Origin of the sequence: Bradyrhizobium sp. 6(2017) (genome assembly GCF_011058295.2) — a bacterium.
Classification (GTDB): domain Bacteria; phylum Pseudomonadota; class Alphaproteobacteria; order Rhizobiales; family Xanthobacteraceae; genus Bradyrhizobium; species Bradyrhizobium septentrionale.
On the sequence record NZ_CP049289.2, the window covers coordinates 6,765,138 to 6,822,448 of the forward strand.

Below are 57,311 nucleotides of genomic sequence, written 5' to 3' on the forward strand. Positions count from 1 at the left end.
CTCATAACCTGGTGGGAAGTCGCCGGTCTGTAGCACCGCTCGTTTAAGTAGACCTTGTTGCCCCTGTTGGGCGACGGCAGCGACCCCAACAACAGATGCAGCAATGACAACGAGAACGACGGGTTTCCAGGTCATGATCACTTCCTTTTAAGCTGCCGGAGCGATGTGAGTGGCGCCGGTGGCGATGTGCTTAAGTGACCTTGTCAGCCTGCGGGTCACCCTGCCATCCAACCTTGAGAAGGAGTTAGTCATATCTGCGTATGAGTGGGGACAGCGCGGGCGTGTAGGGTGATGCGCTGAAACGCCGAACCATCAACGCATTCGACACCGACGGTGCTTACGCCAGGTTGCTATATTTTCGAGACCGCCGCCAAGCCTCGCCGTTCCACCACGGTAATCTGGAGGTGTTAGAGAACAGACCCTCAGGTCTGATATCTTTGCCGCTTTCCTTTGTTAAAAGATCCAACGACCTTCGCGCAATTGTGAGATTGCGTAGTGAAGGATTTAGGTCTGTGGACGGAGGATCGGTGATGATTAAGCATACAAGAACGGCAATCATGTCAATTCTGGTCGCGTCTTCGCTCTCGGGAGGCGGTACGTGGGCAGCGACCACTGACTCGAAGCTGCCGGACCCGGCGGCCGCTGGTTTCGCCGAAAAACTTTATCGGTTGGATTGCGGCCACTCTCTTGCCAACGACGAGTCGGTGTGGACCCCTGGGAAAAACGTTGGAAAGAGTATCGAATTCTCGTCAACTTGCTGGCTGATAAAGCGGGGAGACCAATGGGTGCTCTGGGATACAGGTGTCCCTCAATCCACGATAAACGATCCCAAAGGCTGGTCGACGCTGCCTAAATTGATCGTCTACCATCTGGATAAGACGATAACGAGCCAACTCGCCGACCTCGGACTCAAGATAGGCGATATCAACTATGTTGTGCTGTCCCATACCCATGGCGACCACATCGGCAACGTTGGCTTGTTCCCGGATTCAAAGATTGTGATGCAGCGGGTGGAGTATACCTGGATCAGCTCTCCAGATGGACCGAACGACAACGTGAATCAATTGAAGGCTCTCGCACGTAACCTCATGGGAAAACCAAAACACCTGCATTTAGTCGACGGCGATACGGACCTGTTTGGCGACGGCAGCGTCTCACTGGTTTCGACACCCGGACACACCCCCGGCAGTCAATCCTTGTTGGTTCATCTGAAGAATTCCGGCTTCATCATTCTGTCCGGCGATGTCGTTCATCTCGAAGAAAATTTCGAAAAAAATATCGTGCCGTCCCTGAATACAGACAAGGCAGCGTCAATCGCCTCCATGGACAAGGTCAGGCGGATGATCGCGACGTACAACGCCAAACTGTTCATCAATCACGACAAGGCACAAGAAGATATGCTGAAGCTGCTGCCAGCATTCTACGACTGATGCTTTCCAGCCGTAGGCGCGGCCCCGGCATTTCCGGGGCCCTTTGTATTGTCGCTCATATTGCCGAGCGAGATGCCGCCTTGTGCCGGGACCGTGTGGATGCGCGTCGGAAAGACCTTGGTGACACAAGCGGTTCGCAAGCCCGATGCCCCCACGCCCGGCGCGGCGCGCATCCCGGCGCCGCCGATCACGACGTCAAAGCTGTGTTCGACGATTTCGTAGGCTTCGGTCATCGCTTTATTTCCAGCGATAGGCCCTGATGACATCCGGATCGGGGTCGATTCCGAGACCAGGCCCCTGAGACACGGAGATCCGGCAGTCCTTCGGGCTGAGCTTGTCACCATAGATCGTTGCTTCAAGGTCGAACCAACGCCACTCTATCATGGAATCAGGGGTACCAAGTGCAGCAGTTGCGTGTATCGCCGCCAGCAGACCCGGGCCGTCATAGAAGGAGTGCGGCATCACCGGGATGTTATGCACAGAAGCCAGAGGGAAGACTTTGATCAACTCAGTGACGCCGCCCATTTTGGCCGGACTTGGCTGAACGAAGTCCACCGCCTTCGCGGTCAGCATTCGTTCGAAATCCATCAGCGTGTAGACGTTTTCGCCGGCGGCGATCGGAATGCCGCTCATCTTTCTCAATTCGGCAAGGCCGTCAAAATTCTCCGGAGGCCAAAGCGGCTCCTCCAGCCATTTCAAACGAACTGCCTTGAGTTCCTCCGCGATGGGCCGCGCCTCGTGCAACATCCAGGGACAGTTGACGTCGAGTGTCAGCTCGATATCAGGCCCCGCTTCCTCGCGTGCGGCGCGCACGGCTGAAAGTTCTATTTCATGAAGCTTGAGTGTGCTAAAGCCTGCGTCGATCGCTTGCCGCACGCTGCTGCGGACAAGGGAGGGATCGGAATAGCGGACCATGCTCGCATAGCAAGCGATATGGGCCGCGCCGCCGCCCAAGAGCTGGCACAGCGGTCGTTTGGCGGCCTTGCCGGCGATATCCCAAAGGGCGATGTCGACAGCAGAGATGCCAAAAGCCAGGGCCCCGGCCCGTCCGAAGACGTGCAGCTTCTTCTGCACGTCCAGCATCAGCGGGCCGATCCTGCTCGCGTCCTGCCCGACGCACAGCGGCGCAATCAGCTGATCGATCGCAAGCTTCGCGGAAGCGACCGCGCGAAAACCAAAGGCCTCGCCCCAGCCGACCAATCCTTGATCGGTTGTCACCTTGACGAGCAGCGAATCCGCCGCCGGCAGATTGCTGTCGCCCCAGGCGGAAGCATCGGATTTGGTTCCGGCCTTGAACGGGATGCGCAACGGGATGGCCTCGATGCCGGCGATGATCATTTTCGAAGACCCTCCTACGCGGCCAACCGCTGTCATTCTCGTAACGGCCTTCAGGCCACGACACCTGCAATCGCTCGCCAATTAATCGGATGGAGGCGACTTCAGCGCGGCGGGTCATCACGCGGGTCGTGATATTCGAGACCGAGCGGGCCAATCGCCGTCACCTGGGTGACGTATTCGCCCGATTTAGCCCAATGAAAATGCCAGGTCTCGCCGGGCAGAACGATCACACTGCCAGGCGGATAGGCCTTTACCTTGTCGCCGTCAAAAGTCTCCCCGAGCCCAATGTAAAAGACGCCAGACATGACCGTGTAGATGCGATCTTCCGGATGCTTGTGCGGCATCAGTTTCGTACCGTCGGGCACCTTGACCCTAACCACGTAAGGTCCGGCTTCGGCGGGATGCCCGACCAGGACGGCAAGACGAGCCTTGGGCGGGAACGCCGGAAACGGCTTCCAGTCGATTTCCTCGGGCAAGATCGAACGGAATACAGATTGATCAGGTTGATGAATGCGAGCCATGGCGGCTTCCTTTCCGACACTTAGCTGGTCCGTAGTCACCGGATCAGCTTCACGGAATCGCTGGCAACGGTACGACCGGCGTTGCAGCGATAATGTTCTACCCGCTCCTCTTTGAACCATTCAACGTTGGGACGACGTCGCTCATATCAATGTATGAGTGAGCGCCGCGCGGTCTGTCAGCTAAAAGCAACAGCACTCGCTTCCGCGTTTTCCGAGGGCTTGTACGGCGACAAGCTGCGGAGGAACGAGATGGCGCCGGAGCGTCCCTATCGCGGTGCCACGCGGCGCTTCATTCAACGACCGCAATACAGGAGAGAGTCATGAAGGTACTAATGGTTATCACATCCCACGACCAGCTGGGTAACACCGGACGAAAGACGGGCTTTTGGCTCGAAGAGCTCGCAGCTCCCTACTATGTCTTCAAAGACGCCGGCGCTGAGATTACACTCGCATCCCCGAAAGGCGGCCGACCGCCGCTTGACCCCAAGAGCAACGAGCCTGACATGCGCACTGACCTTACGCGTCGGTTCGAGAAGGACGCAGCTGCGGAATCGCAACTCGCCGCGACGGTTCGCCTTGACAGCGTCAGACAGGAAGACTTCGACACCGTCTTTTATCCGGGCGGGCACGGTCCGATGTGGGATCTCGCCGAAGACAAGAATTCCGCCAGGCTGATAGAGTCCTTCCTTGCCGCCGGCAAGCCCATCGCGATCGTGTGTCATTCCACGGGTGCGCTGCGTCACGTCAAGGCGCCGGACGGCGGGCCTCTGGTGCAGGGCAAGGAAGTTACCGGCTTTACCAACGGCGAGGAAGAAGAGGTCGGCCTCACCCACGTGGTGCCATTTCTGGTCGAAGACGAAATGATGAAACTGGGCGCCGTGTTCTCGAAGAAGGCCAACTGGAACGTTCACGTGGTCAGCGACGGCCTGCTGATCACGGGACAGAATCCGCATTCCTCAGACTCGGCCGCGAAGACGCTGATGGCGGCGTTGAAGCAAAAGGGCAAAGCGGCTGCCGCCGCGCGGGCTTCGTAGACCGAAGACCAGCCGAACGATCGCGTACACACATAATGCAGAGCGTGTTAGCAACGTTCCGATCGACCAGGTTCGAGCAACGTGTCCGCGCCAAGGTTTGGACGCCCCGCTACGTGGCCTCCCCCCGCGGAGCAGGAGCAGCCCCATGATCGAGGCTGCCCTCAACGCAGTTCAGCGGTGTCTGGCGGCACCCAGACTGCGAGCCTCATCTTTGAATTCATCTAGACGTGGCACCAAGCGGCTATGCAGCCGATAGAGCAACGTCCGCCAGAAGAAAACGGGGCGGCCGGTCAAGTTCGAACTTACTGAGTCTACCCGCCAAGCCATAGATGACTACCTGAGGTAACCGGCAAGAAGCCGGGCGACCGTCTGTTCACCGGCCGTAGAGGCCCCGGGTGCAGCCCTGACCGACCACTCGGCAATATGCGCGGCTGTTATCGGGTTGGCTGGCCGGTATAGGGTTGGATCCCCACCTGTTTGGAACGCATTCGCTCCGTCGAACAAGGGCGACCCTCATCTATCGGCGCACGGGCAACTTGCGAGCCGTGCAGCTCCTCCTAGGGCACGCACCGTCCGGTACCTGGGAATTGAAGTCGACGATGCGCTCGCAATAGCAGCGCAGGTCGACGTCTGAAGTGACCGGGCAGCGGACATGCTCTGCCCCTCACTTCGAGCGGGCTTCGGGACAACAGCGGACTTAGACGTTTGACCGATTCTCCTGTCGGCGAACGAGAAGCGCCGCGCATGGGCTCAGCGCCCTTCCCTGAGGGGGCTCCCACAGGCTCGCTCCGGCGTTGGGTCCTCGGATACCAGGCGCTTCGCGAGACAAAAAACGTGGTTCTCGCCGCGGGGTGGAGTAAACTGAGCTTCTCATTCTGGTGGGGCGGCTTGACCGCCGGCGCAGGCCGGCGTTGTGGCGCTGTAACCAGTGATGATTGTGGCCAAATGTGCGTGTGAACGCCATGGATGTCTCTGTCTGGCTGCGCAGCCTCGGCCTGGAACGCTACGGGCAGGCATTCCGGGAGAACGCGATCGACGAAGCAAGCCTGCCCAAGCTGACGGCCGAGGACCTCAGAGACCTGGGCGTGACCGCGGTCGGCCATCGCCGCCTTCTCCTCGATGCGATCGCCGCGTTGCGAACTGAATCCAGGTGCGAGGCCACCGAACATTCGGTCGAGCCCGACCGCTCCGCCGCCAAGGCTACGGAGGCCGAACGCCGCCAGCTCACGATCATGTTCGCCGACCTCGTCGGTTCCACGGCTTTGTCAGCGCGGCTCGATCCGGAGGAGCTGCGCGACATCATCGGTACCTATCACCGCTGTTGCGCCGAGGTTATCACCAGCTCAGGTGGCTTTGTTGCAAAATATCTCGGTGACGGCGTGCTGGCCTATTTCGGTTACCCGCAGGCGCATGAGGAGGACGCTGAACAAGCTGTGCGCGCGGGTCTCTCGCTGATCGAGGCGGTGGCCAAGCTCGATGGCCTGTCGACCTTGTTGCGCGTGCGCGTCGGTATCGCCACTGGCCTCGTCGTTGTGGGCGATCTGCTCGGCGAGGGTGCTGCCCAGGAACAGGCGGTCATTGGTGAGACCCCCAATCTTGCGGCCCGGCTCCAGGGGCTTGCCGAACCAAACGCGGTTGTCATCGCGGACAACACGCGCCGTCTGCTAGGCGGCCTGTTCGACTATCGCGATCTCGGCCCATTGGCGATCGCCGGTATCGATTTTCCGGTGCATGTCTGGCGGGTCCTAGGTGCGAGCACGGTCGGCAGTCGGTTCGAGGCCCTTCGGGCCGTCAACACGCCGTTGATTGGCCGCGAGGAAGAAATCGCGTTGTTGACGCGACGTTGGGAACAAGCAAAGGCCGGCGACGGGTCTGTCGTCCTGATCGTCGGCGAGCCGGGCATCGGCAAGTCGCGCATCGCCCAAACGCTGCTGGAGCAGCTGGGCAGCGAGCCGCACACGCGGTTGCGCTATTTTTGTTCGCCGCACCATCAGCATAGCGCGCTTTATCCCAGTATCACCCAGCTCGAGCAGGTAGCCGGATTTCGACGCGAGGATACGGCCGAGACCCGCCTGGACAAGCTCGTGGCGGTGCTGACTCTGGCAAACAAGGAGCTGAGCGAAGCCGTTCCTTTATTGGCGGACTTGTTGTCGATACCGACCGGCGACCGCTACCCGCCGCTCAATTTCACGCCACAGAAGCGCAAGCAAAAAACGCTTGAGGTGCAGCTGGCCCAGGTGGAGGGACTCGCGGCGCGGCAGCCGCTGTTGATGCTATGGGAAGACATTCACTGGAGCGACCCCACCACGCTGGAGTCGCTGGATCTCCTGATCGACCGGGTGGCGACACTGCGGGCCATGATCATCGTCACCTTTCGACCCGAGTTTGCGCCGCCCTGGGTCGGCCGCCCACACGTGACATTGCTCAGTCTCAACCGCCTGCCGCCCCGGCACCGCACCGAAATGATCACGCACCTGACCGGTGGCGAGACCTTGCCTAGGGAAGTTGCCGACCAGATCGTAGATCGCACGGATGGCGTCCCATTGTTCATCGAGGAACTGACCAAGTCTGTCATCGAAAGCGGATGGATGGCCGGAGGAGGAGAGCATCTGGCGATTCCGGCTACGCTCCAAGCCTCGCTTCTGGCCCGGCTCGACCGGTTGGCGCCGACGCGGGAAGTGGCGCAGATCGCGGCGACTCTCGGGCGGCAGTTTTCCCATGAGCTGATCAGCGCGGTCGCCGATATGTCGCCATCGCGGCTGGAGGATGCTTTGGCGCAGCTTATACGCGCGGAGCTGGTGTTCCGGCGCGGAGCGCCGCCTGATGCCTCATACACCTTTAAGCACGCGCTGGTGCAGGACGCCGCCTATAGCACCATGCTGCGCGCCCGACGGCAGCAACTGCATGGCCGCATCGCCAGCACGCTGGAACGCCAGTTTCCGGAGATTGCTGCGGCTCAGCCTGAACTTGTGGCGCAGCACTGGGCCGTAGCTGGCGCCGTCGAAAAGGCAATCGAGTATTGGGACAAGGCTGGCCGCTTGGCCGTGCGACGCTCGACGATGGCCGAGGCCGCCACGCACTTTGGCAAGGCACTCAACCTAATCGCAAACCTGCCGAAAAGTCCGGAGCGGGAATCCCACGAGCGTTCGCTTCAGCTCGCGCTCGCCGGCGCGCTGACGGCGGCCAAGGGATGGGCATCACCCGAGGCCGGCCAAGCATACGCTCGTGCTCGCGAGCTGTGCCGTGACACTCCGGAAGGGGCCCAGGTAGCGACAGCATGGTCCGGCGCCCACTCGTTCTTGCACAATAGCGCAGAGATCCGCGCGGCCCATGATCTGGCGAACGAATTACTCCTGCTTTCCGAACGCCGAAGTGACAGGGACATTAAGCTTATAGCGCACCGAAACCTGGGCATCAGTCTTTTGTTTCGTGCGCAATTCAGTCGCGCGCTTCCCCATCTGCGACAGGCGCTCGATTTCTATGACCCGGCTGAGCACCGACCTCCGAAGCTGACACCCCACGATCCGCGCGTTAACTGCGAGAGCTTCATCGCCTGGATACTTCAGCTGCTCGGACGACCGGACGAAGCGCTGGCGCAAAGCCAACGCGCGCTAGCCTCCGCGCGTGAACTGTCGCATCCTTATACATTGGCGTTCGCTCTGCACGTCAATTGTGTCTTTCACCAGCTTCGCGGCGAAGCAGCTATCCTTGAGGAACGAGCCGAGGAGCTGGTCGCACTCGCCACCGAACTCGCTTTTCCCCACTTCGTGGGATCAGGCACCTGTTTCCGGGCATGGGCCACGCTTGAGATGGAAGGATCCATCGACGAAGCCATCAGAAAAATGCAGTGGGGGCTGGCGACTAAGCGAGCAACGGGGGCCGAGATCAAAGTGCCTTACTACCTTGGTCTACTAGCGGAAGCACACAGGCGCGCGAACCAGAACGCCGACGGGATCGGCCTGTTAAACAAGGCCCTGGAGGTGGTCGAACGAACTGATGAGCGGTGGTACGAGGCGGAGCTGTATCGGCTCATGGCTGAGGCGCTGATCACCGGGTCGGATCTAGACGACGCCGAACGCTGGCTGCATCGCGCGCTTCACACAGCGAAGAAACAAGGTTCGAGATTCTGGGAATTACGGGCCGGCACGAGAATGGCTCACCTCTGGCGTGGTCAAGGCAGGCGAGCCGAAGCCCACGATCTGCTCGCACCGATTTACCGCTCCTTCACTGAAGGCTTCGATACGCGCGACCTCAAAGAGGTGGCCACGCTATTAGCCGAGTTGGCGTAGAAAGAGCACTTTTTTTTCGAACCCGCGACTTCTGCTTGGGGTCAAACTGAGAAGTCGGAACGCACAATCGTGAGGTCCGCTTCACCCCCCGTCACCGGACTTTCGATAGCCAGCCCGACACTTCCGAAAAGGGCCAAAAGGAGACGTACTGAAGCGACGCACGGTTATGCGAGCAACGATAAGGAGGCGGTTGCGCAGTTCCCGTGGCCCGTTCAACTCTCGGTCGAGGCGTGGGAATATCGCCGGCTAAGGCTCCGGCGGCGACGCCCGTCGGGGTTCACAATCTAGCTGGCACTTTTTTGAATGGCGGTTGGCAGCGTGTCGGATTTGTGCTTTTTGCAATAGGCCGCAACCTTTTCCGAATTCTTTTGCAAACGGTCGTAGTCCAAGACATTATTTTTTGCGGCCGCGTTATAGTAGCCGCTCATGAAATACCTTACGAAATCCCGATCTGCTGAACCGTATCCTAGCCAATTTCCACAAGTGATCTTGTTCATGTCCAGCCTGATCTGAGCCGCGGCTGGCGCTGAGGCCGCGCCTATCAAAATCACAGAAACGACAAAAGTCCTGCATCTCATAACGATCCTCCAAACTCTCGAGCCCTCAATTCTTGCCTACCGATTGTTGCAAGCCATACATAACGCTTTCCGCTGGATGGTATTGGCACCATGCCTTTACGTTGGCGATATTTTGTTGATGCAAGGCAAGATCCACAAAAGTCCTGCTGTTCTGATAACTGAACCAGCCGCTCATCCAGGCAGAAAATTTATCCGACTGTGACTGCGGCATAGCGAGATATTGGCTACATATGATCTTGCCCATATCAATGGTTACCTGCGCATTCGCAACGATCGGAACTATCGAGACAGCAAACGTCAGACTGATCAATCTACATCTCATCGGGGTCGTCCTTGATGCTGATCTACCCGGGATTATGGAGAGCACTGCGGCCACAACGACGCAAGAAAACGGAGTGTCGCGCCCGCTCATGTTGATCTAGATCCGCTTGGGGTCAGACTCGGAAGTCGGAGCGCTCAACCGTGACGTCCGCTTCACCCCCGACACCGGACTTTCGATAGCCAGTGCGGCACGTCCGAAAAGGGCCAACAGGTGACGTTAAGAGGCCACCAACTGAGGCGGCCTTACTCTGTCGGCTCAGTATGCAATGCGCTTCGCACTGCTTGATCAACAGCGCAATGCCCTCCAGGGTCAGTTGATCCGTGGTCCGCATGGATAGTTCCCTGTAGTGCGCGATCCTCTTGTCAAACTCAGCGCATTTTTCACACATGACGGCTTCTTCGTCCTGGCAGCCCTCAATGACGCGACGTTGCGGCATAGACAAGAAGCAGCGGAACTATTCGTGTTCAACCCGACAGACGAGGAACGCGGCGTATCGATGGGAGCGCCATGGGATGTGAGGCAAAGGCGTTAGAGCGTTCCTTGCCGGACGAGGCGCTCAGTATCGTCGCGCGCGGACATCGACCGTGGATTAGACGAGCTGATCGCTCTGCCAAACGTGCCCGATGCCCCATGACTTAGGCAGCGCCGCCAAATGCATTCTGAGTTACGCCGACTGTCACCCACCAGACCGTGTCAAATACGTATCCAAGGATCCAGCTAATCGGTCCGCCACTTGTCTGGCGGACAGCGTGGACTGCTTTTCGGGATGAAGCGAGCCGACGGAATTCACGACCAGCCCACTGCAAGCAAGAACAACTATCGCAATCGCGGCGAGATATTTGGTCCTCATGACGATGGTCCCTTCATCGCCCCATGAACTAACTGGGCATTCTCAGAAATGGTTCCCGCGCGCAACGATGGCATCGAGCGCGAACTTGGTAGGCCTTGTTGGATGAGTCGACCTCCCACTCCGGGTTCCTCCGAATGGAACATCGCGTCGCGATCAGAGATCGAAGGAACGAAAGCGCACGCCAGGCTTTAGAGAGACACGAGACCGCCGCTCGCTGGTAGAAAGGCGGCGCATGTCGCGGATAGCCAAAGGTCGCTACCAAAGACCCGCTGTTGTGAAAACGAGCGCTCGCGCAGATAGCCAAAAGCGGGGGTCTCCGGTTCCATTCAAAAGTCGCTGGCCGTGCCTCCATTGAGGTTGCGGAGGGGTGGCTACGGTGTTGGACATGGCTGGCGCTGGCTTTACCGGAACGAAAGCAATTGCATGGACCATCGAGTTGACCTTGACCACACGCACAGCCGCGCCATCGTTCGAGAGATCGGCGAGAGATTTGGCGCGTCGCTGAAGCCAGAGCCGGGACTACCAGAGGGACTTAGACAGCAAATCGACCGGCTCCGAGAATTGGAGGAGCCATCACCAGCGATCATTCCAGCGGGTGAGCGCTGGGACAAGGTTCGCCCCTTGCGCCAAAGACGGTTCGGCCGAATTGGATGAGCAATGCCATCGGCGAAGCGCCGTGCGTCAAAAATCCTGAATGAGTACGGCGCGGCGCAAGCCGAATTGATCGGCAAAGCCGTCGTCCTTACCGATGGAAAAGCAGGCACGGTCGAACACGTTTGGCTGGATGAATTGCACGGGCTTCGGATTTCGATCAAAGGTCATGACGGAAGATGGCCGGTCTCAACCGTCAAGATAACTGAGAACTAGACCCTCGCACTGGCTGCGCGCTGTACAGCACGACGCGATCCTTTCAGATCAGTCCAATCAAGATGAAAAGAGCGATTTCGGCCAGGAAAGTGACGCTCATGATCGCGACCGTGAGGAATACGTCGCTCGCCGAGAAAGGGTTCATGAATGCCTCGCATCTTGCGAAGCCCCAAGAGTAAATCATTCAGGCCAGAAAATGTTTCGGTTCCCCAGACGCGATGCGAGCGGCGCGGACATGCGAGGTGGCCTAAGGGCAAGGCCCGATTAGGGTCAAACTCGGAAGTCGGGACGCGCAACCGGGACGTCCGCTTCACCCCCGATACCGGACGTTCGATAGTCAGTGTGGCACGTCCGAAAAGGGCCAAAAGCCGATATGCTGCGGTTTATTCGGCAGGGTTCCTTGCGCGATACAAGCGTACCGAATGGCTTCGCCGCGACATCCCGATGAAACCAAAGCCGCGTACGCTCATTCCGCTGAAAACCACGGAGTGTCTCATGGCTTCGCCGTCACCAACTTCGACGGCGCCTTCAAGTAGCTGACGGGAAATCGCGACGATGAACCAACATAACGTTCAAAGCGACCCATCGATACGCGACTCTTTCAATCTGAGTTCTACCCGTTCCGCAGTCGGTCTCTCCGTTGGGAGATAGTCAACATGGCATCACCCGGAAAAATCCAGGAATACAGATCGCGGGCACCAGATACGATTGCGGCGAAGTTATTCAACTTTGAGGTCGGCAAGTTCGCCATAAAGCCGGGTCCCCGTCATGCACGCAATCGACGCGATGCAGTTCGTGGTTGGCGATCTGACCGATGTCCGTGCGACGAGCGCGGTGCGTAATCGCGTGATCCTCCGGTTGGCGGACACCGAACAGGATATCCAGTCCACCCGTGAAGGCACTCCACCCGGGATAGAACGAGAGAGAATGATCCGCCACGTAACAAGGCGAGACAACAATTGCCCGCCCGCTTTCAATCTCCGGCACGGACTCTGCGTTAGTTTGATGCTGGGAATTTCAGCGCCCCAGTTCAGTAACGAAACGCCGCCGGGCGTGTATTTGTGAGACCGACAGCGTCTTTTTGGGATTAGCGCGACGTAAGCCCCCAGAAGGCAATGAGCAGCAGGGCGCAAGCGCCCAGTCCCATCAGCGGCACGACGGCTTCCAGCATCATGGCCGAATCAACTCCGCCGTTAGCAAGCATGCGCGCGAGCGGAATTTTTGTCGTCGTCAAAGGTGGCCTACCAACCAATGAAAATGGCGCCCGTAGGATCCTTTAGAGCGCCTTGCGCGTTGAGGTCCCATCGAGGGGCTGAACCTGAAGGTGGGTTATGAGCGACGTTCCTCGGGATATTCAAAGAAAGTTCGAACGGCGGTGGGCCGCCAGATTTGCGCGGCCAGTGGAAGCGCGCCGGCCCGAAAGGCATCAATCTAAAAAGCCGGATCAGCCCCTCGCCGCTCCCCCCAAAACCCACAGAAGACCCGCCGAATTGAACCGGCGGGGTTGAGCGCGACCACAGTTCCAGTTCGTTAGCCCACTCTCAGATTTTCCGCGGACGTCTTGCCCCGGTTTTCCTTCTCTTCGTAACTCACCTTGGCGCCCTCTTGAGGCTGCTGAGGCCGGCCTTTTCTACGGCCGAGATGTGCACGAATACGTCCTTGTCGCCATTGTCGGGCTGGATGAATCCAAATCCCTTGACTGGATTGAAGCATTTCACAGTACCTGTCGCCACGTCGCTCTCTCCCTTTGCAGTGACTTGCAGTCGAGGGGGACAGCGCATCACGCCGCAAGGAAAAACCCGCCGGGCGTGAACCGGCGGGCTTGTCATCGGCCTATGGCATAGGCTCTGCAGTTTAGGCTGTGCTGGGGATTTCACTGTCCCCGTTAACGCCATTCCGTTAGACGCGCCAATAGCTTAGCCGGGGGCAAAGCCTGCGGTTCGCTGTGTTGGTCGAGGATCGATCCGTGCGTATCAGGATTGTAGCCTTCGGAGTAATTGGCCTGCTCGGTGTGGGCGCTGTTGCAGCGTTGGCTACGAATCTCGCGCCCGCATTGCCCGCGATGGTCTCCTACCCCGTGGCGGAGACCTCGAGTAAGAGCGACCGCCTTCCATTGAAAGCCGAGCCCGAGGCTACCGGTGCGGCCGTCGCGAATGAACCCGCGCAAGCGCACGGGGTTGCCGCGGTCCCAATCGGTGCTTCACCGACAACGACTGCCAATCCCAAAGCCCCCGTCCAATTCGCTGTCACGCCCCGCCAAGCGAACAGCGGAAGGAGCCGTTGAAGATCATTTCTCGACATTGGCATGATCCCGCAGACACCAAATACAAATTGACGAAGCGAAAAGCGGGTGCCGAAAACAGCTCACCGCCAGTACGGCCCGAAACGCCTCAACAGGCCAGCGAGAAGAAAGACTGCAGCCAGAGCGGGTTGGACACCTTCCTGCGGTCAATCAATCTAAAATCGCGATGCGCTACATAAGAGCTAGCTTGAAAAACGACCCCGACGCGGGCGGCGCGCCGAGGTCGCCATTCCCGCGCCAGTCTATCGGTCGCAGAAGCTCCGAAGGCAACGGCCTTTTACCCTGCTCGCAGCCGGTTCGCCCCTTGTGAGGCGGAATCGGAGCCGAATGAGGCGCCGACGTACTCATGAATTCTGCAAAACGAGCGTTCGAGGACCATTCCACGTAGCGAACGAGCGCGAAACCAAGCACGAGCAAAACAAGAAGCACAGCGACCACCGCGGCCGCGTTTGTTCCATTCTGGCTACTGGATAATAGCATCGCGATTCTCCCGACACCGAATTTGCGCCGTCATTAGACCGACCCGCGATTTGCAAATGTGAACGATCCCACATTTCACGCGCACTTGATGCCGTTAGTAAATCAGCAACCGAACCGGCGCAGGCTTCTTCTGGGACGGGACCGTTGGGGACGCAACGCGGTCGCGTTTCGGGGAGGAGCTTGGCGCACGGGCCCTGGCGCCGGCTCCTCATCTGTTAACTTTGTATGAACGCCGTCACATTCATCTGTCCTGGATCATGCTAGACTACCGTCACTGGGGATTTCAGGGCCCAGGGCTGGAAGAACAGAGCGCCGCCGGGACGTGCATTTCGAGCCCGGCGGCGTACTTTTTCGCAATCGCCTCGTCAGGTCCGATCGCGCGCGCAGGGAGATCGCCCACTTATCCGCAGTATGTCCGCAGCATATCCATAGGGGTTGAGGAGCGTGAAACGGCGCTGCGCCAATGACTTGCTGCGCAGAAACGCGCAGGCAAGAAAACCCGGTACCAAGCGAAGAATTCTAGGAGCGCCCGCCGGTTCAGATCGTGTCCTAACTAAGCACGCTACTGGTCCGCCGCCCCCGGATACTGCCGATCACAAAAGGAGCGACCCCGGCAGGGGCGCCCTACGCAACGAGCTGAATTGCCCAGCCCGGCAGATGAACAGCAAGGTTGGGATTAGGTCCGCCGCTCGTGTGGTGGTCAGCACTGGAAGATACGGACACTACTGCCACTGCTTGACCGTCTCGATTGATGGCCGGCGATCCCGACATGCCGCCGTGGATCCCGTGGTCGGCGCCGTGGAACCAAACTCCGCCCCCAACGTGTTTGGCGCCGCAAGGGTGCCACTCGCCGTCCAGCGAAAGCAGCCAAACATCGTCCTCTGGATCGCATGTGCCGACCTCGACGGTGTGGCAGCTATCGACAAGCGAGAGATAGGCATCAAACGGTTCTGGAAGCTCTTGCCCGTCCGGCGGCCCGAGAATGGCAAGGTCCGAGACGGGATCGACGAAAAGACACTCGGCCCATACCGGGCGCTCGGCAGCGCCAAGCGGGCTCAACAGGCCTTCATACGTCCGCTCTTCGGTGTAGGAGGATGGTATCGCCGGTGGCATTGCCGGCAAACAGTGCGCAGCAGTTATAATTAGCCGATCGTCCGGGCCCTCGATCACAAACCCGCGGCCACCGCCCACCGAGATCACCGCTCCGCGTGCCTTGTTGAGATCAAGCATTTAATTTCCCTCGTGGCCTCGCGTTATAACAGAGGCTACCCATCGGGTGAGATCCGGCGGGAAAAAATAGCAACTTTGGCATAGGCACTGACGTTTGCTCGCGCTTGGGAATCTTTCAGGGCCCAGGTTTTGGAGTGAACGCCGCCGGGCGCGTATTTCTGAGACCGGCGGCGTAAATTTCCGACTAGAAGTCGATAGACCCGCCGGGCGTGAACCGCCGGGTGCACGCCCGGCAACGGGTAAGGACCCGCTCGTAAGCACGCGCATGCCACCGGCGCTGACAGCCGCGGTCGAGGCCTGGGCGAGGCAGCAAAATGACGAGCCTGGTCGCTCCGAAGCCATCCGCCGGCTGGTCGAGATAGGGCTAAAGGCGAAGGGAAAATAATAATGAAGCCGCTAATCGGACTTATCGCGCTGCTCTTTACGACCAGCGCCTTTGCTCAAGCTGCTCCGCAGAGGGCCGCTAAAAGGCCGCCCGTTCAGGTCAGGCCGCAGGCGCCAACGGGCTGCAAACTAGTTGGCACGGTCAGGGGCACAAAGATCTGGGCGGGTGACTGCATCGGTGCAGCGCCGGCGGCGGCCCAGACTCCGCCGCCGCCATCCCCAGCGGCACCGCCCCCAAGCAACGTCGGCGCACCCGCAGAAAAGCAGTAATTTCCGCACCACTTCGAGCGACTAGTCAGATCATGGCTCCGTACCAAATCACGAGCGCGAAGATCACCAGCAAGACGATGGTGATGATCTGTTCACCGAGGGGTATCGGCTGTTTGTCCATGACCCGCGCCGAATCGAAACGGCCCCCCGCCGGGCTTGGGGACCACAACGGGGCCGCTTCATTGGGCGCCTCTTTCCGGAGGAGCGCCATTCACGATACCGGGAAAAAGTGGCAATCAGTACTGCGCTAGCGGGCTACTCCAGAAGGTGTCCTAGATCACCGCAGGCCGCCGCAATGAAAAACCGACAACTGAGGCGGGCCTTACTTCTCAGGCGGTCGCACCGGCCCGGCCAGAAATTTGTAGGTTGGCACCCAAGCTGAGTTCCAGGTTTCCAGCGTTGCGCCGCACAGTAGGCATTCAAAGCTGCCGATTTCGCGAGCCGGGGCGATGGACTCGGAGTGGCTGTAAACAGCTCCGCACCTGCAGGTTCGGTGGTGCGATTCCATCGCCTGCTTATGAGCCTGAAAACCCAAACAGGCCACCTAACAAATCAAACTAGTGCTGTCCGAACCAGGACACTTGCGCTGGGAACCAGGACACTGTTGCACGCAGGCTATTGCGGGAGGATTAGAGAGAGAGACGCAGTATCGAAGCTGCCGACCTCCAAGAGATAAATCGGCGGATCAGGCAACGGCCCCAGGCACCGGCCCTCCCCAGGCCCCCAGACGTGCTGGGGCCGTTTCTATTTGGAACATGGGCGGGCGACTACGGTGACATACAGGCCAACAAATCACCTTGCGAAGGCCGCTCCATCACGCTGTCATGCTGGTGGGTCCTTGGAGCGACACCGGGATGTATAGCTCGCCTCGCACCATCTTTCCCAACCCCCGTCGGTCCCAGACTCGGCGGGGGTGTTATTGAAAGACAATGTCCTGCTGCCGGATGTGTTCACTCCCGCTCCGCAACCAACTCAAATTTCGGCCGTAACTCTCTGCAGATCCGCTCGAGCCGAGAATGCAACTCGTAGAGATCCTCCGGCGCCGCCACCACGGTTGTGCGAAACCCGAGCCCCTTGTCATCGCTGACCTGAAAGAAGGCGGTCAATCCAAACCGTTCTAGGATCAATTGATGCAGCTGGTCCTTGGTTATCTTTTGCTTTTGTGGTGACATTGAAAAAAGCCGATGTTTAAAATTGCTTCCTTTTGCTTCTTCGGTAGCAACACGGCAAGTGGCTTGCGGATCATCGGTCGACGCCGCCGCGTGACGGCGTTTAATTCCAGGCCTTGACCAATTCCTCGTTCGCTCGCGCCCACTCGCCGCGATTCCTAGCGGCTTCTCCCGCGCGCGATCGGCGCGATCATCAGCGCATGCCCTAGCGCCGCAAGCCCGCTCGTCACCATTTTAACGCTGATTAGGAACGATTCCAGGTCGGGAAAATTAGGCAACAGTGGATGCGTTTTTCAGCCCCCAAGTTGGCGCATTCATTTACTACCCCAAAGTCCCGGCGCTCCTCCCCAGAGCGCCGGGACTTATAGTTTGGGCCGCGCGCCAAATCAAAACGGCGCTGATCGGAATCCAAAGGGGCCGCTCCACGCGCGGCCCCTTGCCGGTTTAGTTTCGAAAATCTGTTCGGGATAAAATCTAGCCTCGGCAAGAGTTAGACTAGAGTTTTCAACAACCTTGTGGGACTCCGGGAAACTACGGTGTTTCACCATCGGAACCGTGCCGCGAATGAGCTAAAGGGATGGGGAATTCTATAGAGCGGCTGTTTCTAAGGCCCCGCGGCGCATCAACCTACGCCCGATTCAGCCTTCCCTTCCCGGCATGACACGGGACTGGCTCACCATCGCGGGATACGCTTCAATCGTGCTCGCCGCGCTCGTCCTGCTTATCGTTTTCATTTGACTGGACGAATGACTAGCGGAATTCGGCAAGCCTTTGGCCGCTGGCACAAGCTGCACTAGGCCCCTGTTCCATGCTTATTCTATGTTAAGCGCCCTTCAGTTTGGGCGTTTTCCATGAGTGAAATCCTCGTCCGCGCGGGCTTTGTCGTACTGGGATTGCTCCCCGTCGTCATCGTTGGCGTTGCCATATTATTAAGGTGAGCCATCATCCTAGGAACATCGCTCCTCTCTCAGTAAGCGTTCAGAGGAAATCCGCCCATGACTCCTTTGCTGGCCAAGCTGGAAAGATTTGAGAGTCTCGCCACGGAGTGCGACGTGATCGCTAGCCGGGAGGCGGATGGAAGCAAGCGGGAGCTCTACTTGCGACTGGGGGCGCACTATCGCCGGCTAGCCTGCGACATGCGCAGTGTAATCGCGACCGTCGACGCCGCCGCGTGACGGCCTTTAATTCCACGCCTTGACCAATCTCTTGGTGAGCAAGCCGTCATCACCGCGATTGCTAGCGGCTTCTTTATGCGCGCGATCGGCGCGATCATCCGCTTACGCCGTCACGCCGCTACACGAAATGGTCCGGCCGCTCCTTTCCGCCTGGAAGCCCCGCGGAATGGCTCGCTGACGGCCACGTTAGCTGCAACATCCAATGCCACGGAGGTTGCGGTCGGATGGTGGATGTACGGCTGGGCGACCTACCGCAGGATTAGCCATGGTCGCGCGCCGGTTGGCGTTTGGTGTGCAGTGTATGCGGTGCGGTCGGCGCTGTGCACATCGTTCCGAACTGGCATGACATGGGAGGCCGCGTGCCATTTTCAGAAAATTGGAGATCGTGAGCAGGCCCGCTCTCAGCGTGTCCGCTCAGGCGTGGAACGGAACCAAATAAGGGATTGCCGCTTTTGCTATTTGAATTGGTTCTGGGGAGGATGCGAATGAGCTACTACTTCGATAAGCTCCGTAGGGGATCGCGGTTGCACCGCGCTACAATCGTCGATGATCGTACATTCTCAATCCAGCCCGCCGGAAATGGTTTGAACGACCTAGGTGCTTTCCAGCGCGTGGCTCAAGCCACTGTCCACCACGAAGGCGAAGACGGATATCGGATACCGCTCAAAAATATTACAGGCTCAATCTACGATCTCTTGGTCATTAAGCGGGATAGACGACTGAAAGTTCCGAATTCGCTTCGAAACATAACCAGCGACCCCAACGCCGGACGTTAGTCACAGCGCCAGGGATCGCTACTCCCAAGGGGCTGAGGAGCGACTGGAAGCTGGAAACCCGACTCTTGCCGTATCCGTTCGTTCCTACGAACAACGATCAGCGAGCTAACCCCTCAGAGGTAAGAAAAGATTGCGCGCCTGCGCAGTATTCTACTCGTCAGGATTTTGCACTTTACACCTTGGGGCTAGAGCCAACGCTGCCCGTTTTAAGCGGGCAGCGTTGAGCCCTAATCCCCGACTGTGATTGGTACGACATCTCCGCGCACCTCTTGCGGCTGGTATGAGACTGCTAAAATGCCATGGTGGGTTTATGCCGGGGTCGCGATCGCATCGATCGCCGCCGGCTTCGGTATCGCTGCTGCGCGCGCCGGCCGGCGCGAGGACTGGCTGCGCGACGAGGATGTGAACCGGCAGATCGACGAACGCCTCGAGGGCATGGATCTGAGGAGCAGGCCGCGAGACGAGCCGTAGATTCGCAAAACCCGCCCTCGATACCTATCTCGGGAGCATGCCAAAATTTGAGTTCTGCCTGCCGACTGTTGGAGAGGTGGTCCCGGCCGGCCCTGAGTGGTATCACGAGCTGAAATTCGACGGCTAACGCCTGCGCCTCGAGCGCGACTTGGGATCGCATCCGGCTCATCACCAAGGGCGGTTATGACTGGACCAAGCGCTTCCCCTGGATCGTCGAGAACGCCACCTCCAACGGCTTCCTAGCGCGACGGCCCGAGGGCATTTTCGTGTCGGAGTTTGAGCAAGGCGAAATTGGCCCAGACCTATTCCGTAAGGCCTGCGAATTTAGCTTCGAGGGCCTGGTATCGAAGCGCTCGGATCGGCCATACCGCGGCGGCGGGTGCCCGCATTGGATCAAGGTCAAGAATAGGTCGCACCCGGCAATGCACCGAGTGACGGAGGCGAAGGCGCGTTAGACAGTCCGGTTCCAGATTTAACCTGCAATGCGGACGTCAAGCCTAACGGCCGAATTAAGATGCGACGCACGCGCACCGGGCTAAGCTTTTTCCGCCCGACAAAAAAGCAGACATTCCACGATGACCCGACCGGCCTATTCCGTCTTCGTCGTTGAAGACGAGACGATGATCAGGATGATGCTTGTAGAAATGCTCGAAGTGCTTGGTCACACCGTCGCCGCCGAGGCAGGCCATCTCGAACAGGCAATTGAACTAGCGAACCGCACCGAGTTCGATTTTGCCGTCTTGGACATAAATCTTGGCGGCAGATTAAGTGCACCGGTGGCCGAGATCCTCAGATCGCGTAAGCTCCCCTTCATCTTCTCGACCGGTTACGGCGCGAGCGGGATTCCACCCGACTTTGCCGACGTTCCTTCACTCCAGAAGCCCTTCACCATCGAGGCGCTGGGCCGCACCATTCACGAGCTCATGGATGACGAGAAACTGCGTTAATGTCAGGTTCGGAACGAACAATTCGGGCCCTAGCTTTCTTGCTCGCACTAGCCGGCTGAAGCTCGCCGATCTGCCGGACTGGGACTGGGCGGACATCTCGGCGCACCTCAAGTGCACCGCGTGCGGCAAGGTCGGATGGGTCGATACCCGGTTGGATTGGGGCGAGGTTATCGACTTCAGCCGGGGTGTCTCGGGCTGACCGTCCTTCTCCGTTGGGGCGTCACCGGATATGCAACAAGTGCCACCGAACGCGCTTCGTTCTTGTAACCGAGACTGTTCTGAGCTGACTGTACGAGGTCGGTCTCGCCCGTCCATATCCAGCACCACGCAAAGTAATCGCTCCGTGTCGTTTTTGTCGCATCCGGCAAAGAAACGACCGCACGAGCACCAGCTTTGATACAGCGATAATTGCCCTGTAGCCGGTAGAGGGTAAAGGGTGTTCGTGCTCAGCTACATCTCGGAGATCACGATGTTGAAGTTTCTGGTTGTTGGAGTCGCGACTTTCGGTTTCGTGGCTGCTGCCAGTGCGGCCGACCTCCCTCGTCCGCAGCCGGTCGCCGAACAGGCTCCGGTTGGCAAGATGCCAATTGGCAAATATCCGGTTGGCAAGTACCCGGTCGGAAAGTACCCGGTTGGAAAAGCTCCTGCTCCGATCGTAACGAAGGGCTAGCTCGAAGATCGCCCAGGCAGCGTCCCCCCCCCCCTCAGTTTTCGCTGAAGGCGCCGCTTGGGTTTGATGTCTTGCCCTAGGTGGTGTGGACTCTAAGGATTCCCTTTAGGAGCAAATCAGATTCAAGGCTGCTTTTGGGCGGCCGCCTTGGGTGTGATGGAATTTGGTATTGAGCGACGCGGCATGGGATCGGATAGCGCCGCTGATCATAGGTCGACCCGACCAGAAGGGCTCGACCGGGCGCGACAACCGGATGTTCGTGGAAGGTGTGCTGTGGATCGTGCGTACGGGGTCTCCCTGGCGCGATCTCCCGGAGGTGTTTGGTGATTGGAACAGCGTGTTCCGACGCTTCACCCGATGGAGCATCAAGGGTGTTTGGTGGCGGATCTTCGAGGCGATGTCCGATGATCCGGGCTTGCGAAGTAATCTAACGGGCCGCAATCGCCAGAGGTGTGCGGCGCATTAATTTTTCAACTTCCTTGATCGTCGACGCCAGTTCTGGGTCATTCGCGTTGGTTTGAGCGCGTTCGGACTACTTTCCGTTCCACCTCAGCTAACGGACATCGTTCAGCATGAACGGCAGGTCAGAAATGTGCCAACAACAGACTCATGCACCGCAGCAAATAGCGGGCCTCATTTGATCACCTCGTCGGCGAGCGACAGCAAGGTACGGAGCACGGGTATGCCGAGTCTCTTTGGCGATCCTCAGATCGATCATTGAGCAGCAAGGGTGGTTGTAGTACAGAAGCCACTCGGGCCATTCACAACCGCCCGATGAGCTCCCGCAGCCAAGCGTTGTTTCGCTCCATTGAGGAGGTGAAACATGCCTTGCGGCAGCACGATCAACAATTCAACCAATACTCTCGACGCAGCTGCTTCAGCCTCTTTTCCGGCCTTTAGGGGGCCCCGGAGAATCCCGGCTGCGTGGCTGGCCGGATTAGCACTGTGGTTGGAACGCCAGCACCAATACAGGGAACTTCTCGAACTTGATGACTGGCTGCTCGCCGACATTGGCGTATCGAAGGCGAATGTTGAAGAAGTGCGAAGGTCGCCCTCGTACCTAGATGCGTGGCGCGACAGCCGATAACATTGGCGAAGCCGCTTTCGTTTGCGCCGCGACCTAATGTCCGTTTCGTCTCACCTCTTTCGCCGGGAGATGAGGAAAAGTGCCACCAGGGCGCGAGTTGCATTCGGGCAACATCGTTCAGAAAGATGCGTCGTTAACCTTCTTTCGCCATTGCGCGACCGCGCCCTGAGCCGACAATCCGCCTCGTCACATGCTGCAACCTGGCTCCCGAGGAGCCCGTGGAGGCTGGGATGATGAACTCGCGGCGGGTGCGGGCGGCGGTGTTCGGCGGGACGGTCGTTCTGTCGGTCTCGTGGTTTGCGGCGTTCGGTGCGGCTGGCATCGAGAAGATCGGTGCGTCAGTCGATGATTCCCGTGCTCCTGATGTTGTCGCCGATGCCGTATCCGCGACATCACCAGCAACTGCCACGTCGAACGCTGCCGTCGACGGCCCCGATGCAGTGGTGACCATGAGCGAACAGGAAGCGGTGGCGACCACCAATGCTGCGCCGACCGTACACGAGACGGAACCTGTCGTCGCGGCCGCGTTGACCGATCCGGCGCTCCCGCCGGACACTCAACCGGGGCAGACGCCGGCAGCGAACACGCCGGATCCGGAGCCTCGCGGGGTCAAGGCAGCGGTGGACTCCGTCGAAATCCTCGACGAGTGCTGGGACGTCAACGCCTGCATCGACCGCTATCTGTGGGCGCTCTATCAAAGGACGCCGAAGGAGGACACCATCAAGGTGCCGGAGCAGAGGGAGGTGACGGTAAAGAGAAAGAAGAAGATGGTGACGGTCACCAGAACCTTCACCAGGCTTGTCGATGAGGATTTCGCCTGGAAGGACACCAAGGCGGCCGAAAGAGCCAGCATGCCCATAATGGATTACGTCATGGGAGGCGTCGATCGGAGTTTCAGGCTGAAGCTCTTCCATGCGCTTCTCGCGGCGGAACGGGCCGGCCTGTCGCCCGGCATCACCAGCGCCTTCCGCGATGACTACCGCCAGTCGATTGCAAGCGGGCTGAAGGCGGCCAGCAACAGGTCGTATCACGGCGGCAGCCTCCGTGGCGGCTACGGCCATGGGCTCGCGGCCGACATCGTCAGCATCGACGGCGCGACACGCGACGACCGTTGGAGATCGTCGGAAAAGCTTTGGAAATGGGTCGACGCGCATGGCAAGGAGTTTGGCGTCGCACGCCCCTATCTCGATTTTGACCCGGCGCATCTGGCGCCGATCGATGGCCAGGAAAATGCCGCCCACCGCGGTGGCGCCAAAACGCGGCACGCGGCGTTGGACGCGAAGAAGCGCAGCCAAAACGCGGCGCACGATATTCACGCCGCAGTGAAACGCGCAAAGACCGCGAAGTCGAAGGTGCGAACGATCTAAGCGGGATCACGATGGTCCGTATGGTGGGGTTAGCCCACCGGGTCCGCGCAAAAGCGCGGCGCGATGACGGCTCCGGCGTAACCCACCAACGTCGTACCCCGAAGACGGCGGGCAACGCTTCGCTACGCGTTTACTTATAAACGTCGCGTCCGCTTTGCCCTGAAAAGGCGACATAGAAGCGATCTGTCGGCACGTCGGCGTTGGGCCAATAACCGACGTCTTCTGAGTTGACCAGCACCATGGCTCCTCATCGCGAGGCTGAACGGCCAGCCGACTGCGAAAGGTGCACCACGATTACTTGTGTGATATAGTCCAACGAGGTGCAACCGGGCCCGCCGCCATGGACCAAACCATCCGTTTCTGCACGACAGCAGATGGTGTGCGGCTTGCCTATGCGGTGAGCGGAGATGGGCCGCCGCTGGTTATGTCGGCGACGTGGCTCACTCATCTTGAGCACCAATGGCACAGTCTCGCGTGGCGGCCATGGCTCGACGCCTTCACCCGCGAGTTTGAGGTGTTGCGCCATGACTCCCGCGGCTGCGGCCTATCGGATAGAAACGTCGGTGATCTCTCGTTCGAGACCTGGGTAAGTGATCTCGAATGCGTGGTCGAAGCGGCCGGCTTTCGGAGGTTCGCTATAGTGGGGACTTGCTGGGGTGGCCCCATCGCCGTCGAGTATGCCGTACGCCATCCTGAGCGGGTGAGTCATCTCGTCCTCTACGGCACCTATGCGCGAGGCAAGATGCGTCGGACGGATACGCCAGCCGAGGCGAAGAGAGGAACCGTTTTGGGTGACCTGACGCGACTTGGCTGGGGCCAAGAGAACCATGCCTTTGTGCAAATATGGTCCTCGCTCTTCCAGCCGGGCGGTACGCCGGAGCATTCGCGGTCCTGGTGCGATCAGATGCGCGCCGCGACCTCAGCAGAGACGGCCATCCGACTGTTTCAGATCGCCGCGCATACCGACGTGCGAGACGTCGCACCCCAGGTCAGGTGTCCCGCCCTGGTAGTGCATTCGGAACGCGATATGATTGCGCCAATGGAAGAGGGTCGATTGCTCGCGAGCCTCCTTCCCGATAGCCGCTTCGTTCAACTCGACAGCGACAATCACATGTTGCTCGCGGACGAACCAGCGTGGCAACGACTCGTTGTCGAAGTGCGACGCTTTCTTGCTGAACCATCCAACGAGGTTGTGACGTGTCGCAAGTCATTGTCGCTCGACGAGCTTACACCGCGTGAACGGACCGTGCTCGAAGCCATCGCCCAAGGACTCAACAACCCGGAGATCGCGCAATTGCTTCGGCTTTCGGAAAAAACGGTCCGCAATCACATTACCAGGATCTTTGACAAGATTCGGGTCAAGCACCGCTATCAGGCCATCGTAATGGCCCGCGAAGCGGGACTCGGCGGCGCAGCGAGTCCGCCGGTCGCCGCAGAGGCAGGACATTTGTCCCGCGCGCCAGACGCAGTGCCAACTCCGCGCCAGGACATCGGCCTCAATACAACGGCCTTCGCTCGGCCCATAACGTCGGCACGGCGTGCACCTGCCACGCCCGCACGCAGATCACGGTAAAGCGCAATCGTGTGAAGCGAGCAGTCGGGTGAGCGTCAAGTAGGCCCGAAGCATGGGCGACCCTTTTCCAGGCTGATCTTGGCGATTCGCTTTGCCGGAGTTGAGGAGCAAATCATGCATGCCAAGATTCGCGGCGTGGTCGCGGCCGTCCTTCTGACCACCGCAGCGCCACCGGCTTTCGCCAATGTCATTACCGATTGGGACGAAAAGGCTGTCGTTGCGGTTACGCCGATGGCCGCTCTCAATGGCACCTCGCCCTACACGGCCATCCGCATGTTGGCGATGGTCCATACCGCGATGTTCGATGCGGTCAACTCGATCGAGCGCCGCTACCAACCCTATCTAGTGCAACTGCCTGCGGACCCAACCACCTCGAAGGACGCTGCCGCGGCGGCGGCCGCCGCCACGGTGCTGGCGACCATTGACGATAAGACAGCCGGGGATATGAAACGCGCCCTCGTGGCTTACCTCGGCTCAATTCCCGACGGTCCCGCCAAATCGGATGGTATCCGCCTTGGCGAGTCTGTTGCAGCCAAGTTGTTGGAGGAGCGGGCGCATGACGGCTCCAGCGCACCCGATGCCTATCGGCCGCGGACCTCGCCTGGGGTCTATGTGCCGACTGCGATCACGCTGTCCTCGATGTGGCCGGACATGAAGCCGTTCGCCATGACCGCAGGGTCCCAGTTCCGACCGGCCCCTCCGGTTTCGCTAGACAGCGAGGATTGGGCCAGAGACTACAACGAGATCAAGGACTACGGCGGACAGAACAGCACGAAGCGAACAGGCCAGCAAACCGAGACTGCCCGGTTCTGGATCAACCCGCTGACCGGCTATCAGCCCTTCCTGCGTCAGCTCGCGACAGCAAAACAGATGGATGTCGTGGACAGCGCGCGCTTCATGGCGCTCTCGGTCGTTGGCCTGAACGACGCCATCATTGCGGTATTGGACGCCAAGTACCAATACAACTTCTGGCGACCGATCACTGCCATTCGCAACGGTGACATTGATGGCAACCCGAACACTGATCGTGACGCAACCTGGCAGCCAATCGGCCCCACGCCAATGCACCCTGAATACCCGTGTTCGCATTGTATCCAGAGCGGGGCCGTAGCCGGCGTCGTGAAGGCGGTTCTCGGAACCGAGGATTTCCCCGAGGTCGCACTGACCAACCCGGCGCTGCCTGGTGTAGTCCATCATTTCGCCAACGTGGGAGCAATGACCGAAGAGGTCGCAAACGCGCGCATCTGGGCCGGCTTCCACTATCGTTTCTCGACACGCATCGGTACGCAGATGGGATTCCAAATCGGTGATTACGTCGTGAAAAGCGTCATGCAACCTGTGACGCTCGCCGGTGGTCGCTAATTAGGGGCGGCTGCCGGGGCTCACACCGGTAGTTCGGCAACTTGCACACGGCTCGTCACGGCTACCGCGATCGAGCACGAGCTTGTCGCAAGCCACCGATGCCGGCCAAGACGCTACGCCGTCATGACCGCTTCGGGTCTCACGCGGAAGTCGGCGGGCCTTCCGCTGAAGTCCGCTAAACCCCAGTGAGCAGACATTCGCAGGCCGCGCGATGAGGTCCGTTAAGGGCCGATAGACGACCATCGCCAATGCTTTCACACAGCCAGGGGTCGGAAGCTGACATCCCGACATGCGACTGATGGCCCCAAGCCACAGAATGATATTGCCGGAGAAGAATTAGGTGACACTATGCTGCAACTCCTCCGCGGCAGGAGGCTCGCATGGCAACCCACGTCTTCATCCGGGAGGTTAGCTATGACATTCGTCGAGGACCTCAAAAAGGAAGATCCAGGCATCGGGGAACGTTGGGAAAAAGCGACGGGCGGAAAGCTCACTAAGACCATCGGAAAGAAAGAGCTCGAAGCTATTGTTCTTCCGGTTTTTAAAACAGGAACAGTTACGCCACGTCAGGCTAGGGCCCTCGCGATGCTGTTCCGCACTAGTTTAAGCGACGGTGCGCACGCGACCCCCACACAGGAGATCACAAATGCTTTCGAGAAAGATTTCTTTTTCAAGGGATCCGCGAGGGCGCTGACTACGGTCAAAGACTTGGAACTGCTGAACGGCGCTCTAGGAATGGGAAGCGTCGGCAAAATCAATTTTGTCAGTCCTGGAACAGGGCTTGAATATACACCTGATGTATACAGCGCGATCAGATCGCTCGTGCACCAGGAAAAGATCAAAGTTTTCGAAGTAAACGCTGGTAGACTGCAGTCCCGTGTTGGTCTCTATCAACGCAGTGATAGCAAGCGTTTGATCATGTACATGGGATTTGAGCCTGAACATTCCAAAATGTTCGCGGTGCACGAAGCTACACATGCGATTCAAGACTGGAAAGACCTCGTCCGCTCCAAGATCAAGTACATCGAAGCTGATGGCTTTATTGCAGGCGCCGTAGCTGCCCTGAGCGTAAACAAGAATGCTATTATGGAGCACCCGGCGGAAACGCCTGCGGCAGAGTTGGTCCTAGCCGGACAAGCCACTCTAAGGAACATGGATTGGACTACAGCTTATGAGAATGTGGTGAAGGCGGTGAAGGCCGACCCGTTTTATAAGGCCGACGCTGAGAACAATGTTGATTGGAATGAGCATATGGATGAGGAAGCACTTCTGAAAGCGGCCTTAGTTCACTTCAAAGTGGCCGATTTTCTCGCGGCAATGGGCGGCGACGTCTACAAAAACGTCTCTCGGTTCATCCCAGGGCAGCAATAGCAAAACGACGCGATCGCGGGCACAATCCTCGCGGCAAATCCTAAGACCGGATAATCCGGTCCAAAGCCGCAATGCTGTCCGGCACAGCGAATCCCTGGAACGTTCTGATCTAATCAATGAGTCATCTGGCTTGCGGCGTCTGGTGCGGAACGGACTTAGGTAGGCTCCCTATGAAAAGGTCACCTGTATGCACGTAAGCCATGACGGATGAAGACTTCTGCGGCCTCGCGCTGAAATGCTCAACGCGCTTTCTTTGCCTTTGCAATCGCCGCCCGGATCGCTGCGAACGGTCCATACTTGTGCTGTAGCTCGTTGAATCCGTCGGCGTAAGGGCCGTAGGGCGTATCGACCGGCTTTCGCAAAAGATCAGGGAAGTCCTTATCCAACCCAAACTTTTTCGGTCGCGGTTGCGAAATGATGAAGGCCGCGACGTCCCACGCCTGCTCAACGGAAAGCTGCGGGTTCAGGTAATCCACGCCATGCGGCATGTTGAAATGCAGGAAGTTCGCCGCGGTAATTAATCGCGCCATTCCTGCGCCGTCGTTGAAGCTGTCCGGTCCCCACAACGGCGGCATCACATACCCGAGATCCGTTGTTGGCAGGCTGCGGCGGATTCCAGAACCATCTGTGTTGTGACAGGTCTGACAGGAGTTTGCGTAGATCGCCTTGCCGCGAACAGGATCGGCCGCTCGCTTGAGTTCGGGCATCGTTCCGGCACCGAGCCCAGGCAAAATCTGTCCCGCTGCAACGCCTGACGACAGAAACTTGATATAGGCGACAATCGCCTGCATCTCGGCGCTATCATTCGGCAGTTCACGGCCATTCATACTGCGCACCATGCAAGAGTTGACCCGATCCTCTATGGTAATTTCGGCACCGAGCCTTGCACTGTATTGCGGAAACAATTCAAACAGGCCGAAGATTGGCAGTCCAAACTTCTTCGTTCCGGCTGCGAGATGGCAGTTGCTACAGGCGAGATTGTTACCCGCAAACCGCTTTGCGGAATCCGCGACTTCCGGGCCGATATGCGCATACGTCGCGGTGATAAGATCGCGTCCCCTCCGCACCTGAACACCGAAGGCATCGTTCGGCAACGCACTAACCTCCGGCACCGTCCAGACTGCCGGCGCCTGCGCGCGGGCTGCGCTGGACGCAGAGACTCCAATTGCAGCGGCGAGGATGCAGGCGACCCTTAAAAGAAAAAAACATCGGTTTTGAAACAGCATATCGGCTCCTCATGCCCGAATGCGCAACTGGATCATTCAACGACGGTTTCTGTCAACGGTAGGTAGCCTCCGTGAACGAGCGGTTCATTCTCCGAATCCGAATCAACCGGCGCACAAGCTACGGACTATCGGAAAATGAATGATCCACGGCTCGTGGCGACTTTCTGAGCGAACGTCAACAGCGGGTCAGAAGCGGACTTCAGCACTCCCTACGGCATGTCGGAGGCGGATTCCTGCCCATTCTCCCGGACAGGGAGATTGCTGCAATCCCCTCGCCGCTTACCTCGGATGTGGCCGATGCCGTACGACAGGCGTCATTGTCCGAGCCAGCCGACGCAAGTGACGGTAGCCCTCGCCATCCCGACCCATGTCCGCGAAACGTTGGCGCAGTTAAGTCCGGGAGTTTCCGATTAAGCCGTCTCAAGCGCGAGGCCAGTCAGGCTTGCCTCGAGACCACGGCGCGCAATTTCGCTCGGACTCACTCCGAGAAGCGGCGGCGACCTGCTCGGCATTCGAGTTTCGATACCACTCTCGAACGGTGCGCTTCACTGGGCCAAGGTTCAGTCGATAGGCCCGTCGTGGACCCTCGCACACCCATAAGACCACCGATCAGTTTTTCACGGACAGCCAAGGGATTTACCTCATGTCGAAGAAGCGATTGTTTGCGATTATCGTTCTGTCCGCCACGTTTGCTGCTACGGGCGCGAGAGCCGACGTCACCCACTCGCCTTTGGACGCCGCAAATAGAGGCGTAGCCGCCCAAGGCGATGCCGATGAGGCGACGATTCGTCGCCTGCTCGCGCAATTTCGCACAATAAAAATACCGCTCAGTCAGGCGGTGGCGATCGCCGAGCATTTGCATGACGGTTCAAGGACCGCAGATGTTAGCTTTGAGATTTCCGGTCCGGCCATTTATCGCGTGCGGACGGTAGGCAATGAGCGACTTTGGGAAAATGTGATAGATGCGAACACCGGAAGCGTTACAGAAAAGGCACTTTCGTCATCGCTGAGGGACCTCGACCGAGAGGATCTGGGCAACATCGTTGCCCTGAAGTCAGTTGAGCAAGAGCTGTCCGACGCCGTACGCATCGCTGAGAAGGCTGCAGCGGGAAGCGCTCTTGCCGGAGGTCTGATGAAGCAGGATGGCAAACTCAACTTCGTGGTCGTCATCGCCAGTGGTGATCGCTTGGAGGAGGTCACGCTCGAACCGCCTAGGGTCGGTAAGCAAGGAAGCAACTAAGCGATCAGGTCTGAGCCAGATCGCTGTTACCGCGATCCGATGTTTCGAAGGAGCGATCGGAATAAACGACGGCATTGTGCGATGCGTTGCTCAATAGCGACCGCTTCTCGAAGTCCCATGTTATGCACCTTTCCTCTGTTCCCCCCTTTTGTAGCCTTTCGAACGACAATTCGGTCTCCGGCCATCCCGACGCAGCCGACATTTGTAATGACCGCTTTGCGCCGATTGTGTTGAAGAAGTCCGCGAACTGGCAATTTGGGATCGGGCAATGCGACCGGCGCACGGGTGCTTGATTGCGCCTAGGCGGGCTGGAGCGCAGGGATCGGGATCAGCTTTGCGAGCTTCCTGAGGTTCTGCGCCGTTGCGGCAAGGAGGAACTCGTCACGAGCGCCCAACGGGCCTCTTAGCCTGAGACGGTCGAGGCGCAGGATGCGCTTGAGGTGCGCGAAGAGCATCTCAATCTTCTTCCGTTCGCGCCGGGACCTGACATAGGCATCAGTCTTGGCAATATCGCGCGCAACGTCCCGGGCCTTTTCGTGGATTGAACGTGGGACCTTGCGGGCGGGCATCTTCGGACAGCAACGTGGCTTAAGCTCGCAGGCGTCGCAATCATGTTTGACGGCGCGATAGAGCAGTGTTGCTCCATCATTCACCAGGGTCCCCGTGGAAGTCAGCACCTTGCCAGCCGGGCAGATGTAAACGTCGCTTTGTTGATCGTAGGCGAAGTCTTCCCGCGCGAACGTTCCATCGGTGCGAGCCGACTTGTCGAACACCGGAATGTGCGGTTCAATCGCCCGCTCGTTGACTAGCCATCCCAGCATCTCCGCCGAGCCGTAGGCACTATCGGCGGCCAGGCGCTCGGGACAGAGTTCAAGGCACTCTTCAGTGCGCTCAATCATTGTGCGTGCCGCGCCGACCTCGGCCTGCCGGATCGCTCGCGTCGCCTCGACGTCGACGATGATCGCGACCTTCAGGTCGATGAGGTAGTTGTTGGCGTAGGCAAAGAAGGCATGTCCTTTGTGAGCGCCAGTCCATTGCGCGGCCGGATCCGACTTCGAGATGAACTTCGGCACAGTTTCGCTCGCCGCGCCCCATGCTGCCTCATCCAGGGTGTCGAGATACTCCCGGACGGATCGACGCGTCCTGGCAATGGCTTGCCAGTCAACCTCGTCAGACCCAGCAGCAGAACGCTGCTTGTTGGCCTCAGCGGCAATCAGGCTGGCATCGACCGCAAAAGCTGCCCCGTCTATCAACCCTTCTGCCATGCAGCGCCGAACCACGGTCTCGAACAGCTTGCGCAGCAGATCGCAATCACGGAAGCGGCCATGCCTGTTTTTGGAGAATGTCGAGTGGTCCGGCACCTCGCCGCCAAGCCCGAGCCGACAGAACCAGCGGTAGGCAAGGTTCAGGTGCACCTCCTCGCATAACCGCCGTTCGGAACGAATGCCGTAGCAGTAGCCAACCAGCAGCATCCGCACGAGCAGTTCGGGACCAATCGAAGGCCGGCCAGTCGAGCCGTAAAATGGAGCCAAGTGGCTCCGAACCTCTGACAAATCGACGAACTGGTCGATCGCCCTCAGCGAGTGAGCGGCCGGAACATGTCGTTCAAGTGAGAACTCGTAGAACAGCGCCGCCTGATCGACTTGCCGCGGACCCATCATCGATTCAAGTCTCCCGCCCACACCGACAGAATGAATCAGTGATCTCCTTCGGATTCAACGGTCGAGTTTTTCAACACAATACGCCAGAAGCGGACTTTGCCACGAAGTCCGTTTTTGACCCACAGCGGACATAAGAATTCGGGAAGTGTTCACGGTTCTCGGTGTTCGTATGCTGTTTTGGTTGCTTTGCTAGGCCGTGAACCCATAAATCTGCCGGGCTGACGCCGCGCCAGAGTCCGCCTTGCCCCGACAGCCGACGTCTTGCTGCATAGCGGCGGAACGACGCAATGTGCCAACAGGAGCACGGTAGCCGCAAGACTAACGGCAAGCAGATGCGTCAGCCGTGCCAAGGCTACCTGTAGGCCGCATAGAGTGCATCCAGTTCACCATCTTCGTCGAACTTGCGAACAAACTGGTCATCGATGAGATCAACCACCGATACATTCAGCACGCGAGGGTCATGGATCGAGATCACTTTCTGCATTTTTGCCAATGGCGCCAATGAAGGGTACGGCTTACGTCGCAGCTCGGTTAAACTGCTTGCAGCCGTTTCGTCGTCGGTGATGCTGAGGGCTGTGTTGAATGCCAGTCTGACCTTCGCCTTGTTCTGTCCGCCAAGGCAGAGCGCGAGGGCCTCCAGAAGTGCGTGCACGACCTGCGCAACCACATCGCGATTGTTTAACAGAAAATCGTTGGAGACAACGAGCCCCCCGCCAAAGCTGCTTATATTTGGCGGATAATCTTTCAAAAGGACTGCAAACCCCTTGGCCTGCAGTTCGCGACTTTGCGCGGCTGACACCAGCGCACCATCGATCTCGCCCTGTTCCAAAGCGCGGAAGATTTGGACCGGATTGCCTACGGGCAGAATGGTGATTTCGTCTCGCTGTGGATCTAGCGCCAACTGTTCGAGGGCAAGGATCGTGGATATCCACAGTCCGGCGCCAATCACGCGCGCACCTAGGCGCTTGCCGCGCAAATCTTTCGGCGTCTTAATACCGGGTCGTACAACGAGATGGCCCGAAAGCTTGATGTCGCTGAAAGACGCGACAAGGCGCAAATCTGCTCCTTCCGCGGTCTGCAACAAAGCGGCTGGCTCGCCGATCATCCCTAACGGCACGTCAGCTGTCAGGCGGGGGACCGTTGCGCCCTTGACGGCCACCGATCGAACTTTGACGCCGTACTTTCCGAAAAGCCCTTGCTGCTCGGCCATTGCAAGCAGGACAAGAAAGGACCCAGTCCCGTCCGCATAAGCAATGCTAACGCCTTTCTCGGCCATGACGGTTTCCTTGCTCGCGGCGAAGTACAAGGGCGCTGGTGTGCCTGTACCAAAAACACCGATCACCGGCATTGCCGGTTGCCGCGCCCGTGCTGTCAGCGGCCATATTGCCGCCGCGCCTCCGACAAGCGACATGAACGCGCGCCGGTGCATGTGGGCTCCCGGAGAAGACGCCTACCAATACTTGAACATTAGCATTTTGCGACCGGGCTGCGAAGGGGAATAGGCCAATTGGGCGTCATGGGATGATCAGGCCCTAGGTCCGTCCTGGTCATTCGCGACCGGGGCGACCCAACGGCAAGTCCGGCCATGTCCGCTGCGGTTCTTCAACAAGATTAAGCAATGTCGGCGTGTCGCGACCCGATACGACAAACTCGCGGCAAACTATCTAGCGTTCGTCAAACTCGCATCAATCCGGATTTGGCTACGTGCTAATGAGTCCACGCCCTAGTTCGAAGTCATGTGAAGAACGAAAAGTCTAACATGTGTGGGGCAGGCTTCTAAGTATTGCCTACTCAAAATTGGGCGATGGAGCGCACGAATAGAAAAGGAGATACCACGGATATTTGTGCGTCGGCGCTGCCATCTTGGCCGATGAGGATTAGTCCCGCTCCGCCATTTGCTACTGTTAAAATGATGGGCTCGCCATTCCACGTCTTGATGGGCTCCATTCCGATGATGAGAAATTCGCCAACCGGTTGGTCAAAATATTGAAGCCTAAGTTGAGGAGCGACCTCGGCCGCCGCAAGTCCAAAGCCCAGCTGTTGAGCGCGCGTATAGATCTCAGCCAGCGAAGCTGTATCGGCCTCAAAGCCGAGCTGGGCCGCGGACATTGCGAAAAGCTCCACGTTTGTCTTCGTAGCGCTGAGGGTAAAGGTCGGTCGAGCGAGAATTTCCCCAGCCGAGGTTTCGATGCCGCAACCAACTGTATCCAACGCGTTACTGAGGGCAAACGAATCTGCAAATGTCCCTACTGTAATCGTCTTCCATACCGGAACATCGACGGCGGCTCTGACTGGAGTTTGCGGCATACTAGCTGAGGGAGTTTTCTTTAGCCTCAGTTGGTTCTGCAGGACATCTCGCGCCGTGCACTGAGCTCTGGCCTCGCTCGCGAATTGGAGGATGCACGCGGTGCAAAGCGTCGCAATAAAGAAAGTGCCGCCACAGGAGGATCGGATGCCTCGGGGGTCGATAGAGCGATTCCGGACGACGAAGTCGATCTCGCCGCGAGTACTGCCGATATCCATTAGCTCGCGTTTATCCAAGGCGCACAAGTCGGCTCGTAACCTCGCGCGCTTGCGCCGTTCCTGAAACGCTCCCCAGTATCTCTCGAAGAAGCTGAAGGTAGGACGCGTCGATCTCGTTGTCCGGTCCTGTCTAACCGCGCCGTGAGCCGTGTTCATGGGGCATCTCCCGGGGGACTGTCATTTCAGCCGGTCGAGGATGCCAAGGCATCGAAGGGCACGCTTGACATCCGGCTTACATTTTCCTTACCGGCGGCTTATACTTTGCGCTCGCGATGCTAGAGCACTTATGATTGGTGGCCGCCCGAGGGTTTGGCAGCTTGCGCTATCTTTTCGAGGAGTACGCATTCGACACTGGTCGACGCGAGATTTGTCGCGGGGCGGACCTCGTCCCTGTCACGCCTCAGGTATTCGACCTGCTCGATTACCTGATCCATAACAGAGAGCGTGTCGTCAGCAAGGACGACCTCATCAACGCCATTTGGAACGGCCGCATCGTGTCCGATGCTGCACTTGCAACGCGTCTGAATGCTGCTCGGACCGCCCTAGGCGATTCCGGTGAGGAACAACGCTTGATCAAGACTCTGCCGCGCAAGGGCTTTCGTTTCGTCGGACAAGTGCACGAAACGCAACAGCCCGCAGGCGCGACAGCCGCCCACACTCCGGTAGAACCGCCGAAGCCGGCACTCAGGCTGCCCGACAAACCCTCCATAGCGGTATTGCCGTTCCAAAATATGAGTGGCGATCCCGACCAGGAGTACTTTGCTGACGGCATAGTTGAGGACATCATCACTGGACTGTCGCACATCAAGTGGCTCTTCGTCATCGCGCGTAATTCCACCTTTATCTATAAGGCCAGAGCTGTGGACGTGAAGCGGGTCGCGCGCGAACTCGGCGTGCGCTACGTGCTCCAGGGCGGAGTGCGCAACGCAGGAAATCGTGTCCGCATCACCAGCCAGCTCGTCGATGCCGAGACCGGCGTTCATTTATGGGCAGAGCGCTACGATCGGCCACTCGACGATATCTTCGCCGTGCAGGACGAAATTACCGTAAGCGTCGTCGGCGCCATCGAACCGAGCCTGAGGCGGGCCGAGATAGAGCGCGTCAAACGTAAACGACCCGACAGTCTCGATGCATATGATCTCGTCCTTCAAGCTCTGCCATTTGCTTACACTGGGGAGTCCGAGAACATCGCGATGGCCATCCCGTTGCTGGAGCAGGCGTTGGCGCTCGATCCCGGTTACGCCGGTGCGCAGGCGGCTCTCGCCTGGTGCTGCCATCATCGATTCAGGTTCAATCGTGGCGGTCTGCGAGAAGGGGATCGCGCGGCTGCTGTACGCCATGCCCGCGCGGCGATAGCGTGCGGCGGAGACGATGCGACCGCGCTTGCGTTAGCCGGTCTGGTTATTGCCTTCGATGAGCGAGATCACGCGACGGCGCTTAATCTCTTCAACCGCGCCCTGTCACTCAGCAATTCCAATGTTTTCGCGTTCAGTTGTAGTGCTATCGTCCTTGCCTGGATGGGTGAGAGTGATCTCGCCATCGAGCGCGCGCAGCTCGCCCTTCGCCTCAGTCCGTTTGATCCAATGAATTTTATGCCGAACAATGCGGTAGCTATCGCTAATTTCCATGCTGGGCGATACGAGGCGGCGGCAGCTGCCGCGCGCCGAGCTATCGAAGTGAACCCACGCTTCAGCATTTGCCACGCCCATCTAGCGGCGGCTCTTGTCCGGCAGGGATGCTGCGAGGAAGCGAAGGTGGAAGCGAAGCGGGTCCTTGAGTGCGATCCTCATTTCTCAACGAGTGGATTTTTCGTCTCGGCGGGGCTTGCACCGGCGGTATTCACGCCCTATGCCGAGGCATTGCGGGAAGCCGGACTGCCAAAGTGACGCGCCGTTCCGTCTTCGCGGCGCCAGCGATTTGATCGAGTAGCCGCGACCGCGACTTCCGTTAATGGCCCTTGGCCGACGTCGGCAACATGCCGGATGTCCGCTTTGCGCCAGAAGTGGCCATTCGTTCGAGTTGCATTAGCGATCCGGCAGCCCACGCCCGGCTGACGAAGCAGCACCGGGCATGCCTATTGCCCACGACCCTGCTGGCTTCGTCATGTCGGCGGCAGCGCAGATCCCAGAATTTGGCACTCAAGCTTCGTCGATCTCACGGCCGGAATCGATCCCTACTCCGTAGTAATCAGCACGGCCCGCCGATCTGAATTTCAGAGTAAGTTCGCCTGCCCGCTGGAAGGCCTTTGCCGTATCGCTCGCCGTGAGCGCAACGGTAGTGGTTATGTCTGAAAGGCTTCCACCCGCCGCGGCCGCAAGGATCGCTGAAATCATCGTGGGTTCATCCGGTGCTTCCGCTATGATTAGCCAATCGTAGGGTCCCAAAGTCAGATACCAACTGATGAGTCGAGCACCGGCGGCGGCGAACAACTCCGCGACCGCCTCGGAACGGTCCTCCGGCTTCGCAGTCATCCCCTTGATGGCCGCTGCGGTGTAACGACCTTGAGAAATGTAAATCGTCATGCTGGCCTCCTCTGCATTCGCTAGTGGTCCATTCCGAAATGGGTTCATTTGCCGACTTCGGCCATCGTCACCTCGAGGTCCTTACCCCCGCAAGTCGACATCGTCAGCTCGGCCACTCATGTCGGCTAAGCGCCAAAAGCGGCCAATCAGGAACGGTATTAGATCAGATCATGGCGCATTTCTGCGCTACGTTGGTCGCTCACAATCGAGCGCCGCGGAGGGTGGGATGGCGGAGAAATCGTCATGCTTACTCCTGTCGGCAAACGCCTGTCACGACCTTGGAATAAGGGGCTGCTCGTCGGTCAAAAGAAGCCACTCCAACCCAAGCACGTTTGGTCTATTCGGGTTCGACTAGAAGTTTCACGCAAGTGGCGCGACCTTGCGCTCTTCAACTTAGCAATCGACAGCAAACTTCGTGCCTCCGACTTGGTTAAGCTTCGTTTGGATGAAGTCTGTTCAGCTACCAAGATACGGGATCGAGCAACAATCGTTCAAAAGAAAACGGGCCGACCAGTCCAGTTCGAGATCACGGAGCAGACGAAGGTCTCTGTTGAAGTCTGGCTAAGAACGGTCAGGACAACAAGTTGTCGATATCTATTCCCAAGTCGACTTCATGCCCGCCCTTACCTCTCCACACGACAATACGCTCGACTTGTGCATCGCTGGGTTGACAGCATTGGCCTGGAATCGGCCTCCTATGGCACACATTCGATGCGGCGCACCAAGGCCACGCAGATCTATCGTAAAACTGGCAACCTCCGCGCGGTTCAGCTCCTTCTCGGCCACACGAAGTTGGAGAGCACTGTTCGATATCTCGGGATTGAGGTGGACGACGCTCTAAACATCGCCGAGCAGATCGAGCTCTAATCGCTCGCGCGAGCGTCAGCTGGTGGTCTCTTGTGCACCACAAGCTGTCTGTTAGCCGCGGTCATACGCTCAACGCGCAAATGCCTCAGAAACATCTCAGGTGTTACGGTTTGCCATACTGCTCGTTTCGCAGCGCCCGACGAAGCTCGCATCAATCCGAGCGCATAAGAACAACCGCGAAAGCCGCACATACACCTTGCGCTTGGTCGATCGCTTGAGCGCACGAGCCGTTGCTCACTCGACATCACGGCCAGTCGAGTCTAGGTCGCTTTGAGGTTCTGGGAGTCAGAACGGCTCTCTTCGACTCCGGCATCATGGGGGCAGTGCATCGCAATAAATTGGACAACCTTACTGTCACAACGAACCACCGTCGGCATCACCGACGCGTCATGCTTCATCTGACTCACGCCGTTCACAAGCGTACTGCCTTCAGTTGATCGAGATGCGCGGGTGTCTTTTTCTTGCATGAACTCTTGTTCGGTAGGAAGATCGGCCTTCTTAGAAGAACCAAAGCAGGAGGTACGACCTCCAGAGCATGGTTCAGACCGGCCAAGCGTTGTCGCAGCCATGGCAGGCCCTGCCGACACTAGACGGATCCACCCCTCGCGCCGAACGTCTGGCGTCATCCTGATGCGACGCTGCGGTTCGCGGTTTTTGAAAGTGTGCGTCCTAAGCCGTGCTTATGCGGCAGGTGCTGCCGGTCTTTCCATCTATGGAGGACCGATTTTCTCTGCGGTCCGCTCAAATAACAAACCTGGAGGGAGAAATGGCCATAACTCAAAACTTTGACGCCGTCGTCATCGGTGCAGGTTTTTCCGGCCTGCACATGCTGAAGTCGCTAAGGGACAAATTGGGATTGAAGGCGCGAGTCTATGAAACCGGTGAAACCGTAGGTGGCACCTGGTACTGGAACCGCTACCCCGGTGCGCGTTGCGATTCTGACGCCTACATTTATTGCTTCACCTGGGACAAGCAGCTCCTGCAAGAGTGGCAATGGTCCGAACGCTATCCCGAGCAGCCCGAAATCCTCAATTACCTGGAGCACGTTGCCAAACGCCACGACCTGAAGCGCGACATTCAATTCAATACGAGTGTGACCAACGCCGAATTCGACGAGACAACCAACCTGTGGACGGTGCGTACCGACACTGGAGAAGAGGTTACGGCTCGCTACCTCATCCCGGCCGTAGGCACTTTGTCGACCACGAACATGCCTCAGTTCAAGGGCTTGGAGAACTTCAAGGGCAAGTGGTACCACACTAGCCGCTTCCCCCACACCGGCATTGACTTCACCAACAAGCGCGTGGGAGTGGTCGGCACCGGCGCCACGGCGGTGCAGGCCATTCCCGAAATTGCGCAGCAGGCTAAGCAACTCACCGTGTTCCAGCGCACCGCCAACTACTGCGTTCCGGCGCGCAACGGCAAGGTGGACCCCGAATTGGCCAAGGCGCGAAAGGCGGACTATGAGGGCATCGCCAAGCGGATCCGGGAATCGTTCTTCGGCCAGGAACATTACTTCATTCCGAAGTCGGTGCTGGAGGCAACACCCGTGGAGCGGGAGCGTGAGTTCGACAGGATGTGGGACGCCGGCGGATTCGCCTTTTGGCTGGCCAACTATCAGGACATGTTCTTCTCGCAGGAGGCCAATGACATCTGCGCCGACTACATCAAGCGCAAGATCCGCAAGACCGTGAAGGACCCGGTCGTCGCCGAAAAGCTGATGCCCAAGGGCTACGCCTACGGCACCAAGCGTCAGCCGCTGGACACCAACTACTACGACACCTTCAACAAGGACAACGTGCTGCTGGTCGATGCAAAAGCCGACGGAGGGATTGAAGAGATCACCGAAACGGGCATCCGCGCAGGTGGCAAGGAATATGCCCTCGACGTCATCGTTTTCGCCACCGGCTTCGATGCCATGACCGGCCCGCTGAAGGCGCTGAACCTGAAAGGCCGTGGCGGCCGCACGCTGGATCGGGAGTGGCTGAACGGACCGCACACTTACCTTGGCATTTCGGTCGCCGGCTTTCCAAACTTGTTCACGATCACCGGCCCGCAAAGCCCTTCTGTGTTGTCGAACATGCCGGTGTCGATTGAGCAGCATGTGGAGTGGATCACCGACTGCATTGAAACTATGCGCAAGACCGGAAAGACCACCATTGAGGCGACGCCAGCGGCGCAGGATCAATGGGTCGCCCATGTCAACGAAATCGTCAACGCGACGCTGATGACCAGCGCTAACTCCTGGTACATGAGCGCCAACATCCCCGGCAAGCCGCGCGCCTTCCTGCCCTATTTGGGGCCAGAAGGCGTCGGCGGCTACAGGAAGAAGTGCGACGAGGTCGCAGCCAAGGGCTACGAAGGATTCGAATTGGCGTAACCAGATTTAGAAGGCATCAGCCTTGCCGCCCCACCAACGCTGCCGGGAGGAGATAATGATCGAGAACAGCTACTACTCGCAGGACGTGCACGGCCCCTACGAGCTTCACGACATCGGCAATCTCGATTTGGAAGAAGGCGGTACGATTCGCGGTTGCAAACTCGCCTACGCAACTTTCGGCAAGCTCAATGCTGCGAAAGATAACGCCATTCTCATTCCCACCTGGTACTCCGGCACAAACAAAATCATCGAACAGGTGTATGTCGGTCAGGGCCGCGCCCTCGATCCGGACAAGTACTTCATCGTTGTCGTCAATCAGATTGGCAATGGTCTTTCATCTTCGCCGCACAATACCCCGGCGCCAGCCGGGATGGGAAATTTTCCCTGTGTGCGCATCGGTGATGATGTGCGCGCGCAATACAAGCTTCTCACGGAAAAATTCGACTTGAAACGTCTCGCGCTTGTTGTGGGCGGTTCCATGGGCGCACAGCAGACCTACGAGTGGGCGGTACGCTACCCCGACATGGTGAAACGCGCGGCGCCTATCGCCGGCACCGCTAGGAACACCATCCACGATTCCCTTTTCACGGAAACGCTGGTCGAGGCGATCACGTCCGACCCGGGTTTTAACAAGGGCTTTTACGCGTCGTCGGTCGACGTGAGGGAGGGCCTCCTGCGCCACGCTAAAATGTGGGCCGTTATGGGTTGGAGCACGGCATTCTTCCAGCAAGAGCGGCACAAGGCGTTGGGCTTTTCGTCGATGGACGATTTCATCATAAACTTCATGAACGGCTATTTCAGCGTCATGGATCCCAACGATTTGCTGTGCATGGCATGGAAATGGCAGCGCGGCGACGTGAGCCGCCACACCGGCGGCGACTTGCGGGCCGCGTTGGGCCGCATCAAGGCCAAGACCTTTGTTATGCCGATGTCCTCAGACATGTTCTTCCCGCCGTCCGATTGCCAGGCCGAATGGCGGCTGGTTCCCGATGCCGAGTTCCGGCCGATCCAAACCATCGATGGCCATCTCGCACTTTTCGGTGCTGATCCCAGCGCGATCAGTCAGCTCGATAAGCACTTAAACGAATTGCTCGCGACAGACGTTTAGTTCGTGAACTACTGCCGTAGCGTGAGCTTTGATGTTTGCTTCGCGGGCATTTTGTTTCCGCGAACGGCCGCTTTGCGCCAGGAGCGGCCGTTCCATAACCGCGTTGCGGCTCAAGATCATGCAGCCGGGCTCCTCCTCGGCCGCCTCATGATAACTACCTGAAGCCAATCCGCGCGAACGGGCGCTTTCCTGATGTGGTCCACACATCCTGCAAGCAGAACCAAACGGGCAAGATCTGCACTTTTTCCAATGAGGCGATCGGTGAAGCGTCAACATCGCGCTTGACCCAAGGCAGGCATTCGCAGTTCGAATTTACACGAGATAGCCGGGACACTCTGGCTTTCCCTGTGAGGGCTGTACCAGAAGCTTCGGCGCCCGCACGTGCCGTTGCGCACCGTTTCGGCGAAGTTGGGTGAATGGGCGTCGCTGAGGCAAAGCGCAGCTCACTCTGGATCCCACGGGCGTCTTGCTGGTCCCCTAGGGTGCTTCGTCTCTGCCCGCAGGACCGATTGCTGGGTCAAGCGCATGGATCGCAACAAGCGGGTGATTGCAGCAGTCTCGGTCACCTGGAGCTGGAGCAACGCGCCAAATTCCTTGCGATCGAAATCCCCCTGCTCGAGTACCTGGCCGATCAGCTGAGCGACCCGACGGGCCGCAATCACATGTCGGCAGTACTGGCTGAGAAGAGCGAAGTTGCCGCGCATGAAGTGGTCGGCGGGCATCGCGCCAACAACCGCACGCCACTCATCGGCCTCCTCGTCAGTCAGCTCGTATGGGGCATCAGGGCGTTGAATGATCTCGGTCGGATTGTCCGGCATCATCAGCGCTGCCCTCGATGATGGGCGGCCTCGGATACCCATACACACATCCTTCTCGCAGAACCGGGGCGGAATTAACCTCAAATTCTACAGGTTTATGGCGGCTGCTCCAGGGACCGATCCCGTCATCCCATTCCTTCTAGTTTGCGACCCTCCCCCCGGCCCCCTTTGACGTTGAGTGACATACCAACCTAGTTACGCGCTTGTCTTGTGACCCTGCGTTTGTCATTGAGAGCATCGCAAAGCGTGCTCACGGGTTGGGAACGGTTCACGATGCTGTCGATTGGGGCCAGCATCGCGCCGACCATGATCTCCATCAACGTCTCATGCGGCAAGCGTTTTCTTCGTTATCTGCCTGCCGCGCTCCCGCCCTGCGACGGGTGACCTGAGCGACTTCGACCCCAATGGGGGAGGCCTGCCGCCTTTCGAGAAATCCCTGTGCTGCAGTCATAAGAGAGACCTGAGAGACCTGAAACATCTTCCAGAAGACTTCTCCATTAACCAGCTAGCGCTTGCGCATATAGCGGTGGACCCACGGCTGATGAGGACTGCCATAAAAAGAGTTGGAAAATCGCAAAAAGGTCACTCTTGCCTCTCAGGTCTCTCGCCTTCGGTAATAGCCGCGCACCCGCTGGCCATTGATGGTGACGTAGCCATTGCTGGTCCGTTGCCAGCCCACCTTCTTCATGGCATTCGCCAAACGCATCGTGTGCTCGACACGTTGATTGCCGGGTGCAACATCGAGCAGATAGGTCAACAGGTCAGCCGCCGACACCTGCGCCTTGTCAACGAAACTATGATCGATGATGTTGCGCACGCCTTCGTGCCACACGCCATCTTTGGAGTATCCATAAACAGTCTGGTCCGGAATGTTGCGCAACAAATCCTCCCACGGGTCTTTCACGCGACGATGCTCCTGCTCCCGGCCAGCGACGGTCCATAGCTCTTCATCCAGCACGAGGGTTTCACCTTGAGTTTGGTAGTACGCGGCTTCGCCCCATAACTGCATCCTGTCGCGCTTCAGTTTCTCGATGTCGATTGGCTCTTGCACGAGCAACGGCCAAAACCGTCGATTGCCTGTTTGCGACTGCAGATATTCGGTCGAATTGGTGGTGCCTATTTCAATGGAATGACGTGGCTGCTTCTTGACGAAATGATCATAGGCAGGACGCGCAATATCGACTTGCCGAGACGCATACGCTTTCACCGTTTCTACTTCGGCTTTTTTGAGTCCGGCTAGGTCGGCATTTTCGTGTATCCATATCCCGGCGAGTTGCTCCTGCACTTCGCGGTTTTCCCTGCCGATGATCTTCTCATCGGAGAAATTATTATCGCCCGCGAGCACACGCCATGCGGTGGATTTATTGAACCCTTCCTCGCTTTCGAGTACCAAAATCTGGTCGAATTTAATGCCGGGAACGCGCGCCCGGGCAACAGCCGCAATCATGGTCTTGCGGACACAGGCGGCGTTGAGCGGCGTGTCACTACAGTTGAAATAATCGACCGCCATCCTATCGAGCCGCGGCTTCCGATCCCAATTGCCTTCCGCCTCGACCAACATATCCACGACGGGATCGAAACAGTGTTCGAGGGCCAGCGAGGTGACGGCATCGCGCACGTGTTTTTCAGTCAGGTCGAACCCGAAACGATCTGACATCAGTTGCCGCAACGCGATAATGCCGTTGTCGGACACTTCACCGAGAAGTTTTTCGAGGGCATGCTGCGTCGTGTCGCCCTGATAGCCGAACAACATCTTGCCGTGAAATGTATCGTACTTGCATTCGATGCCGAGGGCACAGACGGCAAGCCGTGCATTGTGCATCGATGGACGTGGCGAACCGTTCTTGCGACGCTCACGCCAATCTGGCTCACCACCAAGTCGTGCCTTTCTGATGTCGTTGTTGTCTAGCTGCTGGTGGCAGCGACCAAGCAGGCGCCCGACGGCGCGGCGTTGATCGCGCTGCCTAAGGATGTGTTGATTGCAGGGTAGATCGCACAACAGCGCGGCAGCGATTTGCTCATTAAAGAATCGCTTGTCGTTCTTGAAGATCGCGGTGAGTGCGAACGATACTTCGGACCAGCTCTTGCATGGCTTGCTGGCGAGGTCGGCCTGATCGAGATCGAACCGCAGATCATCGAGGTTGCCGGTGTGCCCAACGATCAGTTTGCCCTTGGCGTTGAAATCTTCCGGCAGATCGGCAGCACTCTTCAGCCATCCGGCATGTTCGGCGACTTTGGTCCAGTCGATCGAGGATGATGGGCTTGCCTGTTGATCAGTGCTGCCTGTTGCTTTGCCGGCTTTGTCGTTTTCTGACAGCGGCGGCGGTGCGCCGTCTTTCTCGTACCTGTAGATATCATCACAGAGATCGATCAGCCGTCCGTCGATCACTTCCGCGCGGTGATCCGGCGCAACATTGTCGAGCGCGCGGCCATAGTAGTAGCTTTGGGAAAGCACAAACGATTCGCGCGCGAAGATATTGCCCAGTGCACCGTTGATCCGTGCGCACAGCTTGGCGCGCATCTCGACTGGCAGATCGAGCCGTGAGACCGGCAACAGGAGACGCCAGCGTGGCTTTGCCGTTGTATGGGACGGCGACGTGTAGATCAGGACGCGAACGTTGTGCTGCTTGAGCTTGGCGGTCGCTTCATCGAAGCCCAACACCTCGCCGTCGTAATCAAGTTCGATGCCGGAAAAGCCGGTGACGTTGGCGTCGTGGCGCAGGCATTCGCCTTGCGTACCGTCTGGCTTGATCGCGCGCAGCTTGCCGAATTTCGCGAGCTTGATCCACCTCAGTGCGCTCTTGCTCGGAGCCTCCGCGCGAAGGATCATCTTGCACGTCTCGGGCAGGGTCAGCCGGCTCTTCAGCAACGATGTCGCGTACTCATCCTTGAAAAGGGTGATCGGGATCGAGTGCTTGGTGATGTCGGCGTAATCCTTTATATTCGCCTTGTCCATGTTCCCGGCCTAGCCGTGTTGATGGTCTTGAAAAAGCGGAAAGCCCTTCGCGCAACGCTTCGACAATTTGTGAACGTGAGAGCCCGTCGAACAGCATCGGCGGGCTCTCGCTTTTCATTTATGCGTCGGTGGTCTCGGTGATGCCGAGCGCAGCCATACCTCTGACGAGTCGTCGAAATTATCAAGCAGGTACTCGCACCACGCGTTTTCCAGGTCCTCGAACTCGCGTACGATCTCGCCGTAATAGACAGTATAGACCTGATACTCATCGGGGATATTGCTGAGGATGAAGTCTGAGGTCGCCTTCCACCAGGCTTTCCGCCGGGGATCCTCATCAAATAGCTCACCAGGCGAAGGGCGCGAACAAGGCTGGTTAGGCTCGGGGGCATGGTAGCTTTCGACCACCCAGTGACCGAGATTGTATGCATAGCCCGCGTCGATCCAGATCGCGTCATAAGTCATGCCGAAGGTCGCCAATTCATTCCACGTCCCACAACAGTCTTTGAGCTTGTAGAAGCCGTGGATCATCCCCGGTGCCCATGGGTGCGACGCCATGATGGTTTTCAGCTCATCGTCGGTCTTGGGGGTCTTGGTGCAGATCAACGCTCTCTTCATCTTCATCGTGGTCTCCTTTTCTTCGTGGGTTTCACGCTTCTCGATGGTTCTGTTTTGTGCCCTGTCAGTTTATTTGACGCCTGAAAGCGAAACCCCGGCTTTGGGGGCCGGGGTTCGGGTAGTGTCTTTCTTTATGGCTGGGCGTCCGCCGCGACGCGGGCGCTCTGGATCGCGGTAATCTTTCGTGGCAAACGCGGTCTGCCACGCCGTGATCTCGGCTTCGAACCAGCATCTCCTGTTCGGGGAGACGAACGTGCTGCGCGGGAATTTGCCGTTCTTCTCCAGTCGAAAGAGCGTGGTCCTCGAAAACGGAACGAGGTTGAGCACGTCCTTCTCCGAAAGCATCTTGCGCGGCCTGGTGGTGGTGGTGTGTTCGTCGTCGGGATCGGTGATTGAAGTGCTGCTCTGCAGCAGCTTCTTCTTAGCTGCAGTCAACTTGCTAATCATAATGATGCGTCCTCTCCTTGTGCTTGATGTTGCTAGCGACACTAAGGAGGATACCGCGACTGCACTCGTTCGCCTTCGTCAAACGTGGCGTTCGACGAAAATTTCATAGTGTGGAACAAATCGCATTTGTGTTGACGTCGCGATGATGCACCCGTCAGCAAAGTGCTTGCGGCAAAGCGGAATGCCAAATCAAAATTAGAAGTGCGCTCGACCTTCTCTAGAGTGTCCTCGCGCGCTCAATCGTTATGACGTATTTCCAAGCGCAGGATGTTGCAGTACACTGCATGCAGCACCGTCTCCCAGCGTGGCCAAAGCTTCCGAAGATGGAGGCGGCAAGCACGGCAGCAGGCTTCGCACCGGCGCCGGTGAACCCGCAGCCGTTTTCCGCTGGGCCTCAACTCCAGCCGCATTTCGACGGGATCGAGCTTCTGCCGCCCGCTGCTGCCGAACGGCTTCGGGCATTGCGCCAGCGCGCCGCCGATGCGCACGCGCTCGTTCCTGAGTTCGAGACCATCCGCGAGGCAAGTGCGGCGAAGGTTGAAGCCGCGAATGCGTTGGCGCGGCTCGTCAACCATCCGCAGGACCATGGCTTCGGCCTCAAGCCGGATGATCCTCGCGTCGTCGCCGCCGAGAAGCATCTCGAAAAGATGACCGCCGATTTCGAGCTGCTGACAAAGTTGCAGGAGGCGAGGACGGCGGCATGGCACGCGGCATCCGCCCCGGTGGCTACCTGCGAGGACTTGGTGCGCCACGGGTTGCCCGGCGGCTGCACGCTGCAGGATCACGAAGGCGAGCCGCCGGAGTTGAAGAAGGGCGAGGACGATCTTTCCGCCGTCGAGCGGCTGCGAAGGCGCGGTCGCGAGTTGAGGGCCGATTTACATCGCATCAGGTCCGCGCCGTTCCCGTCGAGCCATGCCAAGCAGCGGATGCGTGCGGAGATCGAAGCACTGGCGCAGCGCGGTGCGCCAGTCGTCACGAACCTGATCGAGCATGACGGCCCGATCATTTGGCCGACGCTGCGGGTGCAGGTGGATGTATTCAACGCCCAGCCGGGTGCCGTTGCGTGGGTTGAGATACCCGACACGGTCGGAATGAATATGTGGCGGCACAAATCGGAATGGATCGCCGCACTGGACGACGAAATCAGCACCGAAAGTGACGACAAGGCCGCGTTGTCGCATGAAGCGCGGCAACAGCGCGAAGCCGAGGTTCAGGGCGATCTGCTCGCAATTGGGCGCGATGAGGCTGCACTGACGTGGTCAGCGATGGAGCAAGGTCTGCCTGTCGAGTTTCGTGCCGACATCTCGCCGCTCGCGATCTTGCAGGTGCGGCTGGTGACCACGGCGCGCACCACCGAACTACCCGAAACATCGCCGGGGCTTTCATGGTTGCGACTGTGAACACGGATCGTGAAGCCGGAGCGGCTTGCGTGCCTGCTTACCTCCCCGGCACGCACGGGCGCGGGATGGGCGACTGTCCCGCGCCACATATCACGAACCGCGACGGAGTTGTCTCGATGCCGTCGCGCAGGGCCGAGGTATTGTGCTGGCGCATGGCATCTCGGCCCGCCTCATCGGACACCGGAGCAAGTCAACCCCCTCTCAGGCACGCTCTAATGCGATCCTACGGCCCATCATCAAACGCGCTGCTCGACCGCATCGGCGACCCTGTCGTGCCGACCACCGACATGCAGGAGACGGCGGAATGATCCGGCGCAGGCGCTCGCCCGTGTTCGCCGCGTGGATGGCGATCCAAACTCGCGGCAGGGTCTGCGAGCGCTGGCGCTCATTTTCAAATTTCCATTTCGATGTCGGCCCGCGACCGTCATGGCGGCATCTGGTGATCCGCGACGATGCCAGCCGCCCGTTCGAGCCGGGCAATGCCCGATGGCAAATCGAGCGACCGAGGTATCGACGGCGAGGATCGACCGCGCGGACACGTTGATGCCACAATCCGTTAGGCCGCGCGTTAGAATGCCGTTAGACGGAGCGCGCCACTCCGCCGCAATCGCGCCTTGATCAGCGCCACTGCTGTTTTCTAGGGCTGGACGCTTCGCGGCTGGCCGCCGCGCTGGTGAGTGTGGTGGGCCACCGCGATCCCAACCCCGCCGCCGCTTACTGTTCCGTGATCTGGAGCATGTCACCAATGAAACGCTGTCTCGTTGCTTTCGCAATCGCCGCCAGCCTGTTCGCACCAGTTGCTCACGCCGACGATGCCTTGGAAGCCAAGGTGCGGGCCTACGTGCCGGTCGTCTCCCTCGCCAAAGTATGTGACATCAGGATCAATGACGCCACCTTGGGTGACCACCGCGCCGTGCTCGAAGCGGTGAAATCCGACCCGAACGCCGACAAACTCGCCTTCCGCGTCCATTACGAAACGCAGACGGCCTACATCAAGGCCCGCGACGGAGGTAAACGGGTCGCCTTCTGCAAAGACTTCATCGCAGCCAACAGCCAATACGCCAAGGCGCGCGTCACCGCCGTGGTCGAGGACCACATGAGCCACGTCAGCACTAATGTGCAGAAAGCGATTGCCTACAACGTCTGTGGAGCGAACACCTCCGCCAAGCTGTCCAAGGCCGACTGGAAGCCGTACGCGCTCACCAAGAAGATGCTTGAGATCGAGCATAAGTTGGCCAAGGAAAACGCCGAGACGAACGGCTGGAACGTCACAGAGGAAACGACGGCGGTCACGGAACAGTTCTGCGCGGCGGTAAAAACCCGATGAGCATCACCGCCGCCAAAGTCCGAGCCCCGCTGATGCGTTTTTTGCGCGGCTTTGACACGATGCCTCCAGCCGAGCCTGAAGGCGAACAGCACTGCCTCATGGCCCGTCGTCGGTTCCGCAGCGCATGGAAGTCCGGCGTCCCGGGCGATGACCGCCTCGCCGTCGATCAGGAATGACGATGCCAGGATTTTGCTGGCGGCTTCAACGATGGCCGGGAAGCGGTCGGCCCAGTCGTGGCCGTTGCGGGTGAAGCAGCGGACGCGGGCGCCATCCTTACGCACCATCAGCCGGTAGTCGTCATGCTTGATTTCGTGAACCCACAGCGGGCCGGACGGTGGCCGGTCCACCTTCGACGGCTGGCAGGGTTCGATGAAGCCGGAGAGACACCGCCGCTGGACCATGGTCGGAGGATAAGGCAGTTGCGGGGTGGATCAACCAGCTAACGGCGCGCGCAAGATGGCTGGCGACCGTCGCGGTGCAGGTAGTTAGGCAATCTTCGCTGTGATAGGTTCATCATCATGACTTCCTCAGCCGAGTCGTCAGGTGCACAAGCCCAAGTCCCGTTCAAGCCGGTCTATCCGCCGCTCACCCGCGCGGCTGTTCGAAAACTCTTTCCTGAGTCCGCTCTTGAGGTGATCGACCCACTTGCGACGATTTGGGATGAGGTTGTGCATCGCATCGTCGTCGTGCTTATGGAACTGGCCGCGAATGATGCGGAGCCTCTCCACATCAACCTGCGAGAAGAATGGGCATTCGAGCTTGCGAAACTGACATTTTGGCTCGGTGAGGGTGTGGTCAAAAAGCGACTTGCGGACCGCGATCCCAGCGTCGTGGGTATTGAGCAGGAACGCTACGAGTGTTTAGGAACCCCGGGGGCGAAGCTTATCAGTAACACCGCTCGCTTAGTTCAGGAGCATATTTGGAAGAAGCTTCTGACGGACTGGAAGCGAAAATCGGAAAAAGCACTGGAGCGCGAAGCGAACCCACGCCCAACTAAACTGGCAATCCAGCGCGTTGAGACAAACCACTTTATCCCCCGCTCGTTCATTCGCGACTATTGGGCGGTTGGTGGAAAGATTCTGCGATGGCGGCGCGTCGACGAAGGCTGGTCATCGGCATCGCGTAGTTTCGGACAGTGGGGTTTCAGGCCGAACCTCTACAGCGATTGGCTTGAAGCATATTTTGGCCTGCTAGAATGCGACGCAAAGTTGCCCGTCCAGAATCTTCTTAACACAAGGCCACTAAACGCCCCGCAGCGTGAGGCTCTTGTTGGATTTCTGGCCATCCAACTTTTGCGTAGTCCGGCTTTCATTGAGCGCATCCGCCAGTCGCTTTCTGCGGAGCTAGGGAGGCTTGGCTACAGCACAGACCCAGAGATGTTGCGGAAAGCATACGAGACACTGTATCGCAACAACGACCTATATCACCGGCTTGCACACCCGGTAATGTGGAGCCGTTGGGCGATTGTAAAGGCTCAATCGCCACTGTTTATTCTGCCGGATACATTTTGCGCGCACGGGGGTTTCGGCGACGGATTGCGCTTGGTCGCGCCGTTGACGCCACGAGTCTGTTTCGTGACATTGCCAACTAGAGAAACCGAAAAGCGTATCATTCCGCTGCAGCTCTGCGCCGATGAGCGACTTGCTCGCCGCATTTCCAGCATCCTCATCAGGCACGCGGAAAGCGAGTTTCTCTCGCACGCCGATTTCCGGCCTGATGAGCAGCAGATCGAGAGCGCCTCAGTGGGTAGTATACTCAATGAGGTCGAAGATGCCATTGGAGGCCGTATCGAACATTGAGGCCGCGGAGCTAACGGAGCCACAGCGCGCGGCGCTGCGGTATGGGCCTGCACCGCAGCCCGGTAAATAGGTCTGAGTTTCCTGAGGCGATCATGCTGCCGCCGCGCGGTCCTCTTTGTCGGTCCCTTGCATGACGATCCTGAGCGCATCGTCCGGCAGCGGTCGCTGTAACGCCTTCGCCTCGTCCCACGGCGCCCGCATCCAAACGTCCCAAGGGATCAGTCCCACGCACGATCCTTTCACCGACGCAGTCAAATTACTGGTCGGTGAAACCATTCAGATGGCCCGCGAAATGAACCAGAAACGGAACGGGCTCATCGTATCGATTGTCTGGATGGAGCCATTGGGGCCACCATTGCATTCGCAACGAAGGAGCGGTGTCATGCGTGCATATTCCATTATCACCCTCGTGGCCGTTATCATTGCCGGTGGCGGCTTAAAGCTGGCCTTCTTCGGTGCTCCACCCGCAGCGGCGGTTCCCTCACTTGCGAGTTCGAGCCTTGACCTTTATCAGATGCAACAGAACGCCAAGGACCTTCCGGAGCTAAAGTTTCGCGACATGACGTTCGTTTTTACAAGCGATTGAGACGGATTTAGCCAGACGCGGCTGAAATATGCCCGCGCTGTAGCGGCAGGATCGGGGCCTGCGGTCGCCCCTTTTCCGCACAGGTGCTGAGGTTATGGGACCCGGACTGCTAGGCACTCTGGGGCCGCTTTGCTTCTGGCGCTTTCTCGGAACGGGCGATCCGGACCGGCATGCAAATTCGCTATCCCTCGCGCGGGTCGGAACGTCGTAAACCTACCGGCCGTCGTGGATGTAAAATGCCCGCTCGCAGGGGTGGATCGGACTTCGGCGAGGTCAAGGCCGAACGCCTGCCGACATAGCGATTGACGACGCGGAACAGCGCCGCGATGGCGGCTTGGCTCGTGGTGATGCTGTAAAGGTTGCACATGCGCTTTGCGGACTAACGCTTCTTAAAGTCCGTTAGTTTCCGCATGTAGTAGCCCTGCCTCTGAACGGCGAGCTTAATGTCCTCGCTGACGCTCGCTATTTTTTTCTTCTTGCGCCATCTGCCTGACGCGTCAGGAAGAGGAATTGGCAAACCATTGCGCACAACCAACAGATCACGCTTAGTGTTCAGATACACATCGAACATTCTAAAAGCCCCCCAGCCGGGGTCAGGATATCGCTGGCAGCAGAAATGGCAAACAATTCCGCCAGGCAAGCCGCTACAGATTGCGGTGGATAGCGTACCGGGCACAACGGCGGGGACGTGCCTGCTCAGTCCTGCTGCTCGTCGAGCGGTGGCTCACCGGCTTTGTCCGCCATCTGTTGGCAGACGTTGGCAATCTCGGTGCACACCTCGAACACGACGCGCTCGATGCTGCGCCGAACCGCAAGATCGCCACGCGGCGCGCAGCGCGCAGGCAGGCTCGACAGTGCGGTCAGGGTGACGCCAGCGATGCCGTCGATCAGTTCATCGACATCTGCGCGGCGCACCAGTTCTCGCTTCTTCTCCATCAACCGCAGTTGGAGCATCTCGGTCTTGACCGCGACATGGGCAGCGTCAGCTTCACTGCGCGGGGATTGCTGTCGCTCACGCCGGAGAAACCGCAGGTAAGCAATGCGGCACTGGTCGAGCGGGAAGCCGTCACCTTGCCGCTGGATCACGCCTTCGGCTTCGAGCTTGCCGATGTAGGTCCGGCTGCAATCGAGATGCAGCGCCAGTGCCGACGCGCTGACGGTGGTCGCGGATTTGGCGGATCGCGGTCGAGAGACAGGCTTGGCGACGGGCGCGACGGTCTCGGTCATCAGCGTCATTCCTGTTGCGTCGCGGCAGGATAGCTCACTTCCGCTTTCAGCGGCATAGCGGACCATGCCCGGACTTGCCGCTGGCCAACCCGGTCGCGAATGACCAAAACCGGAGGTTGGCTCGCTGCACCACATGAGATGCCACGGCTCAAACCCGCTCAACCATCGGTTTACATGTTTCATGCCAGCGGCTTATCCTTTGGGTGCGCGAAGATGCCTTCCTGCGAAGGGAGGACACCGTGAGGGGTTCGCAACTTGCGCTATCGCTTCGAGGAATTCGCATTTGACATCGACCGACGCGAACTGCATCGCGGGGCAGAGGTCGTTTCCATTACACCGCAGGTGTTCGATCTGCTCGAATACCTGATCCGAAACAGGGAGCGCGTCGTCAGCAAGGACGACCTTATCAACGCCGTCTGGAGCGGCCGCATCGTATCCGATGCCGCACTTACGACACGCTTGAATGCCGCGCGAAGTGCAATTGGCGACAGTGGAGAGGAGCAGCGCCTCATCAAGACGCTTCCGCGCAAGGGCTTTCGTTTCGTCGGACAGGTGCAAGAGACGCGAGAAGTTGCGGCCTCAAATCCGGGTGAAGTCGCGCCCGAGAGCGCTCCTGCGCTTCCCGACAGGCCCTCCATCGCCGTGCTGCCGTTCGAGAACATGAGCGACGATCCCGAACAGGAGTATTTTGCGGACGGAATGGTTGAGGAGATCATCACCGCGCTTTCGCGGTTCAAATGGCTGTTCGTGATCGCCCGCAATTCCAGCTTTACCTACAAGGGCAAGGCGGTGAACGTGAAGCAGGTCGGGCACGAGCTTGGCGTGCGCTATATCCTTGAGGGGTCTGTGCGCAAGGCAGCGGGGAAAGTTCGCATCGCAGGGCAGTTGATTGACGCGGTGACCGGTGCGCACATCTGGGCGGATCGGTTCGAGCGCGACCTGATAGACGTTTTCGCGCTTCAGGACGAGGTGACGGTCGCCGTTGTCTCAGCTATCGAGCCAAAATTGGTTCAAACGGAAATCGCAATGGCGGCGCGGCGCCGACCGGAGAACCTCACCGCCTATGATTTTTATCTCCGCGCTCTGCCGCAGTCTTACCTGGCGACCCGTGAAGGGTTGGCCGACGCGATCAAGTTGGCTCACCGCGCCTTGGAACTGCACCCTCGGTTCGGCGGTGCCGCGGCTCTCGCAGGTCTCTGTCACATGCGAAACGTCCTTTTCGGCTATGCTGACGATCCCCAATTCGACCGCAGGGAAGCCGTTCGGCTTTCTCGCTTGGCATTGAGCGTCGACGATAGTGATCCAGATACGTTAGCAGCGGCTGCTGTAATCTCTTCGTTCATGATTGGCGATTGTGAAAGTGAGATCGAAATGGCTGACCGGGCAGTAGCGCTCAATCCCAATTCATTTGGCGCATGGTCCGCCAGAGGCTGGGTCTGTAGAGCTGCGGGGCTACCGCAGGAAGCGGTCCAGAGCTTCGAACGTGCCATTCGCGTGAACCCGATAGACCCGCTGCTACATTCGTCGTTTGTCGGGATGGGCATAGCCTTGATCGAGCTTCGTCGCTTTGACGAGGCCATCGTCGCAGCCAAGAAAGCCCAACGCCAGAAATCCTCCTATTGGCCAGCTTACTGCTGTCTCGCGTCCGCTTTCGCCCATCTCGGGCGCGAGGCTGAGGCCCGTGAGTTGGTCGCGCGTCTGCTTGAGTTCGATCCCGCCTTTACAATATCAGCGTTCGTCGTGCGGGGCGGGCAATCAAACGCGAAGCTGTTGATCGAGGGCCTTCGGAAAGCGGGCTTGCCCGAATGAACCTTGCTCGCGGCATCACGAATTAGAATGCACCTGCAACCACGGATTTTCTCGAGCCAGATTTCCTCGAGGGGAGCGGTCGCGCGGTCCCCGCCTTTCCTTACGCGGCCCAGAGGACCCGCGCGGTGTTGCAATAGTAAGAGCGCCATGGCGATTGATTTGGATCAAACGACCCAGCGTATCGCTCGGCAAACTCGTTAGCGGCAAAATAAGGAATATTGGTATGACCGCAGGGGCCGCCTTTCGTCTCACCGCTATGTTGGCTGTGTTTTTTCTCACGATCACTGCCGTACCGCCTGTGGTACTCGCTCAAACAACCGCCGCCCTCAAAACATGTGTTCCCGACATAAAGTCACAGTGCGGTGGCGCCGAAGGTGAACTTCGTCGGAACTGCATCAACTCTCGCTTCAAAGAGTTTTCTTTGCCTTGCCAGCTTGCGCTGGTAAAGCTGGCTGCCATCAAAAAGACTTGTAAAGCGGACGTTAAGAAGAATTGCCCGGGTGTTGTGCCGGGCGGCGGTCGTGTCGAGGCTTGCATAAAAGACCATTTCGCGGATATGAGCGCGGCCTGCAAAGAAACGATTTCGCAAGCGGCAGGCAAAAGTTAGTCGGGACCGGAACGGGCGCGCCTCTTATCGCGCCGCCAGTGCAAGCCGGTTCGCATCCACCGTCATACCGGCCTTGTCCGGCGCTTTGCGCCATGCGGAAAACCCGACCAACCCGTTGGCGGTGCCGACCAGATAGCCGTGGCCGGCGGCAGCGCGCAGCCCATCCTCGATTTCAACCAGCGTCGCCATCGCCATCGCACGTCACGAAACTCGACGGGGCCGGTCGAAACGTTGGCCTTTCACCAAAAGCGAGTAGCGGCTGCCACATCTGTTCAAGCCGATGCCCTCAGGCAATTTGGGCTTCCGGCAACCTTCGATATCGACGACTTTGAAAATTGGGTTTGTGCGTGCCCATCGTGAGGGAGCGGCGCATCGCATCATGTGAAACTAGGGCCTATCGGGGCCTAGCGGTTTTCGGCGGGCCTTCCGTTCTTTCGGCAGAAGTGGGAGAATGCCTTTATTTTCAAGGATTTCCGACGTCCTCAACAAGCCAAAGAAACAGCTAGACGTCAGGACCACACGACTTCACCGTCCGCTTCGCGTGCTCTCGTCAGCGCCACGCTCGGCGTCCACCGCATCCCACACCGCGTTCGTGACGACCGCGAAGCGCCCCTCGATCGGGTGAGACGGCGGAGTCATAACACTGAGTTGCCTTTACGATAAACCGAAATATTTTTCGCGGAAGGGCTGGACAGGGTGTGTCGCATTGATTTGTCGGGTGAAATTAGATTTTACGCGCATATTCACCCTCTCCAGGTCGCGCCGATGGAAATTTGAAACCGAAGGGTGGGGTCGCCCGTACAATTGCAATCGGACGACCCCTGCCGACCACTTCCAATTGCCCCCTGCCATTCAACAGGTGCGATAGCCGACCCCACAAATACGCAGCAACCATGATCCGGTTTTGCTGCGCAATCCGGTCATTCCTTTTCGTCTGACCAGTTTGGGCTATATGGCGCGCGTTGGCGCGACCTGGAGCAAAGCGTGAAACCGCCGCTACTTGCCCTTGAAGTTCGGCGCGCGCTTGTTGAGGAAGGCGTCCATGCCTTCGCGGAAATCCTCGCTCATGTAGGCGCGCAGGATCAGGTCTTCGCCTTCCTCGCGCGACAGCGTGCGGCGGATGCGGCGCACCGCTTCCTTGGTCACCTCTAACGTGATCGGCGCATGGCCGGCGACAAGCTTGGCGGTCTCGTTGGCGCGGCGCTGCAGCGTCTCCACGTCGGGAACGACTTCGTTCAGGAGCCCGAGCGCCAGCGCCTCCGGTGCCTCGACCAGGCGCGCCTTGAAGATCAGATCCTTGGTCCGCGCCGGGCCGATCAGCGAAACCAGCCGCGAGATGTTGGACATCGAGAGGCAGTTGCCGAGCGTGCGCGCGATCGGGAAGCCGATCCGCGTCGCCTCGGTGCCGATGCGGATGTCGCAGCATGCGGCGATACCGGCGCCGCCGCCGGTGCACGCGCCGGCGATCGCTGCGATGACAGGCACGCGGCACTGTTCGAGCGTTCCCAGCACGCGGTCGATCCGCGCCTCGTAGTCCAGCGCATCCTGCGCGGTCTTGAAGGCCCGGAACTGCGAGATGTCGGTGCCCGAGGCGAACGCCTTGTCGCCGGCACCGGTCATGATCAGCGCCTTGATGGAGTGATCCTGATTGATGTTCTCGCAGATCGAAGCCATCTGCTCATACATCGCAAAGGTCAGTGCGTTGCGGGCCTGCGGCCTGTTGAACGTGATGCGCGCGATCCCGTCCTCGACGGAGTAGATCAGGTCTTCGGTCGAAGTGACGGGCGCGTTCATGTCTCGCTCTTTCTGTTCTCTGAGATTCGATTTCAGGCGACGGCCTTTTCAAGCAACAGCCTCTTCAAGCAACAGCCTCTTCAAGCAACAGCCTCTTCAAGCAACAGCCTCTTCAAGCAACAGCCTTGGACGCCTGCGACGGGTCGCGTCCCTTCAGGACTTCCATCGCCGCCAGCACGCCGCCGCTGCGATGCGGCACCTTGGCGAGATCAAGGCCCATCTCGACGCCCGACAGCGTGCCCATCAGCATCAGGTCGTTGAAGTGACCGATATGCCCGATCCGGAATACCTTGCCCTTGACCTTGTTGAGGCCGGTGCCGAGCGACATGTCGAAATTATCAAGCACGACCTTGCGGAAATGATCGGCGTCATGGCCATCAGGCACCCGCACCGCGGTCAGCGCCGGCGAGTGCGCGCCCTGCTCCTGGCACTGCGTCTCCAGGCCCCAGACCTTGATCGCGGCGCGCGTCGCCTCGCTGTGGCGCTTGTGGCGGGCGAAGACGTTGTCGAGCCCCTCCTCCTCCAGCATCTTCACG

General features: G+C 58.8%; 48 protein-coding genes and 7 pseudogenes (2 of these 55 cut by a window edge). 28 read left to right on the forward strand and 27 right to left on the reverse strand.

Annotation, left to right across the window (positions count from 1 at the left end):
- Positions 1-135 carry the start of a cupin domain-containing protein gene (locus G6P99_RS32020; RefSeq protein WP_165124786.1) on the reverse strand. The gene continues 270 nt to the left of window position 1, outside the view, so 135 of the gene's 405 nt are visible here — the first part of the coding sequence; it begins with the start codon at positions 133-135; its stop codon lies beyond the left edge, outside the window.
- A gap of 422 nt (positions 136-557) precedes the next feature.
- Between G6P99_RS32020 and G6P99_RS32025 the strand changes: the two genes are divergently transcribed.
- Complete coding sequence (locus G6P99_RS32025; protein ID WP_246709672.1) at positions 558-1,430, forward strand: N-acyl homoserine lactonase family protein; 873 nt, start codon at positions 558-560, stop codon at positions 1,428-1,430.
- Positions 1,431-1,486: 56 nt separating this feature from the next.
- Here G6P99_RS32025 and G6P99_RS32030 read toward each other — a convergent pair.
- From G6P99_RS32030 to G6P99_RS32040, 3 genes and pseudogenes are all read right to left on the reverse strand, one after another.
- Positions 1,487-1,696, reverse strand: a pseudogene (locus G6P99_RS32030) (FAD-binding protein); the annotation flags it as partial.
- Complete coding sequence (locus G6P99_RS32035) at positions 1,668-2,768, reverse strand: mandelate racemase/muconate lactonizing enzyme family protein (RefSeq protein ID WP_165124795.1); 1,101 nt, start codon at positions 2,766-2,768, stop codon at positions 1,668-1,670. The gene G6P99_RS32035 and the pseudogene G6P99_RS32030, both read right to left, overlap by 29 nt.
- Positions 2,769-2,869: 101 nt before the next feature.
- Entirely contained in the window at positions 2,870-3,289 is a 420-nt protein-coding gene (locus G6P99_RS32040) for a cupin domain-containing protein (RefSeq protein WP_165124798.1), read from the reverse strand.
- Between the two features lie 320 nt (positions 3,290-3,609).
- On the opposite strand from G6P99_RS32040, the gene G6P99_RS32045 reads away from it, so the two are divergent.
- Complete coding sequence (locus G6P99_RS32045; RefSeq protein ID WP_165124801.1) at positions 3,610-4,323, forward strand: type 1 glutamine amidotransferase domain-containing protein; 714 nt, start codon at positions 3,610-3,612, stop codon at positions 4,321-4,323.
- A gap of 962 nt (positions 4,324-5,285) precedes the next feature.
- A complete protein-coding gene (locus G6P99_RS32050; protein WP_165124804.1) occupies positions 5,286-8,612 on the forward strand; it encodes an adenylate/guanylate cyclase domain-containing protein in 3,327 nt (1,108 codons plus the stop codon).
- Between the two features lie 284 nt (positions 8,613-8,896).
- On the opposite strand, the gene G6P99_RS32055 is transcribed toward G6P99_RS32050, so the two are convergent.
- Both G6P99_RS32055 and G6P99_RS32060 read right to left on the reverse strand, forming a co-directional pair.
- The gene (locus tag G6P99_RS32055; RefSeq protein WP_084518493.1) at positions 8,897-9,190 is read right to left on the reverse strand and encodes an HdeA/HdeB family chaperone; all 294 of its coding nucleotides are present in this window, start codon (positions 9,188-9,190) and stop codon (positions 8,897-8,899) included.
- A gap of 25 nt (positions 9,191-9,215) precedes the next feature.
- Positions 9,216-9,500 carry an HdeA/HdeB family chaperone gene (locus G6P99_RS32060; protein ID WP_223974847.1) on the reverse strand — a complete coding sequence of 95 codons (285 nt, stop codon included), beginning with the start codon at positions 9,498-9,500 and terminating at the stop codon, positions 9,216-9,218.
- 1,519 nt (positions 9,501-11,019) lie between these two features.
- On the opposite strand from G6P99_RS32060, the gene G6P99_RS32065 reads away from it, so the two are divergent.
- Together G6P99_RS32065 and G6P99_RS32070 are read left to right on the forward strand one after the other, a co-directional pair.
- Positions 11,020-11,229 carry a PRC-barrel domain-containing protein gene (locus tag G6P99_RS32065; protein WP_165124807.1) on the forward strand — a complete coding sequence of 70 codons (210 nt, stop codon included), beginning with the start codon at positions 11,020-11,022 and terminating at the stop codon, positions 11,227-11,229.
- A 768-nt stretch (positions 11,230-11,997) separates the two neighbouring features.
- Positions 11,998-12,294 carry a hypothetical protein gene (locus G6P99_RS32070; protein WP_165124810.1) on the forward strand — a complete coding sequence of 99 codons (297 nt, stop codon included), beginning with the start codon at positions 11,998-12,000 and terminating at the stop codon, positions 12,292-12,294.
- 22 nt (positions 12,295-12,316) lie between these two features.
- Here the strand turns inward: G6P99_RS32070 and G6P99_RS32075 are convergent, their stop codons facing one another.
- The 4 genes and pseudogenes from G6P99_RS32075 to G6P99_RS32090 all read right to left on the reverse strand — a co-directional run bounded on the left by G6P99_RS32075 (position 12,317) and on the right by G6P99_RS32090 (position 17,067).
- Positions 12,317-12,463, reverse strand: a complete 147-nt coding sequence (locus G6P99_RS32075; RefSeq protein ID WP_165124813.1) for a hypothetical protein — start codon at positions 12,461-12,463, stop codon at positions 12,317-12,319.
- 296 nt (positions 12,464-12,759) lie between these two features.
- Positions 12,760-12,962 (reverse strand): annotated as a pseudogene (locus G6P99_RS32080) (cold-shock protein).
- Positions 12,963-14,635: 1,673 nt separating this feature from the next.
- Positions 14,636-15,241 (reverse strand): trypsin-like peptidase domain-containing protein, encoded by a 606-nt coding sequence (locus G6P99_RS32085; protein WP_165124816.1) that lies wholly within the window; start codon positions 15,239-15,241, stop codon positions 14,636-14,638.
- A 1,604-nt stretch (positions 15,242-16,845) separates the two neighbouring features.
- Positions 16,846-17,067 (reverse strand): hypothetical protein, encoded by a 222-nt coding sequence (locus tag G6P99_RS32090; protein WP_165124819.1) that lies wholly within the window; start codon positions 17,065-17,067, stop codon positions 16,846-16,848.
- Between the two features lie 1,657 nt (positions 17,068-18,724).
- On the opposite strand from G6P99_RS32090, the gene G6P99_RS32095 reads away from it, so the two are divergent.
- From G6P99_RS32095 to G6P99_RS32140, 10 genes and pseudogenes are all read left to right on the forward strand, one after another.
- Positions 18,725-19,015 (forward strand): hypothetical protein, encoded by a 291-nt coding sequence (locus tag G6P99_RS32095; RefSeq protein ID WP_165124822.1) that lies wholly within the window; start codon positions 18,725-18,727, stop codon positions 19,013-19,015.
- A 294-nt stretch (positions 19,016-19,309) separates the two neighbouring features.
- A complete protein-coding gene (locus G6P99_RS32100) occupies positions 19,310-19,486 on the forward strand; it encodes a hypothetical protein (RefSeq protein WP_165124824.1) in 177 nt (58 codons plus the stop codon).
- A gap of 575 nt (positions 19,487-20,061) precedes the next feature.
- On the forward strand, positions 20,062-20,433 hold the full coding sequence (locus tag G6P99_RS32105; protein ID WP_165124827.1) for a response regulator: 372 nt from the start codon (positions 20,062-20,064) through the stop codon (positions 20,431-20,433).
- 469 nt (positions 20,434-20,902) lie between these two features.
- A complete protein-coding gene (locus tag G6P99_RS32110; RefSeq protein WP_165124830.1) occupies positions 20,903-21,103 on the forward strand; it encodes a hypothetical protein in 201 nt (66 codons plus the stop codon).
- Positions 21,104-21,266: 163 nt separating this feature from the next.
- Positions 21,267-21,515, forward strand: a pseudogene (locus tag G6P99_RS32115) (transposase); the annotation flags it as partial.
- Between the two features lie 411 nt (positions 21,516-21,926).
- On the forward strand, positions 21,927-22,190 hold the full coding sequence (locus G6P99_RS32120) for a DUF1127 domain-containing protein (protein ID WP_165124833.1): 264 nt from the start codon (positions 21,927-21,929) through the stop codon (positions 22,188-22,190).
- Between the two features lie 260 nt (positions 22,191-22,450).
- Positions 22,451-23,557 (forward strand): hypothetical protein, encoded by a 1,107-nt coding sequence (locus tag G6P99_RS32125; protein WP_334261739.1) that lies wholly within the window; start codon positions 22,451-22,453, stop codon positions 23,555-23,557.
- A gap of 340 nt (positions 23,558-23,897) precedes the next feature.
- Entirely contained in the window at positions 23,898-25,130 is a 1,233-nt protein-coding gene (locus G6P99_RS32130) for an alpha/beta fold hydrolase (RefSeq protein ID WP_165124836.1), read from the forward strand.
- 114 nt (positions 25,131-25,244) lie between these two features.
- Positions 25,245-26,492, forward strand: a complete 1,248-nt coding sequence (locus G6P99_RS32135; RefSeq protein ID WP_165124839.1) for a vanadium-dependent haloperoxidase — start codon at positions 25,245-25,247, stop codon at positions 26,490-26,492.
- A 414-nt stretch (positions 26,493-26,906) separates the two neighbouring features.
- The gene (locus G6P99_RS32140; RefSeq protein ID WP_165124842.1) at positions 26,907-27,863 is read left to right on the forward strand and encodes a hypothetical protein; all 957 of its coding nucleotides are present in this window, start codon (positions 26,907-26,909) and stop codon (positions 27,861-27,863) included.
- Positions 27,864-28,102: 239 nt separating this feature from the next.
- On the opposite strand, the gene G6P99_RS32145 is transcribed toward G6P99_RS32140, so the two are convergent.
- The gene (locus tag G6P99_RS32145; RefSeq protein ID WP_165124845.1) at positions 28,103-29,089 is read right to left on the reverse strand and encodes a c-type cytochrome; all 987 of its coding nucleotides are present in this window, start codon (positions 29,087-29,089) and stop codon (positions 28,103-28,105) included.
- Between the two features lie 643 nt (positions 29,090-29,732).
- On the opposite strand from G6P99_RS32145, the gene G6P99_RS32150 reads away from it, so the two are divergent.
- Positions 29,733-30,329 (forward strand): PepSY domain-containing protein, encoded by a 597-nt coding sequence (locus G6P99_RS32150; protein WP_165124848.1) that lies wholly within the window; start codon positions 29,733-29,735, stop codon positions 30,327-30,329.
- Positions 30,330-30,628: 299 nt separating this feature from the next.
- Here the strand turns inward: G6P99_RS32150 and G6P99_RS32155 are convergent, their stop codons facing one another.
- Entirely contained in the window at positions 30,629-31,990 is a 1,362-nt protein-coding gene (locus G6P99_RS32155; RefSeq protein ID WP_165124851.1) for an IS1182 family transposase, read from the reverse strand.
- Between the two features lie 352 nt (positions 31,991-32,342).
- The gene (locus G6P99_RS32160) at positions 32,343-33,401 is read right to left on the reverse strand and encodes an ABC transporter substrate-binding protein (RefSeq protein ID WP_165124854.1); all 1,059 of its coding nucleotides are present in this window, start codon (positions 33,399-33,401) and stop codon (positions 32,343-32,345) included.
- Positions 33,402-33,585: 184 nt separating this feature from the next.
- On the opposite strand from G6P99_RS32160, the pseudogene G6P99_RS32165 reads away from it, so the two are divergent.
- Positions 33,586-33,717, forward strand: a pseudogene (locus G6P99_RS32165) (IS5/IS1182 family transposase); the annotation flags it as partial.
- 64 nt (positions 33,718-33,781) lie between these two features.
- On the opposite strand, the gene G6P99_RS32170 reads toward G6P99_RS32165, so the two are convergent.
- Complete coding sequence (locus G6P99_RS32170) at positions 33,782-34,669, reverse strand: DUF1127 domain-containing protein (protein WP_165124857.1); 888 nt, start codon at positions 34,667-34,669, stop codon at positions 33,782-33,784.
- A gap of 161 nt (positions 34,670-34,830) precedes the next feature.
- Between G6P99_RS32170 and G6P99_RS32175 the strand changes: the two genes are divergently transcribed.
- On the forward strand, positions 34,831-36,399 hold the full coding sequence (locus G6P99_RS32175) for a winged helix-turn-helix domain-containing tetratricopeptide repeat protein (protein ID WP_165124860.1): 1,569 nt from the start codon (positions 34,831-34,833) through the stop codon (positions 36,397-36,399).
- A 252-nt stretch (positions 36,400-36,651) separates the two neighbouring features.
- Here the strand turns inward: G6P99_RS32175 and G6P99_RS32180 are convergent, their stop codons facing one another.
- A complete protein-coding gene (locus G6P99_RS32180; protein WP_165124863.1) occupies positions 36,652-37,035 on the reverse strand; it encodes a GYD domain-containing protein in 384 nt (127 codons plus the stop codon).
- A gap of 243 nt (positions 37,036-37,278) precedes the next feature.
- Between G6P99_RS32180 and G6P99_RS32185 the strand changes: the two genes are divergently transcribed.
- Positions 37,279-37,902, forward strand: coding sequence for a tyrosine-type recombinase/integrase (locus tag G6P99_RS32185; RefSeq protein WP_165124866.1), 624 nt, complete (start codon positions 37,279-37,281; stop codon positions 37,900-37,902).
- A gap of 260 nt (positions 37,903-38,162) precedes the next feature.
- Here G6P99_RS32185 and G6P99_RS32190 read toward each other — a convergent pair whose 3' ends face one another.
- Positions 38,163-38,471, reverse strand: coding sequence for a hypothetical protein (locus tag G6P99_RS32190; RefSeq protein WP_165124869.1), 309 nt, complete (start codon positions 38,469-38,471; stop codon positions 38,163-38,165).
- A 197-nt stretch (positions 38,472-38,668) separates the two neighbouring features.
- On the opposite strand from G6P99_RS32190, the gene G6P99_RS32195 reads away from it, so the two are divergent.
- Complete coding sequence (locus tag G6P99_RS32195) at positions 38,669-40,282, forward strand: flavin-containing monooxygenase (protein ID WP_165124872.1); 1,614 nt, start codon at positions 38,669-38,671, stop codon at positions 40,280-40,282.
- A gap of 55 nt (positions 40,283-40,337) precedes the next feature.
- Positions 40,338-41,390 carry an alpha/beta fold hydrolase gene (locus tag G6P99_RS32200; RefSeq protein ID WP_165124875.1) on the forward strand — a complete coding sequence of 351 codons (1,053 nt, stop codon included), beginning with the start codon at positions 40,338-40,340 and terminating at the stop codon, positions 41,388-41,390.
- A 443-nt stretch (positions 41,391-41,833) separates the two neighbouring features.
- Here the strand turns inward: G6P99_RS32200 and G6P99_RS32205 are convergent, their stop codons facing one another.
- The 4 genes from G6P99_RS32205 to G6P99_RS32220 form a co-directional block, all read right to left on the reverse strand.
- Positions 41,834-42,211, reverse strand: a complete 378-nt coding sequence (locus tag G6P99_RS32205) for a hypothetical protein (RefSeq protein ID WP_165124878.1) — start codon at positions 42,209-42,211, stop codon at positions 41,834-41,836.
- Positions 42,212-42,803: 592 nt separating this feature from the next.
- Positions 42,804-45,164, reverse strand: coding sequence for a virulence-associated E family protein (locus tag G6P99_RS32210; protein WP_165124881.1), 2,361 nt, complete (start codon positions 45,162-45,164; stop codon positions 42,804-42,806).
- 114 nt (positions 45,165-45,278) lie between these two features.
- The gene (locus G6P99_RS32215) at positions 45,279-45,785 is read right to left on the reverse strand and encodes a hypothetical protein (RefSeq protein ID WP_165124884.1); all 507 of its coding nucleotides are present in this window, start codon (positions 45,783-45,785) and stop codon (positions 45,279-45,281) included.
- A gap of 63 nt (positions 45,786-45,848) precedes the next feature.
- Positions 45,849-46,226 (reverse strand): helix-turn-helix transcriptional regulator, encoded by a 378-nt coding sequence (locus G6P99_RS32220; RefSeq protein WP_246709676.1) that lies wholly within the window; start codon positions 46,224-46,226, stop codon positions 45,849-45,851.
- A gap of 284 nt (positions 46,227-46,510) precedes the next feature.
- Between G6P99_RS32220 and G6P99_RS32225 the strand changes: the two genes are divergently transcribed.
- The 3 genes from G6P99_RS32225 (at position 46,511) to G6P99_RS32235 (ending at position 49,129) form a co-directional block, all read left to right on the forward strand.
- Positions 46,511-47,626 (forward strand): hypothetical protein, encoded by a 1,116-nt coding sequence (locus tag G6P99_RS32225; RefSeq protein ID WP_334261743.1) that lies wholly within the window; start codon positions 46,511-46,513, stop codon positions 47,624-47,626.
- A gap of 745 nt (positions 47,627-48,371) precedes the next feature.
- A complete protein-coding gene (locus tag G6P99_RS32230; protein WP_246709899.1) occupies positions 48,372-48,953 on the forward strand; it encodes a hypothetical protein in 582 nt (193 codons plus the stop codon).
- Positions 48,950-49,129 (forward strand): hypothetical protein, encoded by a 180-nt coding sequence (locus G6P99_RS32235; RefSeq protein WP_246709900.1) that lies wholly within the window; start codon positions 48,950-48,952, stop codon positions 49,127-49,129. The genes G6P99_RS32230 and G6P99_RS32235 overlap by 4 nt, the downstream gene beginning before the upstream one ends.
- A gap of 21 nt (positions 49,130-49,150) precedes the next feature.
- On the opposite strand, the pseudogene G6P99_RS32240 reads toward G6P99_RS32235, so the two are convergent.
- A pseudogene (locus G6P99_RS32240) lies at positions 49,151-49,354 on the reverse strand (ATP-dependent DNA ligase); the annotation flags it as partial.
- 117 nt (positions 49,355-49,471) lie between these two features.
- Between G6P99_RS32240 and G6P99_RS32245 the strand changes: the two are divergent.
- Complete coding sequence (locus tag G6P99_RS32245; protein ID WP_165124896.1) at positions 49,472-50,752, forward strand: DUF4238 domain-containing protein; 1,281 nt, start codon at positions 49,472-49,474, stop codon at positions 50,750-50,752.
- A 90-nt stretch (positions 50,753-50,842) separates the two neighbouring features.
- Here G6P99_RS32245 and G6P99_RS47745 read toward each other — a convergent pair.
- Positions 50,843-50,962, reverse strand: a pseudogene (locus G6P99_RS47745) (SOS response-associated peptidase); the annotation flags it as partial.
- A gap of 172 nt (positions 50,963-51,134) precedes the next feature.
- Between G6P99_RS47745 and G6P99_RS47750 the strand changes: the two are divergent.
- Complete coding sequence (locus tag G6P99_RS47750) at positions 51,135-51,338, forward strand: hypothetical protein (RefSeq protein ID WP_414645440.1); 204 nt, start codon at positions 51,135-51,137, stop codon at positions 51,336-51,338.
- Between the two features lie 285 nt (positions 51,339-51,623).
- Here the strand turns inward: G6P99_RS47750 and G6P99_RS32255 are convergent.
- Positions 51,624-51,705 (reverse strand): annotated as a pseudogene (locus G6P99_RS32255) (SOS response-associated peptidase); the annotation flags it as partial.
- A 329-nt stretch (positions 51,706-52,034) separates the two neighbouring features.
- Positions 52,035-52,565 (reverse strand): hypothetical protein, encoded by a 531-nt coding sequence (locus G6P99_RS32260; protein ID WP_165124902.1) that lies wholly within the window; start codon positions 52,563-52,565, stop codon positions 52,035-52,037.
- Between the two features lie 255 nt (positions 52,566-52,820).
- On the opposite strand from G6P99_RS32260, the gene G6P99_RS32265 reads away from it, so the two are divergent.
- Together G6P99_RS32265 and G6P99_RS32270 are read left to right on the forward strand one after the other, a co-directional pair.
- Positions 52,821-54,374, forward strand: a complete 1,554-nt coding sequence (locus tag G6P99_RS32265; protein ID WP_165124905.1) for a winged helix-turn-helix domain-containing tetratricopeptide repeat protein — start codon at positions 52,821-52,823, stop codon at positions 54,372-54,374.
- 223 nt (positions 54,375-54,597) lie between these two features.
- A complete protein-coding gene (locus tag G6P99_RS32270) occupies positions 54,598-54,981 on the forward strand; it encodes a cysteine rich repeat-containing protein (RefSeq protein ID WP_165124908.1) in 384 nt (127 codons plus the stop codon).
- Positions 54,982-55,005: 24 nt separating this feature from the next.
- On the opposite strand, the gene G6P99_RS32275 is transcribed toward G6P99_RS32270, so the two are convergent.
- The 3 genes from G6P99_RS32275 to G6P99_RS32285 all read right to left on the reverse strand — a co-directional run.
- Positions 55,006-55,176, reverse strand: a complete 171-nt coding sequence (locus G6P99_RS32275; RefSeq protein ID WP_165124911.1) for a hypothetical protein — start codon at positions 55,174-55,176, stop codon at positions 55,006-55,008.
- A gap of 801 nt (positions 55,177-55,977) precedes the next feature.
- Positions 55,978-56,775 carry an enoyl-CoA hydratase/isomerase family protein gene (locus G6P99_RS32280; RefSeq protein WP_165124914.1) on the reverse strand — a complete coding sequence of 266 codons (798 nt, stop codon included), beginning with the start codon at positions 56,773-56,775 and terminating at the stop codon, positions 55,978-55,980.
- A 112-nt stretch (positions 56,776-56,887) separates the two neighbouring features.
- Positions 56,888-57,311 carry the final stretch of a pyridoxal-phosphate-dependent aminotransferase family protein gene (locus G6P99_RS32285; protein ID WP_029079956.1) on the reverse strand. 773 nt of this gene lie beyond the right edge of the window, so 424 of the gene's 1,197 nt are visible here — the last part of the coding sequence; its start codon lies off the right edge, out of view; it ends in the stop codon at positions 56,888-56,890.

Excerpts from the sequence above, each read along its gene's own strand:
- G6P99_RS32205 (WP_165124878.1), bottom strand. The coding sequence starts at position 42,211 with ATGATGCCGGACAATCCGACCGAGATCATTCAACGCCCTGATGCCCCA.
- G6P99_RS32045 (WP_165124801.1), top strand. The coding sequence starts at position 3,610 with ATGAAGGTACTAATGGTTATCACATCCCACGACCAGCTGGGTAACACC.
- G6P99_RS32235 (WP_246709900.1), top strand. The coding sequence starts at position 48,950 with ATGAGCATCACCGCCGCCAAAGTCCGAGCCCCGCTGATGCGTTTTTTG.
- G6P99_RS32085 (WP_165124816.1), bottom strand. The coding sequence starts at position 15,241 with ATGCTTGATCTCAACAAGGCACGCGGAGCGGTGATCTCGGTGGGCGGT.
- G6P99_RS32065 (WP_165124807.1), top strand. The coding sequence starts at position 11,020 with ATGCCATCGGCGAAGCGCCGTGCGTCAAAAATCCTGAATGAGTACGGC.
- G6P99_RS32280 (WP_165124914.1), bottom strand. The coding sequence starts at position 56,775 with ATGAACGCGCCCGTCACTTCGACCGAAGACCTGATCTACTCCGTCGAG.
- G6P99_RS32220 (WP_246709676.1), bottom strand. The coding sequence starts at position 46,226 with ATGATTAGCAAGTTGACTGCAGCTAAGAAGAAGCTGCTGCAGAGCAGC.
- G6P99_RS32170 (WP_165124857.1), bottom strand. The coding sequence starts at position 34,669 with ATGAACACGGCTCACGGCGCGGTTAGACAGGACCGGACAACGAGATCG.
- G6P99_RS47750 (WP_414645440.1), top strand. The coding sequence starts at position 51,135 with ATGCGTGCATATTCCATTATCACCCTCGTGGCCGTTATCATTGCCGGT.
- G6P99_RS32100 (WP_165124824.1), top strand. The coding sequence starts at position 19,310 with ATGCCATGGTGGGTTTATGCCGGGGTCGCGATCGCATCGATCGCCGCC.
- G6P99_RS32070 (WP_165124810.1), top strand. The coding sequence starts at position 11,998 with ATGCACGCAATCGACGCGATGCAGTTCGTGGTTGGCGATCTGACCGAT.
- G6P99_RS32150 (WP_165124848.1), top strand. The coding sequence starts at position 29,733 with ATGTCGAAGAAGCGATTGTTTGCGATTATCGTTCTGTCCGCCACGTTT.
- G6P99_RS32180 (WP_165124863.1), bottom strand. The coding sequence starts at position 37,035 with ATGACGATTTACATTTCTCAAGGTCGTTACACCGCAGCGGCCATCAAG.
- G6P99_RS32025 (WP_246709672.1), top strand. The coding sequence starts at position 558 with ATGTCAATTCTGGTCGCGTCTTCGCTCTCGGGAGGCGGTACGTGGGCA.
- G6P99_RS32130 (WP_165124836.1), top strand. The coding sequence starts at position 23,898 with ATGGACCAAACCATCCGTTTCTGCACGACAGCAGATGGTGTGCGGCTT.
- G6P99_RS32200 (WP_165124875.1), top strand. The coding sequence starts at position 40,338 with ATGATCGAGAACAGCTACTACTCGCAGGACGTGCACGGCCCCTACGAG.
- G6P99_RS32260 (WP_165124902.1), bottom strand. The coding sequence starts at position 52,565 with ATGACCGAGACCGTCGCGCCCGTCGCCAAGCCTGTCTCTCGACCGCGA.
- G6P99_RS32215 (WP_165124884.1), bottom strand. The coding sequence starts at position 45,785 with ATGAAGATGAAGAGAGCGTTGATCTGCACCAAGACCCCCAAGACCGAC.
- G6P99_RS32055 (WP_084518493.1), bottom strand. The coding sequence starts at position 9,190 with ATGAGATGCAGGACTTTTGTCGTTTCTGTGATTTTGATAGGCGCGGCC.
- G6P99_RS32050 (WP_165124804.1), top strand. The coding sequence starts at position 5,286 with ATGGATGTCTCTGTCTGGCTGCGCAGCCTCGGCCTGGAACGCTACGGG.
- G6P99_RS32145 (WP_165124845.1), bottom strand. The coding sequence starts at position 29,089 with ATGCTGTTTCAAAACCGATGTTTTTTTCTTTTAAGGGTCGCCTGCATC.
- G6P99_RS32225 (WP_334261743.1), top strand. The coding sequence starts at position 46,511 with ATGCAGCACCGTCTCCCAGCGTGGCCAAAGCTTCCGAAGATGGAGGCG.
- G6P99_RS32110 (WP_165124830.1), top strand. The coding sequence starts at position 20,903 with ATGTTGAAGTTTCTGGTTGTTGGAGTCGCGACTTTCGGTTTCGTGGCT.
- G6P99_RS32135 (WP_165124839.1), top strand. The coding sequence starts at position 25,245 with ATGCATGCCAAGATTCGCGGCGTGGTCGCGGCCGTCCTTCTGACCACC.
- G6P99_RS32160 (WP_165124854.1), bottom strand. The coding sequence starts at position 33,401 with ATGTCGCTTGTCGGAGGCGCGGCGGCAATATGGCCGCTGACAGCACGG.
- G6P99_RS32275 (WP_165124911.1), bottom strand. The coding sequence starts at position 55,176 with ATGGCGATGGCGACGCTGGTTGAAATCGAGGATGGGCTGCGCGCTGCC.
- G6P99_RS32210 (WP_165124881.1), bottom strand. The coding sequence starts at position 45,164 with ATGGACAAGGCGAATATAAAGGATTACGCCGACATCACCAAGCACTCG.
- G6P99_RS32190 (WP_165124869.1), bottom strand. The coding sequence starts at position 38,471 with ATGGCTGCGACAACGCTTGGCCGGTCTGAACCATGCTCTGGAGGTCGT.
- G6P99_RS32230 (WP_246709899.1), top strand. The coding sequence starts at position 48,372 with ATGAAACGCTGTCTCGTTGCTTTCGCAATCGCCGCCAGCCTGTTCGCA.
- G6P99_RS32195 (WP_165124872.1), top strand. The coding sequence starts at position 38,669 with ATGGCCATAACTCAAAACTTTGACGCCGTCGTCATCGGTGCAGGTTTT.
- G6P99_RS32035 (WP_165124795.1), bottom strand. The coding sequence starts at position 2,768 with ATGATCATCGCCGGCATCGAGGCCATCCCGTTGCGCATCCCGTTCAAG.
- G6P99_RS32105 (WP_165124827.1), top strand. The coding sequence starts at position 20,062 with ATGACCCGACCGGCCTATTCCGTCTTCGTCGTTGAAGACGAGACGATG.
- G6P99_RS32140 (WP_165124842.1), top strand. The coding sequence starts at position 26,907 with ATGACATTCGTCGAGGACCTCAAAAAGGAAGATCCAGGCATCGGGGAA.
- G6P99_RS32090 (WP_165124819.1), bottom strand. The coding sequence starts at position 17,067 with ATGTCACCACAAAAGCAAAAGATAACCAAGGACCAGCTGCATCAATTG.
- G6P99_RS32155 (WP_165124851.1), bottom strand. The coding sequence starts at position 31,990 with ATGATGGGTCCGCGGCAAGTCGATCAGGCGGCGCTGTTCTACGAGTTC.
- G6P99_RS32120 (WP_165124833.1), top strand. The coding sequence starts at position 21,927 with ATGCCTTGCGGCAGCACGATCAACAATTCAACCAATACTCTCGACGCA.
- G6P99_RS32095 (WP_165124822.1), top strand. The coding sequence starts at position 18,725 with ATGAGCTACTACTTCGATAAGCTCCGTAGGGGATCGCGGTTGCACCGC.
- G6P99_RS32040 (WP_165124798.1), bottom strand. The coding sequence starts at position 3,289 with ATGGCTCGCATTCATCAACCTGATCAATCTGTATTCCGTTCGATCTTG.
- G6P99_RS32270 (WP_165124908.1), top strand. The coding sequence starts at position 54,598 with ATGACCGCAGGGGCCGCCTTTCGTCTCACCGCTATGTTGGCTGTGTTT.
- G6P99_RS32245 (WP_165124896.1), top strand. The coding sequence starts at position 49,472 with ATGACTTCCTCAGCCGAGTCGTCAGGTGCACAAGCCCAAGTCCCGTTC.
- G6P99_RS32185 (WP_165124866.1), top strand. The coding sequence starts at position 37,279 with ATGCTTACTCCTGTCGGCAAACGCCTGTCACGACCTTGGAATAAGGGG.